Below are 52,917 nucleotides of genomic sequence, written 5' to 3' on the forward strand. Positions count from 1 at the left end.
CGTCGAACCCGACGGCGATCCGACCGACGAGGTCGAACAGGGCGAGATCGGGGAGATCCTCTTCGCCGGCCCGTGTACGATGCGCGAGTACTGGAATCGCCCGGACGCGACCGAGGCGTCGCTCCGGGAGGCCGACGGCCGGGAGTGGTACTACACCGGTGACCTGGGCTATCTCGACGAAGACGGCTACCTCTACGTCGTCGACCGAAAAGACGACATGATCATCACCGGGGGTGAGAACGTCTATCCGACCGACGTCGAGGACGTGCTGTACGCCCACGACGATGTCGTCGAAGCGGCGGTCGTCGGTGAACCCCACGAGGAGTGGGGCGAGCAGGTCGTCGCCTACGTCGTCGGTGACGTCTCCCAGGCGGAACTCGATCAGTATCTCAAGGAGTCGACGCAACTTGCCGACTTCAAGCGACCCCGAACGTACAACTTCGTCGACGAACTCCCGAAAAATCCCAGCGGCAAGGTCCAGAAGTTCAAGCTCCGCAGCGACGGCGCGGAGGCCTGAGCGCTTCCCGTGGCGGTGGGAAATCTCCCGCTGTCACCGTCGCTACGGGCGGAGTTCGTCCGATCTCGTGGTATCTATTATTTGCTTTCAGCCACATCTGTATTATGCCGTTTGTGGCTGGAACCAACATGAACGTACAGAGACGCACACTCCTTCGAGCAATCGGTGCGGCAGGGGTAACGCTAACCGCAACAGGATACGCGACAGCGAGTGACGGCCGGGCGGAGTACGTCGTCACCGCCAACGGGGCACGCGCCCGGGACCGCCTCGTCGACGCCGGATTCGAGGTCTTCAGAGAGGTCGCGGACGGAGCGATCCTCGGCGTCAGGGGGCCAGCGGACGCCCAGTCGGATATCGAGGGCGTCCCCGGGGTGAAGGCGGTGTCTCGGGACGTGACCGTCGACTTCGAGACACCGGTCCGGGCCGACGCGGACGACGTGCCGGAGTCCGGTCCGCTGCAGTGGGACAACCGCCGTATCGAGGCCGACCGGGCCCACGACATCGCGACCGGTGCGGGGACGAGTGTCGCCATCGTCGACACGGGGATCGACTTCGATCACCCGGATCTCGGCAACGTGAACGAGGATCTCGGGGTGACCTTCGTCCCCGAAGGTGCCGAGGCCAACGACGGCGGCGAGGACTCGGCCGTACGCGGCCACGGAACGTCGGTCGCCGGCGTCGCGGGCGGCACCGGTGCGAACAGAATCGTCGGCGTCGCGCCGGAGACCGAACTGATTCCCATCAGGGTGTTCCCCGATGCGGGTGGCGCACGCTTCGTAGACATCTTCGCGGGGATCGACTACGCCGCCTCCGTCGGCGCCGACGTGGCGAACTTCAGCCTCGGCGTCCCCGGCGTGCTCCCGCCCCAGGCCAACGAGGGGGGGATCCGCTCGGGCATCCAGACGGTCTTCCAGAGCGCGGTCAGACGGGGGACGGTCGTCACCGCAAGCGCCGGCAACGCTGGCGGCAACCTCCAGCAGGGCGGCGGCTTCAGCCTCCCCAACAGCGTGCCGGCCGCCTTCAGCGTGAGCGCGACCGGCCCGAACGACAAACTGGTCTTCTACTCGAACTACGGGACCAACGAGATCGACGTCGCCGCGCCCGGGGGCGGCTACGAGACGGAGGAAAAGACGTTCGCGACGGACACGCCGTTCCCGGCCCCGACCAACCTCATCTTCACGACTGCGCCGGTCGACGCCGGGACGTACACCTACATCGCGGGCACGTCGTTCTCGGCACCACAGGTCGCCGGCCTGGCGGCGCTGGTCCGCGAACTGGCACCCGAGTCGAACCCCCAGCAGGTCGAACAGGAGATCGCCTCCGGGGCAGAACTCGTCAACGGAAAGAGTGACCCCGAACTCGGTGCCGGCCGGATCAACGCGCTGAACACCGTCCGGAATCTGGACGGCTAGCGGAGCGATTCCCCACCACTGGGGTCTCTATCGTCGATTTTTTGCGGTGACGTACGTTCCGTGCTTGAAGGGCACGGTCTCACAGTGTGGGGCGAGCGAAGCGAGCGTGCCGGGAGTGAGAAAACGCAGAACGGTTTCGAGCTACGGCACGCGAGTAACACGAGCGTGCCGGGATTCGAACCACGCCCGAGAACCTGCGCTCCGCGCAGAACCTCGGTCTACCTCGAATCCCGGTTCCGGTTCGGTCGCGCGAGCCTCTGGCTCGCGCTCCCTGCACGGGCGTGCCGGGAGTGAGAAAACGCGGAGCGTTTTCGAGCTACGGCACGCGAGTAACACGAGCGTGCCGGGATTCGAACCCGGGATCGAGGGGTTAGGAACCCCTCGCCCTGTCCGCTAGGCCACACGCCCTGTCGTACCGTCACCGCTGTGAGAAAAAAACCGTTCCCATCGATGAGCACGCTTAAGATTAGCGGCCTGCTTGTACCGGGCATGGAAACACGGGATCTGTCGGCACACGTCCCCTACAGTGCCGGACGCGGCGTCGAAGAAGTCGCTCGGGAACTCGGTCTCGACCCGGACGGACTGGTGAAACTCTCCTCGAACGAGAACCCGTTCGGCCCGAGTCCGGCCGCAGTGGAAGTCGTTCGCGATGCCGCCGAACAGGTCCACACCTACCCGAAGTCCTCACACACCGATCTCACCGAACGACTGGCCGAGCGGTGGTCGGTCGAACCGGCGCAGGTCTGGCTCTCGCCCGGCGGCGACGGCTTTCTCGACTATCTCAGCCGCACCTTCCTCCACGAGGGCGACCGGGTGCTCGCGCCAGACCCCGGCTTCGCGTACTACCCGATGAGCGCCCGCTCTCACGGCGCGACGGTCGACCGCTACCGACTCAGCAAGGCCGACAACTTCGAGCAGTCCACCGAGGTGGTGCTCGACGCCTACGACGGCCAGCGGATCGTCTACGTGACGACACCGCACAACCCGACCGGCTCGGAGATGCCGCTCGACGAGATCGAGGCCCTCGCCGCCGCGGTGGACGAGGAGACGCTCGTCGTCGTCGACGAGGCCTACGGCAAGTTCACCGACCAACCCTCGGCGCGGTCGCTGATCGACGAGCACGACAACGTCGCCATCCTCCGGACCTTCTCGAAAACGTACGGTCTGGCCGGACTGCGGGTCGGCTACGGACTCGTTCCCGCGGACTGGGCGGACGCCTACGACCGAATCAACACGCCCTTCGCGGTGAACAAACTCGGCTGTCTCGCCGGGTTGGCCGCGCTCGACGACGAGGAGCACGTCCGCCGGACCGTCGAGGGCGCTCGGTGGGCGCGGGAGTACATGCGCGACAACCTCGACGCCCGGACGTGGGAGAGCGGCGGCAACTTCGTCCTCGCCGAGGTGGGCGACGCGGCCGCCGTCGCGGAGGCGGCCCAACAGGAGGGGGTCATCATCCGCGACTGTTCGAGTTTCGGCCTCTCCGACTGCGTCCGGATCACCTGCGGCACCGAACCGCAGACCAGGACGGCCGTCGAGACGATCAACGAGGTGCTCGAGTGATGCGCGTCGCCGTGACCGGAACCCCCGGGACCGGCAAGACGACGGCCACGGAACTGCTCGATACCACCCTCGACGTGATTCACCTGAACGATCTGATCACCGACGCCGGACTGACGATCGGTCACGACGACGACCGAGGCTCCGCCATCGCCGATCTGGACGCGGTCCGCGCCCGTCTCGACGGGCGGACGGATATTCTGGTGGAGTCACACCTGGCCCACAGGATCCCCGCCGACCGCGTCGTCGTCCTGCGCTGTCACCCGGAAGAACTCGAACAGCGCCTCGCCGACCGCGGCGAAAGCGAGGCCTCGATCACGGAAAACGCCGAGAGCGAGGCGTTAGATGTCATCCTGAGCGAGGCGGTCGACCGCCACGGCCTCGACAGCGTCTACGAGATCGAGACGACCGAACGCGCCCCCGAGGGGGTCGCGGCGGAGATCAAATCAGTTATTGCGGGAACGCGCGAACCCGCCGCTGGCACGGTTTCGTACACCGATTATCTATGACACTCGATGGCCTCCGCCCGCTGGCCGACCGCATGATGTCCCCGCTGGTCAGCGGCGCGAAACGCGCCGGACTCACGCCGAACGGGATCAGTATTCTCGCTCTCCTCGCGGCGCTGGCCGCCGCTGGAAGCTTCTACGCAGCCAGCGAGATGCGACTGTTCTATCTCGCCGGCGCGGTGTTCGTACTGGTGAACGGGGTTCTCGATCTCGTCGACGGCAACCTCGCCCGCGAACTCGGAACCGACTCCCGGGCGGGTGATCTCCTCGATCACGTGCTCGACCGCTACGCCGACATCATCATCATCAGCGGACTGGCTGCCGGTCTCGGTGAGTATGCGCTCGGACTCGCCGCCGTGACGGGCGTGTTGATGACCTCGTATCTCGGCACGCAGGCACAGGCGGTCGATCTCGACCGCGTTTACGGCGGCATCCTCGGCCGAGCAGACCGTCTCGCGCTGACTGGTGTCGTCTCCGCCGTGACTGCACTCGTCGATATCAGTATCGGGGGGCTCACTCCCGTCGCCTGGCTACTCGTCGTCTTCGCAGTCGTCGGCCACATCACGGCACTCCAGCGTTTCTACTACGCGATGCAGGCGCTCGGAGAGTAAAACGCGCGGTTACAGGCTGCCGCCGCGCTCGCAGGGCGGGTTGACGAACAGCGCATCGACGAGCACGGCCGCGCTCAACACCGCGCTTCCCGCGAGCGCCGCCAGGAAGGGAATCGGAAGCGCGAACGTGACGACCCAGGCCAGCGCGAACACCAGCGGAATGGCAGTCAACACCAGGTCGTGCCTCGACAACTGTCCGAACACTCGTTCCCAGAACGTCTCTGTACTACTGTGCCCGGTGTTTCTGCTCACTGCCATATCTCTGTTCACCTCCTCGTGTGACAGTAATGTGTCCGTCCTATTTAAAATTTCTCTCAGTGACGTTGGGGGAATTCATACAAACTCCGGAGAAGATTCACTCGAACTATTCTAGTAACTTCCTCATAAGTTATGAGTCGAGGCCAGTCGGGTGGTCTCTGGACGATGGGTGAGCACTACCTGGGAAAATCGGCTTTCTATCCGGTTCGGGAGCCGAAAAGCCGAAGAATTAGTCAGTCGCTCGCGCCGCGGTCCGACCGTGACGGCGGCGGGATCTGTTCACCGGTCGAGGAGACACTCGGGCGTACACAGCGTTCGGCCTCGTCGTTGACGTGCGCGTACTGACCGGGTGCGTTCGCGAGCGGGTGGGCGGGGTTGCGGTCGCTGGAGATCCGCGCCGCGCGGACTTCCTCGAACCCACAGAGGCGGGCGCGAATTCCGCGCCAGTGGTTCCCGCTGTGTTCGGGGACCGAAATCGGATGCTGGCTTTTGTACCGTCTGTCCCGTTTGGCCAGCACAGACGCGTTGACGTTCGCGGCCAACTCGTCGTGGTCGACGAGCAGACCGATCCGCGCGGTCTGTGGGGTCCGTGTCGCGAGTACGTCCAACCCGAGATGGAGCGCTCGGTACTCGGCGACGTTGTTGTCTGGAGACTGGTTCGGCACTGACAGCCGTGTCACGCGCGTTCCGTCCCGTGTTTCGATCACGACGCCGAGTCCACCACCGGACTCTCGGAAGGAGCCGTCGGTGGCCAGATAGAAATCACGGTGGTGTGTCGCCGGCGGGTGGGCGATATGCGGCGTCGGTGCCTCGTCGAACAGATCACGCAGTGACGGCCGGCCATATGCGGCCATACTCCTCTTACTCGCCCAATTCCCTTAAAATGTGACGGTCCAGTCAACTACTGCACACGTTTTCGCCTCACTCGACTCCGTACGGGTGACCGATATACAGCGTACAGACGTTCAGGGCGACGAGTACGACGAAGGCCGCGGTCATCGACTGCGAGTCGAGTCCTGTCGCCAGCAGCGAGAGATGCATGAACGGCAGGACAATCGCTGCCCAGAAGGACAGTTGCTTGACTGGCCGGACCAGCAGGCGGGAGACCGAGAGCCCGCTGACCGCGTTTCGGAGGGACCTGGGATCCGTGATGGAGGAGCTGGACATGGGGCGTACCTACAGATACACCCACATCGCATATATAACCGCCCGAGCCTTCGTGACATTTCGCCTCGTTTTGTCGCTGGAAGGCACTGGTTGACAACTCTTAACAATCGGATCTCAGGCCGCGAGATATTTTATCGCTCCCTCTCAGCTAGTGTTCCGGCCGAGGACGGACACCTCGATATCTGTGGGGCCAGCTGCCGTCTCGATGGTCGCCGTCGATTTGACCGCGTCGGGGACGCGCTGGCGCCACCGTTCGACGACCGATGCGTGATACTCGTGGTGGCGCTCGACGGTGTACTCGCGGTCGGGGTCGGCTCGGAGTTCGTCTTCGGTCTCCGCGGGCCGGGGGTACGGCGGCAGCGAGTCGGCGACCAGCGTCCGCGGTTCGACGTGGATCGGTTCCGGCTCTTGCTCGTACTCCTCGTCGAGTTCGACGTGGAGGCGTGCTCGCATCCGTCCGCTGAACGGCGGCGTGATCCGTAACACGGCGTGTTGGCCGCTCGTCCGGTTCGTTTCGAGCGCCGACGTGAGATCCTCGGCGGTCACCACGACCGTGCTGATTTCCGTCGGATCTGAGGACTCGACTGACACACCTTCTAGGTGGGCCGGACTCCAAATAGAGGTTACGTAATGTCCGAGCGAGTCCTCCCGTGTAGCCGATACTATTTTAATTCCACTCCTCTATACCGAAGGTGTGCAACGCACAGCGAGCCACCCGAAACACCCGCCTCGACCGGAGCAACCGGCTCCGCCGGAACCGTCTCTCCCCCGGTCCGGTCCCGTGGACTGGTCGAGGCCTGTCGTCTCGGGTCCGGGTGGCCGACCACGGATCTGACAACCATGACCGACGAACACACCACCATACTTGTCGTTGACGACGAGCAGGATATCGCGGATCTGTACACCACGTGGCTCGAGATGGAACACGAGGTTCGGACCGCCTACGGCGGGGAGGAAGCCCTGGAGAAGGCAGACGACGACGTCGATATCGTCTTTCTCGACCGGCAGATGCCCGACTACTCCGGCGACGAGGTGCTCGAGCGGATCCGCGACCGTGATCTGGACTGCCGCGTCGTCATGGTGACTGCTGTCGATCCGGACTTCGACATCGTCTCGATGGAGTTCGACGACTACCTCACGAAACCCGTGATGCGTGAGGACCTCGACGAGGCTGTCGAATCCATGCGCGAGCGCGAGGAGTACAACGAAACCCTCCAAGAGTACTTCGCGCTGACCTCGAAGAAGGCCACCCTCGAAGCCGAGAAGACCCCCTCGGAGCTACAGGAAAGCGAGGAGTACCAAGAGATGGTCGAACGCGTCGAGGAACTCGAAGCGGAGGCGGATACGGCCGTCTCGGGGTTCGACGACGACTTCGACTCGCTCTTTCAGGAGTTTCCGGGCGGCGAATAGCGCAATCTTTTTGCTTACGCCTCGGATATCTCGGAGTATCATGGCAGAAGTCAGCGTGACAGGTCGGGCCCTGTGACCGAGTTCTGCCACCAACGCAGTCTTCTCTGGATCCATGTCAGAACACATCACGGTCGTCCTCCCGGACGGCTCAGAGCTTGAAATGGAGCACAGCGCGACGGTCGAGGACGTGGCCTACGAGATCGGCCCCGGCCTCGGTGAAGATACACGCGCCGGGGTCGTCGACGGCGAGTTAGTCGACAAAGCGACGACCTTGACAGAGGACTGCGAGATCGAAATCGTCACAGAGGACTCCGACGAGTACCTCCAGCTGATCCGCCACACGGCCGCACACGTCTTCGCACAGGCGCTGCAACGCCTCTACCCCGAGGCGAAACTCGCGATCGGTCCGCCGACGGACGACGGGTTCTACTACGACGTGGCCGGCGTCGAACTCGACGAGGAGGACCTCGAGGAGATCGAGTCCGAGATGCTCGAGATCATCGACGCCGACTACGACCTCGAACGGGTCGAACGCTCCCGCGAAGAGGCCTTCGAAATCTACGAGGACAACCCCTACAAGCAGGATATTCTCGACGAGGAGGCCGCCGACGAGGAGGTCGTCTCCTTCTACGTCCAAGACGGCTGGCAGGATCTCTGTCAGGGGCCACACGTCGAATCGACGGGAGAGATCGGCGCGGTCACACTGCTCGAAATCTCCGCGTCGTACTGGCGCGGCGACGAGGACAACGACACCCTCACCCGCGTCTACGGCACCGCCTTCGAGACCGAGGAGGAACTCGAAGCCGAACTCCAGCGCCGCGAGGAGGCCAAAGAGCGCGACCACCGGAAGGTCGGCCGCGAGATGGACCTGTTCAGCGTCCCGGAACACTCCCCCGGCTGTGCACACTTCCACCCGGACGGCATGACGATCCGCCGGGAACTGGAGGAGTACATCCGCGGGAAAAACGAGGAACTCGGCTACGACGAGGTGTTCACGCCCGAGTTGAACAAGGCCGAACTCTGGAAACCCACCGGTCACTACGACGCTTTCAAGGAGGCCGGCGAGATGTTCGCCTGGGAGCAGGATGACACCGAGTACGGCCTGAAGCCGATGAACTGCGCCAACCACGCCCACATCTACGACGAGGGCCAGTACTCCTACCGCGACCTCCCGGTTCGGTTCTCGGAGTTCGGCACCATCTACCGCAACGAGCAGTCCGGCGAACTCTCCGGACTCCTCCGCGTGCGCGGACTCACGCAGGACGACGGCCACGCCTTCATTCGGCCCGACCAGATCACCGAGGAGATCACCAGCACGCTCGAAGTGATCGAACAGATCTACGACCTGTTCGATCTGGAAGTGCTCTACAAGCTCGAGACCAAAGGCGACGACGCGGTCGGCAGCGACGAGATCTGGGAACAGGCGACAAACGGCCTCCGCGAGTCGATGGAATCGCTCGGTCTGGAGTACGACATCGAATCCGGCGAAGCGGCCTTCTACGGCCCGAAGATCGGCCTCGACGCCCGGGACGCGCTGGGACGGGAGTGGACGATCGGGACCGTCCAGCTCGATTTCAACATCCCCAAGCGGCTGGAGTTGAGCTACGTCGGCGAGGACAACGAGGAGCACCGGCCGGTGATGGTCCACCGCGCGCTGCTCGGCAGTTTCGAGCGGTTCATGGGCGTCATCATCGAGCACTTCAACGGCAACTTCCCGACCTGGCTCGCCCCCGAGCAGATCCGGATTCTTCCGGTCTCCGACGACAATATCCCCTTCGCCAAGCGCCTGCAGAACCGCGACTTCGGCCAGTTCCGCGTCGAAATCGAGGACCGATCCTGGACCGTCGGCAAGAAGATCCAGCAGGCCCACGACGACCGCGTCCCGTACATGCTCATCGTCGGTGACGACGAGGAGGAAAGCGAGACGGTCTCGGTCCGGGACCGCTTCGAGAACCAGACCCAGGACGTGCCTATCGAGCAGTTCCGCAGCCACCTCGAATCCGAAATCGAGGAGAAACGCGTCGAACCCGACTTTCTCGACTAACTGACTCGGCGGTCGAACGCCCACCAGCCGACCATCGTCGTCACCGCAACACCAGCCACTTCGATCGCCGTCTGCGAGCCGCTGGCGAGGAAGTACGCCCCCGCGAGCCCGACGGCTGCGGCGAAGGTGACGAACACGCGCCGGTCGGGCCGGTAGCGGTTCGGCCCCACGAACAGCACTCCGAGCGCGACCAGCCCGGTTCCGACTCCGCCGATCACGTCGACGAGATTGTGCACGCCCAGCGCCAGCCGACTGACACAGACGACGGCGATCAACACCGCGGCCGCGGCGGTCCGCTGTCGTCTCGTCCCGACGGGACCGACCAGGGCCAACCCCCCGTAGAGAATCGTCGCCGTCGTGGCGTGCCCGCTGGGAAAGCCGTACCCGCCGGCGGCAATCGCGCTCTCGTACAGCGGCCGGACGAGGCCGGGGACCGCATCCGGGGCGACTGGAACCGCCTCGGGGCGCGGGAACGCGAAGGTGTGTTTCAGCGCCCGATACAGTCCGAGTCCGCCGAGTGCCGTCCCGAAGAGCGCGACGACCCCTTCTCGCTCGTCCGGGAGTTGCCAGAAACACAGCGCCAGCAGAACGGTGACGAACCAGAAGTCCCCGAGCTGTGTCACCACCGCCATCAGGCCGGCCACCCAGCCGGGAAGCACGTCCCCGAGCACGTCGAGTTCACCGACACTGCGGGCGGTCAACGGCCCGACTGGCGTCGCCTGCGTCATGCTACCGGCTACGATTCCCGGCTATAATAGCTGCCGGCTCCGGGTCGCCGCGCGTTGCTGGCTGTGAGAGGCGAAGCCGCATATTTGTGCTCGGACGCCTGAACAGTCCCCTACCGATGGACGCTTCCGTCAGGGGAGTCCCGATCAGGCTCACCAAAGTCACGGTCATCGTCTTACTCCTCTCGGGTGGTGCCGTCGCCTACAGCGGTTACGACTACGTCCAGCAGTCCGAGGCCATCGACAACGCCGTCGCCGTCAACGCGACGGTGACCGAGGCAGATGTCGAGCGGATCGACGTCCGCCGCGGCACCGACTACGCCGCCGATGTCGAGTTCACCTACCAGTACGAGGGAACCAACTACACCGGCGACCGCATCTATCCGAGCCGATTCTCCCCCAACTACGGGACGGAGTCGGAAGCGGAGGCGGCGATCGAACCGTACGAGACCAACGAGACGGTGACCGCCTACGTCGATCCGTCCGAACCCTCGGAGGGCTTTCTCGAACCCAGGCGGACGACTGCGCCGCTCGTCTTTTCCGGTCTCGGAGCGGTTATTTTCCTGTTCTCGACGCTGAACGCCGTCGGCGCACGGACGCCCGGACAGAACACCGGCATCCGACCGGCCAGCGAGGTCGAACCGACGCGGTACGAGACGCTGTTCGGGCTGGCTCGTGACCGCGTCTGTTATCTGAGCACCCGGCTGATGATGGGCGGTATCGGCGTGTTCGCGCTCGCGCTGCTCGGTATCTTCGGGGTCATCCTCGCAACCGAGGAACAGAACGTCACCGTCTCTCTCACCGATCCGTTCGCCGCGGTACCGCTGGCAGGTGCCGTCGGGATTCTCGCCTTCTTGATCGGGCTCCTGCTGTATCTCCTGTGGTCGTTCACCGAGTACCGGCGGCTCCGCGAACGACTTCCGGACCCACGGCCGCCGAGTCCGTTCCGGCGCCCGACTCGGCTGGCGACGATTCTCACGACTAACGACGGCCTGGACGCGTACGGAACACGCGTCAAAAAGACCGGTTTCGCGCTCGTAGTGCTCGCATTCTGTCTCGGCGTTATCCTCAACGTCCTGTTCTTCTGAGGGTGCCTGAACCCGCTCCCCGGTTGGTTGCCCGATACGTACGGATTTACGTTTCCCTGACAAGACATTTAGGTGACAGCCTCGAACGGCGACTGCATGTCATACAACACGTCGTCCGGTGACCGGCCGCCGCTGGGACTCGGTGCAGTCGCGGGTATCGCCGCGTGGATCATCGGGTACGCCCTCGTCTTTCTGGTCGCCGGCCCCGAGGTACAGGACTCGGTCGCACAGCGGCTGATCGAAGCCGTCGACGGCCAGCCCGCGACCTACGAGATGGTCGGGTGGGTGTTCTACAACGCCCACTTCGTCGATACCGTCATCGTCGATATCCCGGCGATCAGCGACCAGACGGCCACCGCTATCGGCGGCGACGGCTTCTCGCAACTGCTGTATCTCGTCCCCGTCGGACTGCTCGTCACCGCCGGGCTCGGACTCGCCCGCTCGCAGGGCGTCTCGGAGGTCCGTGACGGCCTGCTGGTCGGCGCCACCGTGCTGCCGGGCTATCTCCTCCTGTCGGTACTCGGACTCGTCCTCTTCGAGGTGAGCGTCGGTCCCGCGACCGGTCGACCGGCACAGATGCAGGCGCTCTTCCTCGCCGGAATCGTCTATCCGCTGGTCTTCGGCGCGTCTGGGGGTGTTGCCGGCGCGATGACCGCGGAGACCGCCGGTTAACGATTCCGACCGAGCGATTCGTGGCTGGTGACCCAGTCAGAGGCGGAGATGGCGGCACCGAGCGAAATCTCGCCTGCCAGCACCGTCGCGGCGGCAATCTCGGCGAATTTGTTGACGTTGCCAGCGCCGTCACAGTCCAGCATCGCGAGACACTCCCGCTGGGTCGGCATCCCCGTTCCGCCGCCGTAGGTCGCGACGATCAGCGAGGGAATCGTCACCGAGATGTGAAGCGAGTTGTCCTGCAACAGCGTCGTGTTGATCATCGCGGAGTGTGACTCGGCGACGTTGGCCTCGTCCTGGCCACAGGCGATAAACAGCGAGGCCAGCCCGTTGGCGGGGTGTGCGCCGTTTGTGTCCGCCCCCGAGAAGAAGGAGCCGAGGGTGGCGATTTTCCCGTGGTGGTCGAGACTCTCCGGTTCCGCGCCGAGGTGGTGGATACAGGTGTCCTCGTCGAGTGTCACCTCGGCGGTGACCCGCTTGCCCCGGGTCATCATGTCGTTGACCTTCGAGGCCTTCTTGTCGGTGCCGAAGTTGCCCTCCAGATAGAAGTTCTCGACGTAGCCGGGATACTCCTGGAGAATCCAGTTGCAGGCCGCGAACGTCGCCTTTCCGACCATGTTCTGACCGGCGGCGTCGCCGGTCTCGTAGCTGAAGCGGAGGTGTGCGAAGTTGTTCGTCATGTAATCCTCGATGCGGACGAGGTTCGCCACGCTCGAGGTCTCCTCTGCTTTCTCCTCGATTGTCTCCTGGTGTTCGTAGACCCAATCACGGAAATCCCGGGCGTTGCGGGCGTCCTCGAAGACGAACACGGGGGCGCGGTTCATCCGGTCGTCCGTCACCGTCGTCGTCGCGCCGCCGCACATGTTGATCGCCTTCATGCCGCGGCTGTACGACGCCACGAGGGTCCCCTCTGTCGTCGCCAGCGGGATCGGATACTCCCCGTCGGCGTACTCGCCGTCGACCTTGACCGGGCCGGCGACCCCCAGCGGCATCTGCGCGACCCCGATGAAGTTCTCGACGTTGCCCTCCCCGCGCTCGGCGTCGAAGGAGTACTCCGGGACGTGTTCGAGTTCGACGCCAGTCTTCTCTTCGAGCCACTCGTGGCGCTCGGCGATGGCCTGCTCGCTGTAGTTGTTCTCCTCGTCGCGCGGGACGCTCGCAATCTGACTCTCGTCGCGGATCGTGTCGCTGATCTTCAGGGAGAGTTGCCCGAACGGCTCGGCAACGAACTCCGTGTAGATCTCGTGATCGCCCGTCGGAAGTTCGATTCCCTCGACGGTAATCGTCACTGTCCGACCGACGGAAAACGGGATCGGGTCGTCTTTCGTAACCTCGCTGACCGCGAACTCCTTTCCGTCGGCGGTCTCCATGCGCACGTCGTCCAGATCCACTCCTTCCCCGTTGATTTCGAGCTTCTGAATACCCGCGAACTTGGCGTCCTGGAGTCTGTTTTTGACCTCGTACTCGACCCCCTCGTCGGTGTTTTGCAGGCTCCCGTAGGTGTACAGTCGCTTCAACACCTTGTCGGGAATATCGAGCGAGATGGCTCCCCCGGAACTGAGGAGATTCGCGTATAGCCGTTTCAGAATCCCACTGTCTGGTTTTGGTATGACCATCTGCGTACCTCGGTAATCAGCACAATCCCTGTTAACGATTTCGGGGTAATATAATACAACCTACACGACTCGCCGGTCGCACGAGCGACCCCATCTCGACCGGCAACGCGGACCTCTCAGCCTGCCGTCCCAGCGAGTGTCCTCTCCGTCGTCGCTGTCCGGTCGACTCCGTCAGGAATCAGCGTCGGTCTCCTCGGCCGAATCGACCTCGATCTCCGTCGGCTCCGGGGCGCCGTCGTCCGGACGTGCCGCCTCGAACTGTTCGGTGATCGCGTCGAGTTGGCTCTCCAGTTCCTCGACGAGTTCCTCCGGGACGCTCTCTGCGGGCAGCTCTTCGGCCAGTTCGTTCAGTTGGTCCTCGACGCGTTCGTTGAGTTCGATCAGCAGGTCGGCCTGCTCGCCCAACTGCTCGATCAGTTCCTCGCTGAGGGGTTCGTACCGCTGCTCGAAGCTCTCGACGGCCTCGTCCTGCTGGTCCTGTAGCGTATCGAACGTTTCGTCGACGGAGTCACGCAGGGACTCGATCTCCTCGCCGTCGTTGAGCGACTCGACGGCGTCCAGCGACCGGTGGATCGACTGGCGGGACAGTTCGAGCGCCTGCTCCTGTAGGTCACGCTGCGTCCCGACCCCCTCCGCGAACAGATCACCGACCTCCGCCGGCGCCCGCAGTATCTCCTCTGCGATGGCCTCCGTCTGGCGGATCGTCTCCCGCTGTAGCCGGAAAAACGCTCCGAGTGGCGTGTCTGACATCGCTTTTCGTTAGTTCGATTCGGTGAACCTTAGTCGTTGTCGACCACTCAGGCATCTCCTGTCGTCCGAGACCGTCCGTTCGCGCCTCCGCTGCTCACCTCCCAACGGATAGATTAAACCGCCGGAGGTGAGAACGGTGAACACGGCGCTCGGGCCGAGAGTGTCGCGACAGCGAGACCGAGAGACCATGCTCACCGTGATCGCCTCCGCCGTGTCGAGTCTGCCCGCCCTCCAGTGGCGACTGCTGGCGATTCCGCTCATCACCGGGCTGATCGGCTACGGCACGAACTGGGTCGCGATCCGCCTGCTGTTCTATCCGACGGATTTCGTCGGCGTCTCGATACCCGGGCTCAAGGAACTGGCTCCGACACTGCCCCGCAGGATTCAACAGATTCCCGGCGTCGTCGAGGGCCGGGTCGGCTGGCAGGGGATCATCCCCTCGCGGTCGGCGCGGATGGGGACGATTGCCGCGGAGAAAGGGATCGCGAAGATCGGTACCGAAGCGGAGTTCTACGAGCGGTTCGATCCCGACCGGATCGCGGCGCACATCGTCACCGAGTCCCGCGAGGAGATCCGCGACCTGACCGCCGACGTGATCGAATCGGAGTATCCAGAACTGTGGCACAACATGCCCGAGTCGACCCGGGAGTTCATTCACGCTCGCGTCGAGGACCGGCTTCCACGCATCGCCGAACAGATCACCGACAGCATCGGCACACACATCGACGAACTGCTCGACATCAACCGGATGATCGCCGACCACCTCGACGAGCATCCCGACCTCATCAACCGCATCTTCCTGGAAGTTGGCGACCGCGAACTCACCTTTATCGTCAACTCGGGGCTGTACATCGGAACGTTTCTCGGGGTGTTCTCGATCCCGCTCTTTCTGTACATCGACGCGTGGTGGGTGCTGCCGGCCTGTGGCATCGCCGTCGGCTATCTCACCAACTGGATCGCGCTGAACATCATCTTCCGCCCGATCAGGGAGTACCGGATCGGTCCCCTTCGCCTCCAGGGACTTTTTATCAAACGCCAACCAACTGCCGCAGAGAAGTACGCCGAGATCGTCGCCGACGAGATCGTGACCATCGGAAACATCGCGGACAACCTCATGCACGGCAGCCAATCAGACCGGACCAGAAAGATGATCCGTGACGCGATTCGCCCGGAGGTCGACCGCTCGGTCGGCCTCGCGGCTCCGATCATCCGCATGACGACCGGCGACGAGCAGTACGAACGGCTCCGGGAGGCCTTCGCGGAGGAGAGCGTCGAACAGACGATCGACCCGCTACAGGACCCCGAGTTCAACGCCGAGCGCAGCGAGGCCATCGAGGGGTGGATGGCCGACCGGATCAAACGGCTCCCGCCGGAGGGCTTCGTCGAACTGCTCCGGCCCGCCTTCGAGGAGGACGAGTGGATGCTCATTCTGCTGGGTGCCGTGCTCGGCTTCGTCGCCGGGTGGCTCCAACTGCTGGTGGTGAACGCCCTATGAGCCGTGATCTCCCGGACGGCGACGACAGCGCGTCGGGGGACGACTGGCGGACGGACGGCGCGGACGCTGACGAGGGACAACTCACCCTCCGTCTGGAAGAGATCGACCGCATCTTCTCCATCGTCGAGCAACTGCTCCGCGGCGACAGACTCGACCGCGAGCAGACCAACCGACTGATCGAACTCTTCGAGCGGGCGGTTGCCAATCCGGTCCAGACCGACCCGGAGACGATCGCGGAACTCGTCTCGATGGTCGAGGAACTGATCGTCCGCCCGGACGACCTCGAAGACGCGACCGTCGAGCGCCTGCTGGCGGTCTTCGAGCAGGCGCTCGCCGGGACCGGAACTGACCGCGACCGAAGCGACGACATCCTCTCGGTCGTCGAGGCGGCGCTCCGCGATCCGGCGACGATCGACCCGGACGACATCGAGCGGTTTCGGACCGCTCTCACGGAGACGGTCACCGAGATGACCGATCCGTTCGACGGGCCACTCGGACAACTGTTCGGGATCGACGACGAGGAGCTCGATCTGGAGGCCGTCGACGACAGCGAGTTCGAGTCAGTTCGGTTGGCCCGCCTGGGTGCCGCGATGACACAGCGCGCGACCGGCTACTCGCTCGAATCCGGACTCCGGACCGGGACGCGGATGGGATACGCCGCGTTGAACGCTCGCTCTCCCGCGGAGCTTCTGACCGAGATCCGTGCGATCACGCTCGACGAGCTCCAGCGCTCGGGAGTCGACATCGGCGAACGCCGCTCGGAGTGGCTCGCGGCACACGAGGACGCCGTCGACGAACGCCCGGTGACGGCGGATCAACTCCGGAGGCGAGGCGAACGCCTCCTCTCGAAATCCGCCGACGTCGGCCGCGACGAGGCTTTTCACCCCTCGTACCCGTCGATTCTCGACGACCTGGCCGGCGACGAAGCCCGCATTCTCCGCCTGCTGGCCACCGACGGGATGCAGGCCTCCCTCGACGTGTACGACAGACAGTACATCCCGTTCAAGGCCCACCTGATCGCTCGTAACCTCTCGATGGTCGGGACCGACGCCGGCTGTCGCCACCCCGAACGCACACCCATCTACCTCCAGAATCTCCACCGCCTCGGTCTCGTTCGATTCAGTGACGAACCGGTCGAGAACCTCAAGCGCTACCAGGTCCTCGACGCACAGCCACACATCGAAGCCGCAATCGAGACGGCGAACCGCCCGAGGACGGTCTACGGAAGTATCCAGCTCACAGAACTCGGAATCGACTTCTGTGAGAACTGTCTCCCCGTCACCGTCGATCACTCCCGACAGCGCCGCCGGTTTCGCACGGACTCTGCCCCCGATGACACGGCCGATACCCCGAAGGAAGCCGACGACAGCGACGCTCCCGGATCGACGGAACACACCGAGTGACGGCGGCTACGTCGCGTCGAGTTCGTCTTCGAGCATCCGGATCTCGGCCTCGAAGTGCTCGGCCAGCGACCCCGCGTCGGGCAGGACGTTCGCGTCGCCGGCGACGCCGATCCGGACGCTTCCGCCGTAGGTGATCAGGCTGATACCCAGCCCCTGATCGACCGCCTGCGGCACCCAGAAGACCATGTCGGTCACCTCGGTTCCGGCGAACTCGAACGTGTTCAGCGGTCCGGGGACGTTCGTGACGATGCCCGTCGCCCGGTCCTCGAACAGTTCCATGAGCTTCTGCTGGCCGGATTCGGGTAACAGCCCACCGAACTCGATCAGCCTGTACATCAGGTAGGCCTCGATCCCGAGTTTCTCGACGCCGACGTTCTCGTTCATAAAGCGGATGCGCTCGCCGAGGTCCCGCTCTCCGACCGGGAGGGGGAGAAAGGCGATTCCGAACCCGTTGCCGAGTTGTTCGTCCCGGTCCGCCATCGGGACGAGATTCACCGGGACGGTGCAGCGCAACTGCAGGCCCTCGGTGTCCTCGCCGCGGGACTCCAGTTCCCGGCGGAGCGCACCGGCGGTCACCGCGAGCAACACGTCGTTGACCGTCGCGTCGTAGTGCCGTTTGACCGCTTTGATCCGGTCGAGATCGATCTCGTCCGTCCAGGAGGCCCGTTTTCGGGTGCCGAGATCGCCGCGGAGGGAGGTGTCGGCCTCGTCGGGCATCCTGAGCAGGTGATCGACCTCCTTGATCGTCGTCGCGGCCAGGCCGGCTTTCCCGAACCGGATCTCGCTCAGATCCGCGCTCTCGTCGGCGCTTCGGCCGCTGTCGCTGTTTGGATTTCCGCTCCCCGCCCGCGTCTCGCTCGATGCTGTCCCCTCTCTGTCGGCCGAAGTCGGACTCTCGTCCTCGCCCGGCGGTGACGGGACGTTTCCGATCGGTAGTTCGATCTCCTCGGGGTTGTCAGCCAGGCCGAGCAGGACGTACAGCAGCGCGAACCCGTCCCCGAGGCTGTGGTTGATCCGGAACGTGATAGCGTTGCCCTCGCCCTCGTTGACGTCGTCGATCAGATAGGCTTCCCAGAGCGGGCGACGCTCGTCGAGCGGACGACTCATCAACCGGCCGATGAACGTCTGGAACGTCTCGTCGGTCGCGGGGTCGGGGAGTGAGATGTCGTAGACGTGGGCGTCGATATCGAACTCCTCGACGGTCTCCCAGTACGGCCGTCGAACTCGGCGTTTGCGCCCGCCGACCTTCTGTTTGAACCGGTCGAACTGGAGCAACCGCTCTTCGAGTCGGTCACAGACCTCATCGTAGCTGACGTGGTCGTCGAACCAGAGGATCCCGGTGATCGTCATGAGGTTGTTCGTCTCTCCCATCCGCCGCCACGCGTTGTCCGCCCCCGAGAGTGGCTCTCGCTCTGGCATTGTCTCCTGGCTGACCATTCAGGCCAGCGGCTGATAAAACTTCTTCGTTTCCCCCGGTACAGGTCCTGGACCCGACGTTTATTGCGGGTCGGTCCGAACGTGGCCCTGAGCACACATGTGTGGGAGTGTCTCAAATGACGCGGGGGGAACAGACGTGGATGCCGTCGTCGTCGGAGCGGGCTTTTCGGGGCTGTACATGTCCCACCGGTTGCGGGAACTGGGGCTGTCGGTCCGGGTCTACGAGAAAGCCCCGGACGTCGGCGGAACGTGGTACTGGAATCGGTATCCGGGCGCGCGCTGTGACAGCGAGAGTCACATCTACTGTTACTCCTTCTCCGAGGAGATCCGCCGGGAGTGGCAGTGGACCGAACGCTACCCCGAACAGCCCGAGATCCTCGACTACCTCCGTTTCGTCGCCGATCGACTCGATCTGCGCCGGCTCATCGAGTTCGAGACGGAAGTCGAGTCCGCCGAGTTCGACGACGGGAACTGGACGGTCACGACCGACGACGGCGAGACCGTCGACAGCCAGTTTTTCATCAGCGCCGTCGGCTGTCTCTCCGAGCCGTATGTTCCCGAGTTCGAGAACCGGGACGCCTTCGACGGCGAGTGGTATCACACCGCCCGCTGGCCGCGAGAGGGGGTCGACCTCGACGGGAAACGGGTCGGCGTGATCGGCACGGGATCGACGGGGATCCAACTCGTTCCGGAGGTCGCCGAGCGAGCGGCCCATCTGACGGTCTTCCAGCGGACGCCGAACTACGCGGTCCCCGCGAGAAACCGGCCACTCTCCGACGACGAGTGGGCGGAGATCACGGACAACTACGACGAGATCTGGGAGGACGCGCGGTTCTCCTGGCTGGGGATGCCCTTCGAGATGAAACACGCGACGACCGCCGGACTGTCCGACGAGGAGATCGAGGCGGCCCTCGAGGAGCGCTGGCAGGAGGGCGGCTTCCGCTTTCTACACACCTTCGAGGACACGCTGTTCAATCCCGAGACCAACGAAATCGTCTCGGAGTTTCTCCGCGAGAAGATCCGCGAGCGGGTCGAGGATCCGGAGACGGCCGAGAAACTGGTCCCGACAGATCATCCCTACGGCAGCAAACGGCCGCCGATGGATTACAACGGCTACTACGAGACGTTCAACCGCGAGGACGTGACTCTTGCCGACGTGGACGAGAACCCGATCACCGAGTTCGCTCCCGAGGGGATCCGGACGACGGCGTCGCTGTACGAACTCGATACCGTCATCTTCGCGACGGGGTTCGACGCGATGACCGGCGCGCTGATGGCGATGGACATCCGCGGTCGAGACGGCTCCGTCCTCTCCGAGGAGTGGGCCGACGGCCCCCGGACATATCTCGGCCTCGGCGTCGACGGCTTCCCGAATCTGTTCACGATCACCGGCCCGCAGAGTCCCGCGGTGTTGAGCAACATGCCGGTCTCCATCGAGCAACACGTCGACTGGATCGCCGACTGTATCGAGTACATGCGGGCGGAAGGCTACGAGTACATCGAGCCCCGGCCCGAAGCGGCCGAACGGTGGGTGAGTCAGACGAACGCCCTCGCCGACCAGATGCTGTTCTCCGAGGCGGAGTCGTGGTATCGCGGCGCGAACGTCCCCGGCAAACCGCGGGTGTTCACGCCGTTCCCCGGCGGTGTCGAGACGTACCGCCGCGAGTGCGAACGTGTCGTCGAGAACGGCTACGAGGGGTTCGAGCTCTCGGAGTCGCTCGATCCGCCGGCGCAGTCCGCGGACTGATCAGAGGCGGACCGGGATTCCGCGCTCGTCGAGATACCGTTTGGTCTCTTCGATCGAGTACTCGCCGAAGTGGAAAATCGAGGCCGCGAGCGCCGCGTCCGCGTTGGCTTCCGTGAACACCTCGTAGGCGTCCTCCGGGCCGCCACAGCCCGAAGAAGCGATCACCGGCGTCGAGACGGCGTCACAGACGGCTTTCATCAGCGGGATGTCGTAGCCGTCTTTCGTCCCGTCGGCGTCGATCGAGTTGATGAATAGCTCGCCCGCGCCGCGCTGTTCGGCCTCTTCGGCCCACTCGACGGCGTCCGTTCCGGTTCCCTCCCGGCCCCCTTTCACTGTGCACTCGAACCAGCAGGATTCCCCGTCGACTTCGGCGTAGTACTCCCCGCCCTCGTCGAACCGGCGCCGGGCGTCGACGGAGATGACGATACACTGGCTCCCGAACGCTTCCGCGCCCTCACCGATCAGTGCCGGCCGTTCGAGCGCCCCGGTGTTGATCGAGACCTTGTCTGCCCCTGCGCGGAGCGTCTCTTTGATGTCTTCGCGCGTGCGGATTCCGCCGCCGACGGTCAGCGGGATGAACACCTCGTCAGCGACCGAACTGACGGTCTCGAGCATCGTCTCTCGGCCCTCCGCGGAGGCGGTGATATCCAGAAAGACGAACTCGTCGGCGCCGGCCTCGTTGTACCGCTTGGCCATCTCGACCGGGTCGCCGGTGTATTCGAGGTCCTCGAAGTTGACGCCCGTGTACACGGCGGCGTTGCCGTCGTCGTCGACATCGACGTCGATGCAGGGGATGATGCGCTTGGTGAGGGTCATATGGGCTGTCTTGGCGTAGGAGACTGGCCCACCTATGCGTTTCCATCGGCCAGTCGATACACCGAAGTACCAGCGGCGTCGACACCCGGATATGAGCGAGGAGACGGACTCGACGCCATATGACCCGACGGAGCCGACGCCGCCAGAACGCGAGCCACCGCGCCGGAGCACTGCCCCCCAAAGCGAGTACACCACCGGTCAGGTCGCAGTCGGCTTTGCGATCCTGCTGGTCGGTCTCGTCGTCGTGTTCGGGCTGTCTGCCCTGCTCGTGTAGGTGACAGTCGACTCACACTCTCGGGCAGAATGAGAATGTTAAAGACAACGACCCGATAATGAACGGATGCGCCCGGGTGGCTTAGCTGGACATAGCGCCGCACTCATAGGGTTTCAACGGACGCGGCACACTCCGGCACGTTCCCCCGAGGGTCTCCTCGGACCTGGGACATGCGGAGATCGAGGGTTCGGAGCCCTCCCCGGGCACTTCTCAACCTCATCATCCGTGAGCGACAGCACCGGAACTACACTGGGGAATCGAGAACCCGCACTGCGCGAACGCGGTGAGCGCAAGGCGAGGGACTCGTTCGTCCCGCGGTTCGGAGCCTCGCTGTTCTGAGGAAGAACGGTGAGTATCGACGCCGTGTATTACCCGACTGCCGTATCGCAGTCGTATTTTCGCCAGCACGTCTCTGCGGCCAGACTGAGACCGAAAACGACAGACAGCGACGGCTCGTGCTCTGGGTCGGTCTCGAAGCATATACCAAATAACGATATATCGAATACTGTCTCGCCCAGATCACAGGGCTGTCCGCGACGGCTGAAATATCGCGTGAGCGTCGTCCGCGGACCGGCGTCGTGGGATTCTGAACAATTTCATGCCTCCTGCGTGTGCACGCGGGTCGATCCCCGAGATTATCGACAGGGTGTGGACTGGTAACCTGACACAATCACCGTCCAGTCGAACCTCGTCCACTGGGGCACCCAAACAACTCGTGACCGCAACCGCGGAGTCGTACTTGACTGATCCGGCTCTCCTGAACCGCTCCCGGCAGTTTCTCGCCGGTTGATTCGGCGCTGGTATTCTCGGTTCCCTGCGTTTCTATATAGCGTCAATTGGTATATGGCGACCTGCGACAGAGAGGCGTCTCTCAGTTGAAAGCTAACGAACTGCAGGTTGTACCTCCGGTTGAACGCCAGCAGAGCGTCTGTGATACGCACGGTTGGCAATAATACGGCACCTGCCTGTTCCGAGTCGAAGTTGTTTTTCCGGTTCACTTCGCTTCTCCGATATGACCGACCCCAGCGCACACCACTTCGGCGTGACGGTGACCGACCTCGACCGATCGATCGAGTTCTATCGGGATGTCCTCGGACTCGACGTTCTATCCCGGTTTTCGGTGTCGGGCGAGGAGTTCGCGACGGGTGTCGGCGTCGAGGGCGCCGCTGGAACCTTCGCTCACCTCGATGCCGGCACCGCCCGCGTCGAACTCGTCGAGTACGACCCCGAAGGCGACGACGCTACCGGCGGTACGATCAATCAGCCCGGCGCGAAACACCTGGGTCTGGAGGTCGACGACCTCGACGCGACCTGCGAGGCTCTTCCGGACGACATCGAGAGCCTGAGCGAGCCACAGACGACCGAAACCGGAACGCGGATCCTGTTCGTCCGGGACCCCGACGACAATCTGATCGAACTGCTCGAACCGTAACGACTCGACCGGGCCTGGCCTCCCGACGGTCAGACAAAAACGTCAGTGGAGAGGATGGTGAACCACGGTCGAAGCCTCTCTCAAATCCCTCCGTTGCTTTCGCTGCTCACGTAGTTCGGAGAGAAGAGCCGGTGGAGGGATTTGAACCCTCGGCCTATTCCTTACGAAGGAATCGCTCTGCCAGTCTGAGCTACACCGGCGCGCACACTCAAGTAGTGTCGATACGACCAATAAGCGTTGCGAATCCGCGTGACCTACGCCCGCGAGAGTTCGATGTCCAGTACGACGTTGTATTCGTGCGGTGCATACGAGCGCACGGTGTGGCGGTTCCGGACGGTGACCTCGTACTCCGGCTCTGCGGCCTCCCGAATTGCTCGCTCTCCGGCCCCGAACAGGTCGTCCTCCGGCTCGATGTCGTAATAGTGGACCACACACTCCTCGCCGGCCAGCCGCACTGCCGTCTCGACGAACTCGTCCGCGGAGTGTGGGAGGTTCATCACGAGCCGATCCGCCCACCCCTCGTACTCGCCGGCCACCTCTCGCACGTCGCCACAGATTGCGGTCACGCGCTCGCTGACGCCGTTTCGCTCGGCGTTTTCCCGGAGGTACTCGATTGCCGTCTCGTTGATGTCGACGCCGACGGCGGCCGCGCCGCGTTTGGCGGCGGGAATCGTGAACGGGCCGACCCCCGCGAACATGTCGAGTACCTGCTCGTCGTCGCCGATCTGTTCGACCACGCGGTGGCGCTCGGTCGCCAGCCGCGGCGAGAAGTAGACTGCCGCCAGATCGAGCGCGAACTCACAGCCGTACTCCCGGTGGACGGCCTCGGTCTCCTCGCCGACGAGAATCTCCCAGTCCCGGACGCGCTGTTCGCCCCGGATCTTCGAGGCGCGGTTGAGCACCGTCTTGACCGGAAGATCGGAGTCGACGATGGCGTCGGCTAACGCTCGCGCCCGGTCCGGGTCGTCCTCGTCGATGATGATCACCTCACCGAGCCGTTCGTAAGAGGCCGAGAAGTCGACCAGTTCGTCCGGCGTGGTCTGCAGTTCTCGCTCCGGGGCGTCGTAGTCGACGACGGGGTACCCCTCGGGCACCCTGTCCGGGTCGCTCACCGGGATGTAGAGCTGTCCGTCCTCGTGGGTGATCTCGTGGCGCTGGTCGACGACCCCGACCTCTGCGAGTGCCTGTCTGGTCGCCTCACCGTCTTCGCGCGGGACCCGGACGCAGGGGACGGTCATGGTCGAGTCTCGGAGGCGCGTTGCGGTAAGTCTGCCGCTTCAGTGCGTGAGCAGGAGTAGTTGGCTCTCGGTCCGGGCGAGACAGAACGGTGCCGTCGGCTTGCCGAAACTACTCGTCCGCGCCTCGGTGACGAACAGTTTCTCGAAGGGCTCGCCACAGGCCGGACACGCGAAGTCGTCTCGGTTTTCGAGATGCATCGTCTCCCTGTCCTCCCGGAGGAGCTTGAGTCCGTGGCGGTACTCGTGGACATCGAACTCCCCGGAGATGTCCAGTTGTTCCATACCCGCCTTTCGGCGCGCCGGTCGAAAAGCCTTCAGCCTGTCCCGAGTGACAGTTCATCGCCCGGCCGACACGCTCGAACCCCGCGGTCGCTGGATTATCGAGTCGAAAGGTTGAGGTACGCGACTGGCCGTAGACAGGGTATGGAACTCCGGGTTATCGACAAGGAGGAGACCGAACTCGCCATCGAGATTGCCGGCGAGGACCACACGTTCATGAACGTCCTGAAGGGTGCACTGCTGGAGACAGAGGGTGTCACAGCGGCGACGTACGACGTGAACCCCGAGCAGTCGGGCGGACAGACCGAACCGGTGTTGACCATCAAGACCGAGACGGATGTCGACGCCCTCGACGCGCTCGAAGACGGCGCGGACCGAGTCATCGAGAAAACCGAAGGGCTGCAGGACGCCTACGAAGCGGCTGTTTAACTCGAGACGCAGAGGATCGTGTACACGTAGAGCCGGCCATCGGCGGCGTGGGTGTCCACGCCGATGGTATCGATATTTTCGTTTCCGAACAACGGATCTGCGAGGAACCCACCACCGACGAGCCGCTGCGTGAGTTGGCTCGCGTCGTCACCGCTTTCCACCGGAACAGTATTCTGCGCCGACCACGCGCTCTGACACTCTCCACTCAGCAGCTCCTCGACCTGGGCCTCGTCGACCCCTCCCTCGCCGGTGACCGCCGCCTTCACCCGCTGTTGGTTGGCGAACGTCGCAATCTCGTCGAGTCGGTCCTCACGCGCGAGCGACCCGACGTTCTGTGAGTCGCGCTGGCTGTTCACCGCGTCGACGACGCCGCGTTCGACCTCCGCGAGTTCGACGCCGCTTTCTGTCTGGTCGGCACTCCCCGGCACGTTCTCGACATCGGGCACGTCGTTCGTGATGAACGGCACGTCGATCACGCCGGCAAATCCGAGTATCGCGACGGCTGCGACCAACAGCACCGCACCGAGCGCGAGCGCGTACTGCGGCGTCACCAGATCCAGGTAGCTCGGAACTGCCGTCTCCGACTCGCTCACGCGCTTTTCGGTCTCCTCCAGGTCGGCGCTACCACACTCGTTACAGGAGGCGGTGTGTCTCGCGTGCTCGCGGCCACACCGGGCACACACCCAGACAGTCGTCGTCTCCATCGCGACGCGGTCGCCGCCGGAGCCCTCGCCCGGTCGCTGGGTGAGTTCGTCGTCGCTGATCGTCTTCTCTCGGCGCTCTAAGGTTCCGTTGTTACAGCGGCTACACGGCGGGGAGTGTTTCGTGTGTTCCCGGCCGCAGTCCGTACAGACCCACACGACCGTCGAGTTCTCCTCGCCGGCGCTGCCCTGGCGGACGACGGCTCTCTCGAAACTCCCGTGGCCGCAGTTGTCACAGGGCGGGTCGTCCTCCTCGTGAGGCTTCCCGCACCACTCACACCGCCATTCCATCACCACTACATTCGTGTTAGCGACGAAAAGTCTGCTGTTCCATCTGCCATGGCTTAGTCGTACAGGCTATCGACTCGCTCGTCGAACTGCCGCTGTAGCTCGCGGGTCACCGGCCCGAGTTCGTACTCCCAGTCGTCGACGCGGGTCACCGGACGAATCTCCCACGTCGAGTTAGTCACGAACACCTCCGTCGCGTCGGCCAACCGATCCGGCTCGTACTCGCCCGTTTCCGTACTGATACCGGCGTCGTCGGCGATATCGACCACGACGTCACGGGTGATGCCGGGCAGAAGCGGCACGGAGTCGCCGGGGGTGTACAGCGTCTCGCCCGCGACGAAAAAGAGGTTGCTCGTCGCCCCCTCCGCGAGCACGCCGTCGACAGAGCGCATGATCGCCTCGTCGGCCTCTGTGTCCCGCAGTTCTAACCTGGCGAGGATGCTGTTGAGATAGCTGTGGGTCTTCGCGTCCGCGGGGAGCGCCGTCTTCGCGGGTTTTCGCTGCTCGACGATACTGAGCGCCGCAGGCTCGTCCCAGACCCGCTGTCCGTCGGAGCCCCCCCGGGGGAGCGCTGCGGTGTAGACGACAACCGTCGGATCGACATCGGGCTCGGGGGTCAACTTTCCCGGCTGGACGCCGCGGGTGACCGACACCTTCGCGTACGCGTCGGTCAGTCCGTTCGCTTCGAGTGTCTCCTGAATCCGACCCTGTAGCGAGTCCCTGGACGGTAGCGCGTCGGCGAATCCGAGCGTCTCGCCGCTCCGGCGGAGCCGGTCGGCGTGAGCCTCCCACTCGAATATCTCGCCGCCGTAGACTCTGAGCGTCTCGAAGACGCCGTCGCCGTACATGAACCCCCTGTCGCGGACGCTAACCGTCGCTTCCGACGCGGAGACGAGCTCGCCGTCGACGTGGTACCGCTCGCTCATGCGGGCCACTCCGTGGCGACGCTCAGGAAGTTCTCGACGATTCTGATACCCTCGTGTGTGAGAATGCTCTCGGGGTGGAACTGCACTCCGACGTGAGGCCGGGAGTCGTGGCGTACGCCCATCACGACCGTCCGCTCGTCTTCCGTCCGCGCCGTCTCGATCAGGTCGTCGGGGAGGTCCTCACGGTCGACCGCCAGGGAGTGATACCGCCCGACCTCGAACTGCTCCGGTAACCCCCTGAAGATATCGCTCCCATCGTGGGAAATTATCGAGGGTTTGCCGTGGACGACGGCCTCGGCGTGGCCGATGGGGGCGCCGTGGGCGGCACAGAGCGCCTGGTGGCCGAGACAGACGCCGAGGGTCGGGTACTCTCGCTCTGTGAACAGCGGAACCGAGATGCCGGCCTCCTGCGGCGTCCCGGGACCCGGCGAGACGACGACCGCGTCCGGCCGCAACTCGTCGACCTCCTCGAGCGTAATCTCGTCGTTTCGTCTGACGACGACCTCGCCGTCCTCGAACCCCGCTCCGGTTTCGCCGGTCACCACCGCGCCGACGTACTGGACGAGGTTGTACGCGAACGAGTCGTAGTTGTCGACGACCAGCACTCGGGTCACGATCTGCTCACCTCTAACTCCGCTCGCTGACCGAGCGCGGCGTCGACGGCGTTGATCAGCCCGCGGGCCTTGTCGAGTGTCTCGTCGTACTCTTCGTCGGGGTCGGAGTCGTGGACGATTCCCGCCCCGACCCGGAGATGATACTCGTCGCCGTAGCGCACGAGCGTCCTGATGATGATGTTCAGCGTCGCGCGGTCGTCGAACCCGAACAGCCCGATACTCCCGGTGTAAGGGCCGCGCCGGGTCGCCTCCAGTTCGTCGATGATCTCCATCGTCCGCGGTTTCGGCGCGCCGGTGATCGTCCCGCCGGGAAAGACCGCCGCGATGGCGTCCGCGAGGTCGTGCTCCGGGCGCATCCGTCCCTCGACGAGCGAGACGAGATGCATCACCTCCGAGTATCGGTCGACGCGGCGGTACTCGGAGACCTCGACGCTGCCGTACTCACAGACCTTTCCGAGGTCGTTGCGTTCGAGGTCGACCAGCATCGCGTGCTCGGCCCGCTCTTTCTCGTCGCTCCGCAGTTCCGCCTCCAAGTCGTCGTCTCGCTCGCCGGTCTCGCCGCGGGGCCGCGTTCCGGCAATCGGTTCGGTGAGTAGCCGCTGGCCCTCCCGTTCGAGCAGTAACTCCGGGCTGGCGCTGACGAGGTCGACGCCGGGGAACTCGAGCAGCGCGGAGTACGGCGCGGGGTTGACCGACCTGAGGGCGTCGAACGCGGCGACGGGGTGGACGGCCGCCGGCGCGTGCAACCGCTGTGAGATGTTCGCCTGGAACGTATCCCCGTCTCGGATGTACTCCTTGACCCGTCTGACCCGGTCGGTGAACGCCGACCGACCGCAGTCGCTCTCGAACTGCCCGCGCTGTGCCGCTGCGGGTGCGGCTCCCACGTCCGGTTCTCCGGCCCGGATTCGTTCCACAAGCTCCTGAATCTCCGTCCGGGCGCGTTCGTACGCCGCTTCGAGCGCGGATTCGTCGTCCGGGTCGTCGATCACCGGACAGCACGTCACTGAGAGGTCGACGGGTGCCTCGGACGGCCGCTCCCACGCCACCAGTGTCTCGTAGACGCCGACCTGCAGGCGAGGGAGCGTCCGATCCCGGCTCGCGTGCTCGGGGAGTGTTTCGAGTTCGCGGGCGATGTCGTAGGACAGCCAGCCGATGAGTCCACAGGGGTACGGCACCGAGCAGTCTCCGCGGGTCAGCCCCCCGTCGAGGAGTTCGACGAGGCGCTCCAGCGTCGGCCCGTCTCCCGGGTCGACGCTGTGGATCTCGACGGGATCGACGCCGAAATAACCCCAGCCACGCTGCCCGCCGGTCGTGTCGAGATACGCGCCGCCGGTGCCGTCTCGGGCGCGCCTGTACGCCAGAAATGGGTCCTCGACGCTCAGACGCCCTTCGACGGGGACTCGGTCACCTGCCGCCGCGTCGCCGGCGGTCCTGACGAACTCGTTGCGAGTCGTCACCACGTCCATGCTCTATTAGACGTGGTGGAGCTACTAACGGCTTTGCGATTGCTCACCGCCAGAACGTACCGCGGACGCCCCTCGACCGTCCGAGCGCTCAGAGCCGGTCGTTGGCGCTGTCGATCCAGTCCCGTGCGCGGGATTCGGAGGCCTGTGCGGCCTCGGCGACGGTCTCGGCGTCGCTCTCGGCCAGCGCCGCGACCGTCCCGAGTCCGGCCTCCTCCAGCCGTTCGCCGTAGGTCGGTCCGATCCCGGTTATCTCCTCGACGGATTCCGAGCCGGCGGCGTCCTCCGCCGACTCCTCGTCGGCGGCCTCGCCCGTTCCGTCTTCGGCCTCGGTTTCGCCTGATTCGGCCTCGTCGACGGAAGCGGCTTCTGTGGTTGGCTCGTCTTCCTCGACAGATTCCGCCTCCTCGACCGGTTCCTCGGGTTCGGCTGGCTCTTCGTCGGCCGGCTCCTCCGTACCCGTCGTGTCGGTCGCTGTGTCGGTGCCTTTGACCGCGTCCTCGGACTCGGTGTCCGGCTCCCGCTCGACGGTAATGTCACTTTCCTGTTCCGACTCGCTCTCGGCAGAACTCGTGCTGGAGAGGCCGAACAGGCTTCGAATTATCCGCGATAGGACCTTCATAGTGATATGTTGCGCGGGAGACTACTTAATTATTTCAAAATCGCGAGTCTCCCGGCCTCGCGACGCGCTCAGCCACAGAGCGGTTCTCCATCCTGTCTGGGGCCGGTCGGGCTACTCGAGGCCGCTCCGGAGCGCCTCGTTCATCGCCTCGACTGGCGCGGACTCGCCCGTCCAGCGCTCGAACGCCTCGACGCCCTGATACAACAGCATCCACGCGCCGTCGATAGTCTCCGCACCGGCGGCCGCCGCGTCCCGAAGCAGGCGCGTTTCGAGGGGGGCGTAGACCGCGTCGAGCACGGCCAGGTCGCCGTGTAACGCCTCGGCCGGGACGGGGGAGCGGTCCTCCTCCATGCCGACGCTGGTCGCGTTGATCAGCAGATCCGCGTCCGCGAGCAGCGCCGCCATGTCCTCCAGTCCCTGTCCGGTCGCGGTTCCCGCGACGGCCTCGGCTTCGGTCACCTCCTCCGCGAGAGCCGTCGCCTTCTCGACCGTCCGGTTCGCGATATCGACGGCGACGCCGCGGTCGGCGAGTCCGAAGGCCGCGGCGCGGCCCGCACCCCCGGCCCCGACGACGACCGCTCGCCCGCTGATCGAGATGTCGTGATGCTCCAGCGCCCGCACCACGCCGACCGCGTCGGTGTTGTATCCGGTCGGCGGATCGGTGCCGAAATCGACGGTGTTGACCGCGCCGATCCGGGCGGCGAGCGGGTCCGGCTCGACCGCGTCGAGCACGTCCTGTTTGAACGGGATCGTCACGTTCAGGCCGTTCACGCCGAGGTGTGCGGCGCTTCGGACCGCCTGCGCGCCCTCGTCTTCGGCGGGCTCGAAGGTGACGTACCGGGCGTCGAGTCCGCACCGCTCGTATCCGGCCTCGTGCATCGGCGGCGACAGCGAGTGGCCGACTGGGTTGCCGATCAGTCCGTAGACGTCCATAGCCGACATCTCGGCCGCGGCGTACAAACATCGCCCGCTTTTTCCCGGGAGATTCAAGCGCGTCTCTCCCCAACTCCGGGTATGGGAAACGCAGATCTACGCGACCTCGCCGCCATCGAGGAGGTCTCTTTCGACGAGCTTTCGGGTTCGACCGTCGCCGTCGACGCGCACAACTGGCTGTACCGGTATCTCACGACGACGGTGAAGTGGACTAACGACGAGGCGTACACCACCGCCGACGGGACGGAGGTCGCCAACCTGATCGGCGTCGTCCAGGGGCTTCCGAAGTTCTTCGAGCACGATCTCACGCCGATTTTCGTCTTCGACGGCGCGGTGACCGACCTCAAGGACGACGAAATCGAGAAACGCCGCGAACAGCGCGAACAGTACGAGGACGACCTCGAAGCCGCCCGCGAACGCGGCGACTCCATCGCCGTCGCCCGGCTGGAGTCCCGGACACAGCGACTCACGGAGACGATCATCGAGACGACGCGGGATCTGCTCGGTCTGCTCGACGTGCCGGTGGTCGACGCCCCCGCCGAGGGCGAGGCCCAGTGTGCGCACATGGCCCGGCAGGGGGTCGTCGACTACGCCGGCACGGAGGATTACGACGCCTTGCTGTTCGGTTCGCCGCTGACGCTTCGACAACTGACGAGCAAGGGCGACCCCGAGCGGATGGATCTGGACGCGACGCTCGCCCGTCACGACCTCACCTGGGAGCAACTCGTCGACGTGGCGATTCTCTGCGGGACCGACTTCAACGACGGCATCTCCGGCATCGGCCCGAAGACGGCGGTCTCGCTCGTCACCGAACACGGCGACCTCTCCGGCGCGCTCGCGGCACGGGGCGAACAGATCGAACACGCCGACCGCATCCAGCAACTCTTCCTCGACCCCGCCGTGGTCGAGACCGATCCCGACACCTCGATCGAACCCGACGTCGACGCGGCCCGGGAGTACGTCGTCGACCAGTGGGGGGTCGATCCCGACGAGGTCGACCGCGGCTTCGAGCGCATCGAGGACGCGCTCGTCCAGACCGGACTGGACAACTGGACCTGACCGTTATATGGGTCCGTGCGTAACCGTAGGGTAGACCGACACCGTGACCGAAGAGCTAGCCGACCGACCGACCCAGCGAACCGAGCAGGCCCGGGTGCTGATCGTCGAGGACGAGAACGACCTCGCCGACATGTACGCCGAGTATCTCTTCGAGTACGAGACCGCGGTCGCCTACGGCGGCGAGGAAGCCCTCGATGCCCTCTCCTCGGAGTACGACGTGATCTTGCTCGACCGCCGGATGCCGGTGATCTCCGGCAACGAGGTGCTCGCGGCCATCGAAGAGCGGAAACTGGACTGCCGCGTCGCGATGGTGACGGCCGTCGACCCCGATTTCGACATCATCGACCTCCGGATCGACGACTACATCGTCAAACCGGTCACGCGGGCGGAACTGCGCGAGACGGTCGACCGCCTACTGACACTGGACGCGTACAACGAGCGAATGCGTGACCTCACCTCGAAAAAACTCAAGCGCAACGTCCTCAAGTTGGAGAAGACCCGTGCGGAACTCTCCGAGAGCGAGGAGTTCGACCGCCTCCAGTCCGATATCTCCGAGTTGGAGGCAGAGATCGACTCGCTGGCCGAGGAACTCGATATCGAGGATCCCGACGGCGTTTAGGAGTCTTTTCGTTCGACCACGTCACCGAGGGTGTACTCGCCGGTCGAGGAGTCGCTCTCCCAGTCGGTGTCGTCGGTGCTGCCGCCCGCTGAGAGGTCGACTCCGAGGCTCCGTTCGAGTTTCTCCTGGGTCTCGTCGGTCGGCAGCATCTCGCCCTGTTCGAGCTTTCGAATCAGACTGGCCTTCTCGTTGAGATCCTGTGCGAGATCCTCCTGGCTCATGCCGGCCTTCTCGCGGGCCTGTCTGATCCGTTCGTCGTAATCCTGCGCGAGTTCCTCGATGTCGTCGAACATGTCCTGGCGGCGACCGCCACCGCCGCCGCCGGAACTCGCGGTCGAGGCGCCCGTGTTCGTCGCTCCTGCTCCGGAGGAACTGCTCGAATCGGAGGAACTGCTCGTGGAGTACTTCGTCGAGGAACTCGACGACGACCCGGTGTCGATCTCCGTCCCGAAATCGGTGCACTCGTCGCAGACATCGAGCTCTGCACCCTCGATTTTGACGCGGTTTGGATTCGACGTCTCCGTCCCGCACATCTCACACTGGACCATATTCGACGTTTGGCTACCCCTCCGGATAAAACGCACGCCACCCGAACGCGCAACGCTTATTCGCCGGTCGGCCAACCTACGAGTATGCAGATCGCACTCCTTGGCGGCACCGGCGATATCGGCGAAGGGCTCGCGTTGCGAATCGCTCGCGACACCGACCACGAGGTCCGAATCGGCTCGCGCGAGACCGAGAAGGCCGAATCCGCGGCGGCGGAGTACCGCGAAGAACTCGACGACCGCGGTGTGGAGGCGACGATCACCGGCCACGAGAACCCCGAGGCCGCCGCGCCGGCCGATCTCGTCGTCGCGGCCGTCCCCGCCTACTACCTCTCCGATACCATCGAGGCGGTCAGCGACCATCTCGACAACTCGGTTCTCGTCTCGCCGGCGGTCGGTATGCAGCGCGACGAGGACGGCCTCCACTACAACCCGCCGGGCGTCGGCAGCGTCACCGCCCTGGCGGTCCAGGCCGCGCCCGACGACGTTCCCGTCGTCGGCGCCTTCCACAACCTCGCGGCGGCGAAACTCGCGGATCTGGACGCCGAACTGAACTGGGACGTTCCGGTCGTCGGCGACGACGAGGAGGCGAAGGCGACGGTCATCGATCTGACGGCCGACCTGGAGACGCTTCGCGCGCTCGACGCCGGCCCGCTCGCGAACGCTCCGGAAGTCGAGTCGCTCACCCCGCTTCTCATCAACCTCGCCGCGAACAACGAGGATCTGCACGACCTCGGCGTCAAGTTCTGGTAGCTCACTCGAAGGCCGAAAAACTCGATTGCAGCGCCCGATCGGTCTCGCCCGCGCTCAGTTCGTGGCCGACCAGGTCCCGGAGGTCGACTGCGTAGACCGACCCCTCCCGGTCGAGCACGAGCAGCCGTCCTTTCGTCCCCCGGACCGTCCCCGAGGCGATCGTCTCGCCCATCGGCCGCTCGTCGAACTCCAGCCCGTACTCGAACTCGAAGGTCTCGACGGGATCGTATCCGTCCAGAAGCCGGTCCCACTTCTCGGAATCGACCGACCGGTGTAGCCCCCGCCGTTTCGTCGGGACGCGCACCCGATCACCGATCTCCGTCGCGATCTCGGCCTCGATCTGGCGGGCGATCCGCCCGTTGTCGACCGTGCGGATGTGTGCCGCCCGGTCGGCTCCCTGCTCGCGGAGTCGAGTCTGGAGCCGCCACGACCGCGTCACGCCGACTTTGAACGTCGCCGGCGCGAACGCCGCGAGATAGACGGCGTGGTCCTCCCGACAGCTCTCCAGCGGCAGGTCGCAGTCGCCGGTACACCGCGCGCACGCCCACCGCGTCGTGTGCCGGTCGCAGTACGGCGCCCGATCGCGCTCACACCGCGTGTGACGGCCGCTCTCGTACTCGATTGCTCCGGCACAGTGACGCCGGCCGAGGCGATACGATAGCTCCGTCCCCGGACTGAGCGGCTCGGTCCGGACGTCCCCCGCTTCGGCGATCAACAGCCCCGCCTCGTCGTCGCTGACGGCCGCCGTCTCGTAGCCGACGATCTGCACGAGCAGACGTAGGCGACGCTGGCGCAAAGATCTGACCGTTCACTCCTCGGTGGCGTACCGAGCGCCGAAGCCGACGACCAGCGCCACGAGCAGAGCCGTGCTCAACACGGTGCCGAGAATCAGTCCCACCGCGACCGGGTCGCCCCCGACCGCCCGGATCGGGTTCGCGACGAGACTCCGGGTGAACTCCGGAACCCGCGAGACGTACAACTGACCGAGCAGTGCCACCGTGAGCCCGGCCACCCCCACGACGCCGACGAGATAGAGTACGACCCCCCGATTCCCGTCCATCGGACTGCACTACGGCGCGCCCGGAAAAAGCCCGTCGTCTTACAGCGTCTTCGTCACCTTCGTCCCGCACTCGGGACACTTCCCGTGGTTTACCTGCGTGTTGAAGAGGCGGCCACAGGCCGAACACTCCCGTAGCCGCTCTCTCGTCTCTGTCATGCTATCTCATAACGATTCTCGGGCCATAATAAATCTTCCCATGCGTAACTCCCCCGTGCGGATCTGAACCGGCCGGAATCGATGGGCGAGCGCTGGGATTCATTTCGCTCGGGTTCGAACCTGCGCTCGATGGGATACGACACGGCCCACAAGACGGACGCGGAATCGGTCGTCCCCGAGGAGTTCGGCGGGATGTGGTTTCTGAAAGACGAACTCGACGCCAGTGACCTCGGGGTGAGCGTTCTGGAGTTAGAGCCCGGCGGGAAGGGGAAAGAACACGACGAGACGGACACCGGCCAGGAGGAGGTCTATTTCGTCGTGACCGGAACTGTCGATATTCACCTCGACGACGACACCGTCACGCTCGGTCCGGAGGAAGCGATCAGACTCGACCCGGACCAGAGACGACAGATCGAGAATAACGGCGGCGAGCGAGCCACGCTCGTCCTCGCCGGCGCACCGCTCGACCGCTAATCGGTCTGTGGCAACAGGTGTGCCGCGAGCGCGAAGCCGACGACCGCGAAGCCGCTCAACACGAGCAGACCGAGGGTCGGCGTCCCGAGCGGCGCTCCGACGGCGCTCTCGACGGGTTCGGGGTAGGTAACCGCCCGAACCCCGCGGGTGAAGTACGTCAGCGGCGAGAGTTCGAGCGGCAGCCACCCGGGGAGCAACTCCCGGGGGACGAAGGCCTCCGAGAGAAACACCAGCGGGATGGCGATGCCGTTGCTCGCGGCGATCACGCCGTCCTGGGAGTCGACGAGACTCCCAAGTAGCGCGCCGACCGCACAGAACAGCCCCACCCCGACGGCGACGAAGGGGACGACGAGCGCCAGTTCCGGCGACAGCCGTACGGTCGCGTCGGTCGCCCCGAACAACAGCCCGAGCAGCAAAATCGCCGCGAGGCCGATGACTACGACGTTGACCAGCGTCTGTGCGAGCAGCCACTCCCAGCGGCGCAGCGGCGTCGTCGCGAGCTTCTCGAACTGGCTGCCCGAGCGGTGTCGGGCCACCTCGCTGCCGACCCGTGACAGCGGGGTGAACAGGACGACGACGGCGAGATAGCCGGCGATGTACCAGCCCGCCGGCTCGGTGAACAGCCCGCCGCTGGCCGGCTGGGTCTGGACCAGTACCCCGAAGATCAGGACGATGATCGCGGGGAAAAAGAACGTGAAAAAGACCGCCGTCCGCCGTCGGAGAAAGCTATGCCAGCCGGCCCGCGTCGCCGCGAACAGTCGACCCAGCCGACTCATCGTTGTTCCTCCAGAATCTGGCCGCTCGCCGTCACCGTCTGGCCGGTCAGTTCGAGGTACACGTCTTCGAGGTCGGGCTCTGTCCAGGTCAACGACTCGTACTCGACGCCCGCCTCTTCGAGCGTGGCGGTGATCGAACCGATGGCTTCCGGTGAAACGTCGCGAACCGTCAGCCGGTCGTCGTCCAGGCTGGTCTCGTAGTCCAGTAGTGACGCGACAGAATCGTCGAACTCCCCGTCGATATACAGCAGGCTGTCGCCGCCGTACTCGTCGATCAGCGCCGTCGGCGTGTCCGATTCGACGAGTTCGCCGTCGGCGAGCAGTCCGACCCGGTCCGCGAGCTGTTGGGCCTCCTCCATGTAGTGAGTCGTGATGAAAATCGTCGTCCCCGCGTCGGCGAGGTCGGTCAGCAGCCGCCACAACTGCCGCCGGCCGGCGGGGTCGATTCCCGTGGTTGGCTCGTCGAGGATCAACAGTTCGGGGTCGTTGACGAGCGTCGCGGCCACGCAGGTCCGGCGTTTCTGCCCGCCCGAGAGGTTCTCGTAGTAGGTGTCCGCGCTGTCGTCCATGCCGACGTCGGCCAGCAGTTCCTCGACCGGTCGGCCGTCGTCGTACAGCCCGCGGTAGTACGAGATCAGCTCTCGGGCGGTGAGCCGGTCCGGCGGATCGAACTCCTGAGGGAGCAGCCCGATGCGCTCCTCCTCGACCGCCCGCGGGTCGGCCCCGAACAACGCCACCGTCCCCTCGGCGTCGGTTGTCCCGGTCAGCGCCCGCACGAGCGTCGTCTTCCCGGCTCCGTTGGGGCCGACGAGCCCGAACACTTCGCCCTCCGAGACCGACAGCGAGACGCCGTCCAGCGCGACAGTCTCGCCGTACGTCCGGCGCAGATTCTCGGCGACGACCACGTCCATACCTCCCCTTCGTGTGCCCGCTAAAAGGCGGTTCGATGTGCTACCGCGCGTGCGCCCGGATCTCCCGGACGATCTCGTCCACGTCGAGGTCGTCTTCGGCCTTGTCGTAGATCACCTCGCCGTCGGCCCGCACCTGGAAAATTCCGTGATCGCCCATCACGAGCGACAACTCCTCGAGTTCCGTCTCCAGGCCGTTCAAAATCGCCTGCTGTACGTCGAGCGCGCGTTCGCGGAAGCCACAGGGCACGCAGTACTCGATTTCGACTGTCGTCATGTGTGTCGGTTCTGGCTCCCCGGAGAAAACAGTTATCTCAGACGGCCAGCGTGTCGACGACGATAGCGATCAACAGCAGTCCGAGGTAGGCGTTCGAGGAGTGGAAGGCCCTGAACGCCGCCTGCTCGGTCTGCTCGCGGTGGAGGCGAATCGTCGCCCAGACGAACACCGCGCCGACGGAGACGGTCGTGAGGGCGGCGAGCCAGCCCAGTTCGGCCACCCAGATCAAAAGCGTCGTCGTCGCCAGCGTCGCGCCGGCCCACAGCAGGATGTGTTTCCGGGTCGTCGTCTCCCCGCGGACGACCGGCATCATCGGGAAGCCGCCCCGCGCGTAATCCTCCTTGTACGCCAGCGCGAGGTTGTAGAAGTGCGCCGGCGTCCAGACGAAGATGACGCCCGCGAGCAACACGCCGGCGACGCCGATCCGACCGGTGACGGCCGCCCAGCCGATCAGCGCGGGCAGCGAGCCGGCCGCGCCGCCGATGACGGTGTTCTGGACGGTGTTGGGCTTGAGAATCAGCGTGTAGACGACGCTGTAGAAGATGATCGCCGTCAGCCCGAGCATCGCCGTCAGCGGGTTCAACTGGAGGAAGGCCAGCACGGAGAGGACGGCCAGCGCCAGCCCGAACGCGACTGCGTTTCGTTTCGGGATCTGGTGGGTCGCTAGCGGTCGGTCGTTCGTCCGGGACATCTTCTTGTCTTTCTCCCGTTCGAGGACGTGATTGAAGGTGCCGCTCGCGCCGATAGCGAGCACGCCGCCGCCCAGCGTGAAGACGATCGTCCCGACCTGCAGGCTCGTCCCGGCCGCGAGCGCCATCGCGGCGGCGGCGACGAGACAGAGCAACCACATCAGCCGCGGCTTCATCAATCGGAAGTACGCCCCGGCGCGGGCTTTGAGTCGCGCCGACAGCGGCCGTTCGGAAAGCGGCGTGACCGGCTCACTCGGCCCCTCGGGCTCGACCGGGTCGACGTCTTCGTCCGTGAGCGGCTGGTCCGTGCTGCCGGTCTCGTGCTCCAGTTGCCACGCCAGCGAGAGGACGAGCAGCCCGAAGATGCCGAGACCGACGCCGAGGTGCAGCCCCGGCGCGAGCGGGGCCGCGTCCGTCGCGAGCAGGGCACCGAATCCGATCTGCGCCGGATAGATCAGCAGCGCGGCGAGCGCCGTCGCCCCGACTCGACGGGGGACCGTCGCGCGAGCCGTGATCACGACGGCGGCCAGCAGGACGATGCCGGTCACGAGCGCGAGCGCGTGATGCGTGAGGGCGATAGCGACCGCCGGATCGGTCAGCGACCCGGTGCACAGCGGCCAACCGGAACAGCTCGCCGCCGCGTCCGCGAGCGAAGCGGTTGCACCGACGACTACCAGCAGGTAGACGAGGCCGGTCGCCGTCGCGAGGGCTGTTGACGGGCCGTCGACGAGCCGTCGGAAGCGCATGCCTGTTACTTTGGCCACGTGTACTTATTCTCCCCGCTTTTAGCGGGCGTCTACGGGTCGTCGAGACCCGACGACCGCTCGCCCGCGAGCGCCTCGACCGCGGCGATCAGTTCCGATTCGGTTCTCACGGTCCGCGCTGCTCCCCCGTCGCCGACGGCCGCGTTTGTCCCCTCGAAGGCGACTTCGACGCTCGCGGCCGCCGTCTCCCCGAACTCTCCGCTGGGTCCGGCCCGGAGGACGACGCCCGCCTCCCGACAGCACCGTTCGACCTCGCTCCGTACCTGGTCGTCCAGTTCACCGAACGCCGGGGCGGTGATCGCGCGACACCCCAACTCCTCCGCCAGCACCGCGGCGACATCGCCCTCGGGAACGGGCCCGACGGTCACCTCGTAACCGGCCCGCCAGCAGCGACCGAGCGCTCGCCGCGCGGGCGACCCGCGTCCGAGGACGTGAACGCGGCCGCTGGCCGACTCCGACTCGACGGCTGTCACCCGGCCCGTCCCCGTCACCGGATCGTCGGTGACCGCCGTCCGCGTCCCGAACGCGATTTCCAGGGCGCCGTCGGACAGCACACGCCCCGGCGGTCCGCGCGCCTGGACCGCCCCGTCCCCGAGCAAGACGAGTCGATCGCAGAACCGAGCGGCCAGATCCAGGTCGTGAATCGCGGCGACGGCGGCTCTCCCCTCCTCGACGAGTTCCTCGACCAGCCCGAGTACCCGGATCTGGTGGTTGATATCCAGGTTCGCAGTCGGTTCGTCGAGCACGAGCACGTCGGGTTCCTGTGCCAGCGCGCGGGCGAGCAGGACGCGCTGGCGCTCTCCGCCCGAGAGGTCACTGACGTCGCGGTCCCGCAGACCGAGCATCTCCGTCCGTTCGAGGGCCTCCTCGACGGGGTCGGCCTCGTCGCTCCAATCCAGCCGCGAGCGGTGCGGCGTCCGGCCCATCTCGACGATCTGTTCGGCGCTGAACGAGAACCCGATGGATCCGTCCTGTGGGACCGTTGCGACTCGCTGGCTCACCGCCTTCGAGGAGAGTTCCGCCAGGTCGGTTCCATCCAGCGTCACGCGACCCTCGTCCGGTTCGAGCAGGCCGTTCAGGAGTCGCAACAGGGTCGTCTTCCCGGCTCCGTTGGGGCCGACGAGTCCGACGAACTCCCCGCGGTCGACGGCGATATCGACCCCGTCGAGGACCGATACGCCGCCGAAGGCGTGGCGAAGTCCCGCCCCCTCGATCACAGCGCGTGCACCTCCCTGCGACGGAGCAGAAACAGGAAAAACGGCGCGCCGACCGCGGCGGTGACGATTCCGACGGGCACCTCCGCCGGCCCGGACCGGGCGAGAGTGTCCGCCGCGACCAGAAAGATCGCCCCGGCGAGCGCGCTGGTCGGAAGCAGGATCCGGTGATCCGGCCCGACGATGAGCCGCATGATATGGGGGATGATCAGGCCGACGAAGCCGATCACCCCGGTCACGGCGACGCCGGCGGCGGTGATGATGCTGGCTCCGGCGAGCAGGATCCGTTTCGTCCGTTCGACTTCGATCCCGAGCGCGTCGGCGTCCTCCTCGCCCAGCAGCATGACGTTGAGATCACGAGCGTAGACCAGCAGTACCGCGAACGTGACGACCGTGACCGGAAGCGTCGCCTCGACGTCACTCCAACTGCTGAACCGCAGGTGACCCATCAGCCAGAGAATCGCCTCTTCGAGGCTTTCGCCGGAGTACAGCAGCATGTAGGAGACGACCGCACCGAGGAAGGTCTGGATCGCGAGTCCGGCGAGCAGCAGCGTCGCGACCGGTGTCCGGCCGTCCTCGGTCGCGACGAGATAGACGCCGAAGGCCGCCACCAGCGCCCCGACGAACGCCGCGGTCTGGAGTCCGAACGGCAGCGCGAGCGGGAAGGCTATCGTCGCGACCGCACCCACGGCGGCCCCGGAGGAGACGCCGATGATCGACGGGTCGGCCATCGGATTCCGGAAAAACCCCTGCATGACCGTCCCGGCGGTCGCCAGCGCGAACCCGACGATAGCGCCGAGCAGGATCCGGGGCAGCCGGATCTCCTGAACGATGATCTCGTCGGTCGGCGCCACGGCGAGATCGAACGGCTGCGCGTATGTTACGTCCGGCACGGGAACGCCGACCGTGTGACCGCCGACCCCGGCCTGGGACCACGCGAGGTCGAGTCCCGAAGGGTAGCTGACCGTGTTGACCAGCGCCTTCGCGACTGTCCAGGCGCCGATGTCGACCGGTCCGATCGTCGCGCTGACGACGACCGTCCCGACCAACACCGCCGACAGCCCGGCCGACCAGGCGAGAACGCGAGCCCCGATCCGCATTGTTTTGCAAGTCGATTTTCTTTAGGCAAATACTTGTTGCACTATCTGCTTGGCTACGTATGAACGTTCGTGCAGTCGTTCTCACGTTAGTCGTCGTACTCGCGGCGGGGCCGGCACTCGTCGGTACCGCCGTCGCACAGCAGTCCGGTGATCTCGCCCACCCGAGCCACGGCGAGGGAAGCGTCGATCAGGACTCGGCGTGTGAGTTTCCCGTCGAGGTGACCGACGCGACGGGCCAGCAGGTCACAATCGAGGAAGAACCCCAGGAGGTCGTCGTCACCGCCCCGAACGTCGCCCAGCACATGTGGGAGATCGGCGCACAGGAGAAAGTCATCAGCATGCCGGCGTCGAACACCGGCTATCTGAACGGCAGCGAGGCCGCCGCCGACGAGGATCTGCTGGTCGAAGGGAACAACGGCTTCGACGTGGTGAACACCGAACACGTCGTCGACCTGAATCCGGATCTCGTCCTCGCCCCGAACACTACCTCCGCAGGCGCAATTCAGGAGCTCCGCAACGCGGGACTGACCGTCTATCACTACCCCATCGCGGGGAGTTTTCGCGACATCATGACGCTGGTCAACCGGACCGGTCGGCTCGTCGGCGCCTGTGAGGCGGCGGCCGAGCGCACCGCGACGATGGCCGAACGAATCGACGCCGTCTCCCGAGCGACTGCGGACGTCGAGGAGCCGCGGGTGTTCTACGACCTCGGCCAGGGTGACACGCTGTACTCGGCTAACGCCGCGACCTTCGAGCACGAACTGCTCGACCTCGCCGGGGCCGAAAACATCGCCGCGGATGTCGAAAGCGAGTTCGGGACGGGCTACCCGCAGATCAGCGAGGAGACGGTGCTCGAAGCCAACCCCGAAATCGTCGTCTCGCCGGGGCCGCTGAGCGACTTCGCCCAACAGCGGCTGGTCGACGAACTCGGCGCGGAGGTAATCCAACTCGACGCGAACCTGATCAGCCAGCACGCACCGCGGACCGTCGACGTGCTCGTGAGCCTCGCGGAGCAACTCCACCCCGAGGCGATGGAGACCGTCGAGTTCCAGGCCGACGAGGAGGTCGTCGAGGACCAGCAGAACAGCACTGACAACTCGGACGGCTCCGGGCCCGGCTTCGCGGTCGGCGGGGCCGTCGCGGCGCTGCTCGCGGTGGCGCTGGTCGCCGCCCGCCGGCAGTGATTCCGTAAGTACTTAGCCCGTGACCTCCCAACGAGTATCCGAGGGCCGGTAGCTCAGTTAGGGAGAGCGTCTGGCTTTTAACCAGATGGTCGGGGGTTCAACTCCCTCCCGGCCCGTTTTTCTGCGAACAACCGTGAGCAGTAAAAACGCCACGGAGAGCGTTGAACTAGACCGAGGTTCTGCGAGCAACGCGAGCAGGTTCTCGGGCGTGGTTCAACTCCCGGAAGACGCGAGGCGTCTGCCGACCCTCGCAAACGCGGAAGCCTTTGCTCGGTCCCTCCCGGCCCGCTGAACTTTTCCCGTCGGCCTTCCTCGTTCGCTTCGCTCGCTGCGGAGCCACTCTCTGCTCACGGGCGCGGAGCGCCCGTTCGCACGGTCAGCGAAACCTTCGATCTCGCTCGACTCGAAAACGCTAGCAACAAAAACCGGGCGCTCGCTCTCGCGCCCGGTGAGTCGCCTCGCTATCGCTCGGCGTATCCTAACCCAGTAAATCCGGCGAAACGACCCGTCCGCTCTCGTTTCATCGAATCGTACAAAAGAACGGATACGAACGCTCTCGGGGGCGGAAACGCTCCGTCAGCATTTTTGCGTCTCGGTCGCACAGGCAGGTATGGACCGGATCGAGGCTGCGGACTTTCACGAGTTAGACCAGGTAGCGTCACCGCGACTCTCGCCGGACGGGAGTCAGGTGGCGTACGTCCACCGGCGGCCGGCGGACGACACCGAGTACGAGGCGACGATCCACATCGTCGACACCGACGGCGGGAACCCCCGCCGATTCACGCTCGCGGAGGGGGTCGACGCCGAGCCACGGTGGAGCCCCAGCGGCGACCGCCTCGCCTTCACCTCCACCCGCGGGGCCGACGACGACCGCCAGCAACTGTGGGTGCTCCCGACCGACGGCGGCGAAGCGACACAGGTGACCGATGTCGTCGGCGGCGTCAGTGAGATCGCGTGGTCGCCCGACGGCGGCCGGATCGCGTTCGTCCAGCGGATCACCTCGGAGGACCGTGAGGAGGACCGTGATCTGGCGGTGCCCGAGGAGTACGAACCGGAGACGCCGGACCCCCGCGTCGAGGACCGGACGGTCTACCGCACCGGACAGCAGTACCACGACGGCAAGCGAAGTCAGGTGTATCTCGTCGAACTGGACGGCGAGGACATCGAGCGAGTGACGACCGCCGACCGCGATCACGCCAGCCCGGTCTGGGGCGACGCCGAGACCCTGTATTTCGCCTGCGACGCGGACGTGCCCGACCCCGACGACTCGCTGGCGACGGAGATCCGGCGGTACGACCTCGACAGCGGCGACGCCGAGGTCGTCCACGAGACGGCGACGTTCCAGCCGCAACTGGCCGCAAGCGGCGACCGGATCGCCTTCTCCTACACCGACCCCGACGAGGGAACGATGGCGCAGACCGAGTTGCATCTGCTCGACGAGGAGGGCGGCGTTCACGTCCTGACTGCCGCGCTCGACCGCTCGCTCGGTCTCGAAGCCGCGCCCGTGTGGGGCGACGACACCGTCTACTTCAGCACGCCCGACGAGGGGGCGACGGCGGTGTGGGGGATCGACGCCCCCGAACAGACCGCAGACCCCGATTCGGAACCGCAAGCCGTCGAGACAGAGCCCGAACGAATCGCCCGCGACGAGTGGTCCGCAATCGCCGGCTTTCACGTCCAGAACGGCCGCGCCGCCTACGTCCAGAGTAGCTGGGACCACCCCGGTGACCTGTTCGCGGCCGACCTCGATACCGGCGACCAGCGCCGGCTGACCGAGTGCAACGCGGAGTACCTCTCCGAGCACGCCGTCCAGGAGCCGGAGGAGCTTCGGTATCCGGTGGGCGATGCCGGCGAGAGAGCGAGCGAGGCGACCGCCCAGGGGTGGCTGCTGACGCCGCCGGAGTTCGACCCCGACGAACAGTATCCGATGGTCGTCGAAGTCCACGGTGGCCCGCACGCGATGTGGACCACCAGCGGGACGATGTGGCACGAGTTCCAGACGCTGGCCGCCCGCGGGTACGTCGTCTTCTGGTCGAATCCGCGCGGCTCGACAGGTTACGGCGAGGAGTACATGCAGGCAATCGAGCGCGACTGGGGCGCGGTGACGACTAGCGACGTGCTCGCGGGCATCGAGGAGGCCGCCGAGCGGTCGTTCGTCGACGAGGAGCGACTCTTCCTCACCGGCGGCAGTTTCGGCGGCTACATGACCGCCTGGCTGGTCGGCCAGACCGACCGCTTCACCGCCGCGGTCTCCCAGCGCGGCGTCTACGACCTGACCGGCTTCTACGGCTCGACGGACTGGGCGTACAAACTGGTCGAAGACGAGTTCGACACGACGCCGTGGGAGGATCCCGAGTTCCTGTGGGAGCACTCCCCGACGGGACACGCCCACGAGGTCGACACCCCGACGCTGGTCATGCACAGCGAAGACGACTACCGGACGCCGATCTGTACGGCGGAGCTGTTCTACCGAATCCTCCGAAAGCACGGCGTCGACACTCGTCTCGTCCGGTACCCCGACGAGGGCCACGAACTCTCGCGGAGCGGCCAGCCGGGACACATCGTCGACCGGATCGAGCGGATCGCCCGCTGGTTCGACGGCTACGCCGACCGGGACGTACCGCCGGCGCTCGAACGCGACCCGGACGCGGGGCTGAGCGCAGCCGACGCCGCCGACTCGACCACCGAAGAGTAGCTACTGGCGTTCCCGCTCGATCGCCTCCGCGACCGGCTGGACGGCGATCTCCTCGCCCCACTCGACGGTCGTTCCGTTGACGACGACAGTCGGCGTACTATTTACCCCGTTGTCCTCGGCCTCGGAGGTGTAGTGTGACACCGTCTCGTCGTATGCCTGCTCGGTCGCGTCCGTCCGGACGGTCTCTCCGTCGACATCCAACTCCGCGGCCAACTCCTGGTAGGTGTCCGGACCCAGCTCGCTCTGGTTCTCGAACAGGGCGTCGAGATACTGCCAGAACGCCTCCTCTCCCGCGTGGTCCTGCACCGAGCGGGCGGCGTTTGCACCCTCCCAGGACACCTGTTTGTCGACCGGCAGTACCATGTCGTAGAACTCGTAGCGGACCGTACCCGGGTCGAGATACTCCCGTTCGATTTCGGGGACGACCGTCGTCTGATACGTCGCACAGTGCGGACAGGCGATGTCCTCGTAGGCTCTGACCGTTATGTCCGCCTCGGGGTCGCCCTTCGTCGGGACCGCGAGCGGCTGACCGGGGGCCTGCTCGCCCGGGTCTCGCCCGTTCGAGAGACAGCCAGCCAGCGCGCCGACGGCACCCGCCGTCAGTGCCGTTACGAATCCGCGTCGCGACAGTTTCTGCGGTGTCATCACTCGATCACTCCCGTCGCTCCCGGAACTGTGCGAGCAGCGCGTCGGTGACGATCTCGCCGGGCGGAACGTCCTCGATGGAGCTCCGGCGGCGTAGTTCGCCGTACACGTCCCGATCCAGCGTTACCGTGAGTTCACCGAGCGTGATCCCGCGGGAGGCGAGGGCGTCGGCGATGTCGGTGCCGTCGTTCACTTCGCTCGCGATCGATCGCACCTCTCGGACGGTCAGATCGTGATCGAGGACCGCCCACGCGAGATGCAGTCGTGCGGCCCCGGAGACGCGGGCGATGTGTTTCGCCGCTGTCGGGGCGATCCGGCCCCGGGCGACCTGCCGGCGGATCGACTGCGGCAGATCGTGGACCCGCGACCACTTCCGGATGAACGATACCGTCACGTCGTCGCCAGCCCGTTCGGCGGCGGCCTTGTACGACCCCTCGCCGCGCACGAGCGCAGCACAGGCTGCCGCTCCGCGGAGCATGAAGACGTTATCGTCGGCCCCCGCCGTGTTAGAGGCGAAGGCCGCGACCGTCTCCGCGGCGAGTGCCAGGCTCTCCGGGTCGTTGGGATCGAACTGGACCGCTTCCTCGGAGTCCTGTCCAGTGATCGATGGGTCGCCGCGGATGACCGGTTTTCCGACAGGTGACTGTCGGTCTGTTTTGAAAAACTCCCGCGAACCGTCGTCAGTCATTGGGTAGACAAACGGGACGAGGGATCAAAAACGTCCCGCGTCCGGCGGCCGAACGCGACTCCGCTCACGCGTCGTCGCGTTCCTCGGACATGTGCTCCCAGATTTCGGCGCAACCGCATCCGTCGTCGACGTCCTGCAGATGCTCTCTGATCTCCTCTTCTTCCTCGTCGTTGTGTTGTTTTGAACTCGCTGTCATGATTGTGCTGTTTGTGTGACCGCACCTGGCCGCTACGACCAGGGAGTCTGCACTTCCTACCCCACTATAGACGCCGGACCCTCTTAACTACGTCTCCGCCCGTAAACCCTACCATTACTCCCTAATACCAGCAACCGCTTCCGCTATCTCCGACACTATCGCTTCTCGCTCCCCGACCTCGGATCTCAATTTCGGCAACTTCAGGACGTGTTCGTCGGTATTTCGGGCCGTTCTTCAGCATCCGTGCCGTTCCCGGTACGACCCCACGGCTTCGGTAGGCTCTCCCCGTTCCCGGCCCGTCGGAGGTCACGTTCCGCTCAGCGGCCGCCCGCGACGCCGGTCGTCATACTGTCCGTCGATAATGAGGCAACAATTTCTGATACCGCGGTGTGAGAGGCGATCGCGTAGATGCGCGTCTTCACTCGATACCGAGCAGCGTCAGGAGGCGCTCGGTGTCGCCGTCCATTTGCGAGAGAATACGCCGACACCGTTCTCTGGTCTCGGCGTCGACCGTCGCCAGCACCATCCCTTCGCCGGGCTGGCCGTAGACGACACTCGCCCCGTCGGGCGCGAGCAGCACCGCCGGCAGCGTGGCGAGGTCCTCCTCGCCGTCGACATCGAGCAGTGTGGTTCCGGTGCCTTCGATTGCCTCCCGGAGCGCGGTGAGTAACTCGGCGCTGAGCGTCCCGGCCGGATTCGTGATCTCTCTGACCGTCTCGAAGCCGTCGAAGCCGCTGATCGTCTCGGCAATCTCGCTGCTCACCGCGGAGCGTTCCGTTCGCTCGTCGACCATCGCCACTGCCGGTGGCTCACCGGCGTCGATCAGGTGATGTGTCACGACGTCACCGATGGCAATCACCGGCGCACCGGCGTCGGCGAGCAACGAGTGGGTATCAGTGTAGACGGGTCCGAGCGGCGTTTTCAGTTCCGAGCGCAGCTCCGGCTGCAGTTCGAGAACGATGTCGGCCATCTCACCGGACCTTCAGCGCGTACTGCCCGGGCTCGGTCACTTCCATCTCCTCTGCGATGTCGGACTCCTCGGGGTGGGAGATGACCACGTACCCCGCCCAGTCCTCCGTGAGCGACGTCGAGCCGCAGGCGACGCAGGCTTCGATCTCTTCGCTGTCCTGAATCCGATGACAGTCGCGGCAGACGAGTCGATCCGCCATCAGTTCTCACCGGCTTCCGCCTGTGTTTTGCGCTTCTCGCGTTCCTCCTGCAGCCAGCCGTGTTTGCCGAGGCCGATCTGTTTGGCTGTCAGCCCGATCTTCGAGTCACGGGGGTTGCGTTCGTCGATGCTCTTGGTGACGATTCGGGCGCGGACGGCGTCGCCGGTTCCGATCGTCCGGTTGGTATCGCGCGAGGCGAGTTGCTGGTTCTCGCCGTCGTAAGCCAGATACTCGTCGGAGATCTGCGAGACGTGCAGCAGCCCGTCGACCGGCCCGATACCCACGAAGGCACCGAACTCGACGACCTCGACAATCTCGCCGTCGACGACCTCCTGCATCTGCGGATCGAAGGTGACGGCGTCGAACTCGGCCTCGTAGTAGACGCCCGGTTCGTTCGGCACGACGGCTCCTTCGCCGATGTCGTGGACATCGATCACGGAGACGACGGAGCCGACGTCCTCGTCGACTCGGCCTTCGAGTTTGTCCTGGAGTAGTTTCTTGACGAGATCCGGCGTGACCTCCGCCAGATGCTCCGGCGGTACCTCGACTGTATCGCGTAGTGTGACCCGTTTGTACATATCTGATACCCGTTGAGACGATTACTGAGTGATACCTAGTTTATTCTTCCCGCGTAAACTAATTACCGATACGCCCGTTTCGCGTGCTCGTTCGGCCAGCGGCTTGTCGTTCGTGAGGACGTGTGTCCCCGATTCGGCGGCGAGTTCGAGTACGGCGTCGTCGGCGTACTCCGCCGCGGTCGAGCGGATCTCACAGCGGTCGGTCGCCAGATCGTAGCCCACGCTCGCCGCCTTGGCCTCCTCGCCCGCCCCGTCCGAGAGCTTCTCCAGTTCCGCGACAACCGGCTGTGGCACCAGACACTCCGGCTCGTCGAGCAACCGGTCGAGTTCGTCGAAGATACGGACATCGCATTCGACGGGCATCATGAGCGCGTTCGTGTCCAGCACGACCGTCACTGTAGCGTTCCGTAGCCGATCAACCGCCACCGCGCGCCGACGCGACGGTTGATCGCGATCTTATCGCCCGGCTCGGCGCAGACCGGTCGCTTCAGCTGTACCTCACACTCCCCGTCGCGGGCGCTGGTGACCGACCCGACGGTCGTCGCCGTCCCGATGGTGAGCATGAGCGGTTCGCCCGTCGAGATCTCCTCGATCTCTCCGGCGCCCTCCTCGCTGCCGACCAACCGGTCGAGCAGATTGACGCCCATCGTGAACGACTCCTGGACCGGCGGCAGCGTCCCCGGCGGCCCGGCGACCTGCCCGGCCAGGGCGTCGCCTTTGGTGATCGCGGGGTCGAGGCCGGTTCCGACGCCGAGCAGTCCGCCCGGCGTGGCCGTCTCGACGTCGTCACCGCCGGCCTGCAGCGAGCGCACCGTCGTCTGGAGCGGCTGCCACTCGCTCTGGCCGCCCTCCTCGACTTCCCGGCCCGGTCGGAGTTCGATCTCCTCGCCCGCGGAGAGCTGTCCCTGTGAGAGCGACCCGCCGAGGACGCCGCCGACCAGCGAGTCCCACGTCGTTCCCGGCCGATTGATGTCGAAACTCCGCGCGACCAGCAACTCGGCGTCGGCGTCTGGATCGCGGTCCGGCGTCGGGATCTCCTCCTCGATTGCCTGCATCAGCAGATCCATGTTGACGCCCTGCTGTGCGCTGATCGGCACGACCGGCGCGTCCTCGGCGACGGTCCCGGCGACGAACTCCTTGATCTGCTGGTAGTTCTGCTCGGCCTGCTCGCGGTCGACCAGATCGATCTTGTTCTGCGCGATGACGATGTTCTCGATGCCGATGATATCAAGCGCCATCAGGTGCTCTTCGGTCTGTGCCTGGGGCACCTCCTCGCTCGCCGAGATGACCAAAACTGCGCCGTCCATCAGCGACGCGCCCGAGAGCATCGTCGCCATCAGCGTCTCGTGGCCCGGGGCGTCGACGAAGGAGACGGTTCGCAGGTGCTCGCTCTCCGACCCGTCAGGGCACTCCTCCTCGACAGTGTAACAGTCCGGTTCGTCCATCCCCGGACACTGTCTGAAGGTCGCGTCGGCGTAGCCGAGTCGGATCGAAATCCCCCGCTTCATCTCCTCGGAGTGCTGATCCGTCCACTCTCCACTCAACGCCTGGACGAGTGTCGTCTTTCCATGATCGACGTGACCGACGAGTCCGATATTTACCTCCGGTCGCTTGTTCGGTGTCATCTCGGGAGTAATCTCGATGAATTTTGGCCTCCTACGAGTGATAAAGCTACTGTTTTATATCCGACCTCGATCAGTCCGCTCGCTCGACACCTCGATTTCCACTCCTCAGGCACCGTCTTCCCGCGGGAAACTGTACAGAAGGCTTATGACCGGGGAGCATAGCCTATGAAAGAATGCCACAGTGCCAGAACTGCGAGTCGTTCGTGACAGAGCGGTACGTCAGGGTATTCACGCCGGAGCAGTTCGACCGGCCACGGGTCTGCCCGAACTGCGAGGACAAACTCCGGGAAGGGGCGGAGATCAGAGAGGCGCGCTCGACGCGCGGATAACTCGTTACTGCGGGGGGGTTTCGTCAACTGAGTCGTTGTACAGACAGCCTCGGCCCGGTCCCCTCTCGGTGGAATCCGGAGTCGGACCGTCGTCGGCTAACCGAGGAAAATATCGATTGCGTTGCCCGAGGACTGGCCCTTGTACAGTTCGGAGTAGCCGCAGTGCGTACAGGAGATCACGGTGAACTGCCTGTTCTGTACGTCGAACATCTTCGAGAGCCCGGAACCGCTCGTCGAGATTTCGTCGACTTCGGTCTCCTCGTGTCCGCACTTCGGACAGCCGCGTTGGTCGCGGTTGGGGTCGGGACGGCTCATACTACTCATTCTTCACTCCTTCGATAAATTATTTGTGTTTGACTATACAAGGTCGAAATAATGTCGGGAGTCGCGTTCCTCCTGCTGGTGGTCGTCTTGGGTGTCGTCCCGCTGTTCGTCCTGTACGTCCTCATAGAAGGCGAGACGAATGATCCGACGGTGGTCGACCGAGCCGAAGCCGAGAAAATCGCACAAGGGCGCGGTGGTCGCCGGGCTGACAATTCCACAGGGGGCGGGTCGAAATCCGACGACGACACCGAGTGCGGCGTCGACACCGGCGACCGCAACCGCTGACTCGCCCTCGGGACTTTAGTGTGCGACCGTCGTTGTTCTCGTATGCGCGTCGCCCGAACCGAACGGTCCGAGACGTGGCACCTCCTCGGTGCGCGTGGTTGTGGCGCCAGTCCAGACGGCGAACAGATCGATGCCCCGTGGCCGAAGATCCGCGACCGCGTCGAGCGTAGCGAGGCGAGCAAGTGCGCGAACTGCAACTGGCCGCGGTGATTACTCCCCGGCCGTGCTGTCGGCCCGCTTGGTCCACTCGGCCTCGACGTCCCGGTTGGCGAGGACGACCGTATCGCCGTTGTCGAGAGTGAACCTGCTCTTTCGGAGTTCGATCGCCGCGACCGTCCCCTCCATCTTGTCGACGACGACCCGGTCCCCGACCTCGAAGTCCGGATCCTGCAACAGGTAGACGCCAGCGACGGTATCCTCGATCATCTCCGACAGCGCGTACGAGACACCGAGCGCGATGAACCCCACCGCTGTCCCGAGACTCGCCGCGATACCGCCGAGGCCGACAATCGAGAGAAACGCCAGCGCCGCGCCGAACCACAGGAACATGCCGATCACCGTCACCAGCAACTGCACGACAAGCGCCTGTCTCGACGAGTAATACCGCCGTAAGACTCCGCCGATCACGCTCAGCACGATCTTAATGAGCGCGTACGCGACGACCCCGAAGATCAGCCCCGAGACGAGCCGCGGTATCGCGGCCTCGACGCCGCCAGCGACCTGGTCGAGGGTCTGCTGGACTGTCAGTACCGCCGTCTGTCTCATACCGGAGTCGCGCCCGGGACCCTCAAAAGGATTGTGTCACCGGCTACTGCCACCGCGATACCCGACGGCTCCGGCGTCGTGGTCACCCGTCACAACCGTTTAGAGAACGGCCGCCTACCTATTGCTATGGTGGAGATTCCAGCGGACGCTCCGGCGGTCTGTCCCGTCTGTGAGAAGCCATACGAATCCGTCACCGTCCACACCGACGGCGTGATGGTCGCGCTCAACGACAACGAGCGGTACCGTCGCGTCTGTTTCGATCCCGAGCGACACGACGGCGACCCCGGGCTGTACTTCTACCACCACACCCACGAGCAGGCCGACCTCGAACGGGCCGACGCCACTCCCTGACACCGAACCGAAGACTTTCACTCTCGAACCACAACTGAAAGCTATGTCGGCCTACGTCACCGGACGGACATTGGACGAAGAGGGTCGACCGATCCCCGGGACCGGATTCGAGGTCACCGAGGGAAGTTGGCTCGAAGACCGGCTCCGCCAGCGGGCCGGCCCGATCACCTCTCACCCGAACCGGGCGGTCTGGGGAGTCCCGCTCACCGACGGCGAGGACCCGATCCGAACACTGAGCGTCTTCGGTCCCGGCTACGACGGACCACCGGCGCACTACCACGAACAGAGCGTCGAACTGTTCGACGTCGAGTCGGGAGCGCTGACGATGCGTCTCGACGGTGACACCCGAACGGCGGCGACCGGCGACACGCTCAGAGTCGAACCGGGTGTCGTTCACACCTTCAGCAACGATACCGACGAGCGTGCGCTGGTCACGACAGAGATCCACTCCCCCGGACGGCTCCGTCAGGTGCTCCCGACGCTCGGTGGGCTCGCTCACGACCGTCGGCGCAGTCCGAACGATCCGCTCCAGCAGCTCGTCATCGCCGATGCACTGGACGACAACACGGTGTTTACTCGCGGCGAGCGGCTCGGCAACGCCGCCGCGAGTGCGCTCGCACCACTGGCCCGTCTGGCCGGCTACCGGGGCGCGTACGCGACGTACACACAGCCGGCGTTCTGGCGCGAGCACGTCGAACAGCCGCCGGTGTGATCGCTCGCTGCTCTCGAGCACCGGCTTGGGTCACAGCCACTCCGGACCGGAAACGTCGGCTTCCGAACGTGGAGAGGTGTACGTCGGCTCCCAGCCGAGGAGGTCGGCGGCTTTCGCGTTCGAGAGCGCGGCCTGTCTCCCCTCCAGTTCGCACTGGTCGGGGAGCGTGCCACACACCGCCTCGACGATCTCCGCGGTCGGCTGGCCGAGATAGTTCTCGTCGGCGACACAGAGGACGGTCTCGTGGCCCCCGTGATCCGTCGCCAGCGCGGCCTCGACCATCCGGGCCACGTCGCGGACGTCCACGAACGAGCCGAAGTTCCTCCCGGCGGCATCGCTCGTCAGATCGGTTCCGTCGGCGTGCGGCCGTCGTCTCGTCCTGCCGGGACCGAAAATCGTCGCCGGCCGGATCGTCGTCACCGACACGTCGTGACGGCGAACCACCGTCCGTGCGATCTCCTCGCCGCAGACTTTCGAGAGGCCGTAGGCGTCTTCCGGACGGCACTCGTGGGCCTCGTCGATCGGCAGGTAGGCCGGCGTCCACGTC

The 52,917-nt window shown here is 65.3% G+C and carries 63 protein-coding genes and 4 tRNA genes (2 of these 67 cut by a window edge); 28 read left to right on the plus strand and 39 right to left on the minus strand.

The genetic code is table 11. From position 1 onward, the window contains the following. Both GRX03_RS14640 and GRX03_RS14645 read left to right on the plus strand, forming a co-directional pair. On the plus strand, positions 1 to 517 hold the 3' end of the coding sequence (locus tag GRX03_RS14640) for a long-chain-fatty-acid--CoA ligase (protein ID WP_159764972.1). Its footprint begins 1,031 nt before the window's first position; 517 of the gene's 1,548 nt are visible here — the last part of the coding sequence; the start codon falls outside the window, past its left edge; it ends in the stop codon at positions 515 to 517. A gap of 128 nt (positions 518 to 645) precedes the next feature. Continuing rightward, positions 646 to 1,929 carry a S8 family serine peptidase gene (locus GRX03_RS14645; protein WP_159764973.1) on the plus strand — a complete coding sequence of 428 codons (1,284 nt, stop codon included), beginning with the start codon at positions 646 to 648 and terminating at the stop codon, positions 1,927 to 1,929. Between the two features lie 335 nt (positions 1,930 to 2,264). Here GRX03_RS14645 and GRX03_RS14650 read toward each other — a convergent pair. After that, positions 2,265 to 2,337 (minus strand) — tRNA-Arg (locus GRX03_RS14650). A gap of 81 nt (positions 2,338 to 2,418) precedes the next feature. On the opposite strand from GRX03_RS14650, the gene hisC reads away from it, so the two are divergent. The 3 genes from hisC to GRX03_RS14665 are packed head-to-tail and all read left to right on the plus strand — an operon-like array spanning position 2,419 to position 4,603. Beyond that, positions 2,419 to 3,489: a histidinol-phosphate transaminase gene (gene hisC, locus GRX03_RS14655; protein ID WP_159764974.1), complete on the plus strand. Its 1,071-nt coding sequence runs from the start codon at positions 2,419 to 2,421 to the stop codon at positions 3,487 to 3,489. Continuing rightward, positions 3,489 to 3,995: an adenylate kinase family protein gene (locus tag GRX03_RS14660; RefSeq protein ID WP_159764975.1), complete on the plus strand. Its 507-nt coding sequence runs from the start codon at positions 3,489 to 3,491 to the stop codon at positions 3,993 to 3,995. The genes hisC and GRX03_RS14660 overlap by 1 nt, the downstream gene beginning before the upstream one ends. Continuing rightward, a complete protein-coding gene (locus tag GRX03_RS14665) occupies positions 3,992 to 4,603 on the plus strand; it encodes a CDP-alcohol phosphatidyltransferase family protein (RefSeq protein ID WP_159764976.1) in 612 nt (203 codons plus the stop codon). Before GRX03_RS14660 ends, GRX03_RS14665 begins: the two co-directional genes overlap by 4 nt. Positions 4,604 to 4,612: 9 nt before the next feature. On the opposite strand, the gene GRX03_RS14670 is transcribed toward GRX03_RS14665, so the two are convergent. The 4 genes from GRX03_RS14670 to GRX03_RS14685 form a co-directional block, all read right to left on the minus strand. Further along, entirely contained in the window at positions 4,613 to 4,861 is a 249-nt protein-coding gene (locus GRX03_RS14670; RefSeq protein WP_159764977.1) for a hypothetical protein, read from the minus strand. A gap of 233 nt (positions 4,862 to 5,094) precedes the next feature. Continuing rightward, positions 5,095 to 5,715, minus strand: coding sequence for a reverse transcriptase-like protein (locus tag GRX03_RS14675; protein ID WP_159764978.1), 621 nt, complete (start codon positions 5,713 to 5,715; stop codon positions 5,095 to 5,097). Between the two features lie 67 nt (positions 5,716 to 5,782). Beyond that, positions 5,783 to 6,028, minus strand: coding sequence for a hypothetical protein (locus GRX03_RS14680; RefSeq protein ID WP_159764979.1), 246 nt, complete (start codon positions 6,026 to 6,028; stop codon positions 5,783 to 5,785). A gap of 144 nt (positions 6,029 to 6,172) precedes the next feature. Then, positions 6,173 to 6,619 carry a hypothetical protein gene (locus GRX03_RS14685; protein ID WP_201289255.1) on the minus strand — a complete coding sequence of 149 codons (447 nt, stop codon included), beginning with the start codon at positions 6,617 to 6,619 and terminating at the stop codon, positions 6,173 to 6,175. A gap of 249 nt (positions 6,620 to 6,868) precedes the next feature. On the opposite strand from GRX03_RS14685, the gene GRX03_RS14690 reads away from it, so the two are divergent. Both GRX03_RS14690 and thrS read left to right on the plus strand, forming a co-directional pair. Beyond that, a complete protein-coding gene (locus GRX03_RS14690) occupies positions 6,869 to 7,438 on the plus strand; it encodes a HalX domain-containing protein (protein ID WP_159764980.1) in 570 nt (189 codons plus the stop codon). Between the two features lie 112 nt (positions 7,439 to 7,550). Continuing rightward, on the plus strand, positions 7,551 to 9,482 hold the full coding sequence (gene thrS, locus GRX03_RS14695; RefSeq protein ID WP_159764981.1) for a threonine--tRNA ligase: 1,932 nt from the start codon (positions 7,551 to 7,553) through the stop codon (positions 9,480 to 9,482). On the opposite strand, the gene GRX03_RS14700 is transcribed toward thrS, so the two are convergent. Beyond that, the gene (locus tag GRX03_RS14700; protein ID WP_159764982.1) at positions 9,479 to 10,210 is read right to left on the minus strand and encodes a phosphatase PAP2 family protein; all 732 of its coding nucleotides are present in this window, start codon (positions 10,208 to 10,210) and stop codon (positions 9,479 to 9,481) included. The genes thrS and GRX03_RS14700 overlap by 4 nt on opposite strands. A 116-nt stretch (positions 10,211 to 10,326) precedes the next feature. Between GRX03_RS14700 and GRX03_RS14705 the strand changes: the two genes are divergently transcribed. Then, positions 10,327 to 11,295 (plus strand): DUF3592 domain-containing protein, encoded by a 969-nt coding sequence (locus GRX03_RS14705; RefSeq protein WP_159764983.1) that lies wholly within the window; start codon positions 10,327 to 10,329, stop codon positions 11,293 to 11,295. A gap of 96 nt (positions 11,296 to 11,391) precedes the next feature. Then, a complete protein-coding gene (locus tag GRX03_RS14710) occupies positions 11,392 to 11,967 on the plus strand; it encodes a hypothetical protein (RefSeq protein ID WP_159764984.1) in 576 nt (191 codons plus the stop codon). On the opposite strand, the gene GRX03_RS14715 is transcribed toward GRX03_RS14710, so the two are convergent. Both GRX03_RS14715 and GRX03_RS14720 read right to left on the minus strand, forming a co-directional pair. After that, entirely contained in the window at positions 11,964 to 13,583 is a 1,620-nt protein-coding gene (locus tag GRX03_RS14715) for a hydroxymethylglutaryl-CoA reductase (RefSeq protein WP_159764985.1), read from the minus strand. The two genes, GRX03_RS14710 and GRX03_RS14715, sit on opposite strands and share 4 nt — an antisense overlap. Before the next feature lie 171 nt (positions 13,584 to 13,754). Continuing rightward, positions 13,755 to 14,333 carry a hypothetical protein gene (locus GRX03_RS14720; protein ID WP_159764986.1) on the minus strand — a complete coding sequence of 193 codons (579 nt, stop codon included), beginning with the start codon at positions 14,331 to 14,333 and terminating at the stop codon, positions 13,755 to 13,757. A gap of 187 nt (positions 14,334 to 14,520) precedes the next feature. Between GRX03_RS14720 and GRX03_RS14725 the strand changes: the two genes are divergently transcribed. Together GRX03_RS14725 and GRX03_RS14730 are read left to right on the plus strand one after the other, a co-directional pair. Then, positions 14,521 to 15,828, plus strand: a complete 1,308-nt coding sequence (locus GRX03_RS14725; protein ID WP_159764987.1) for a hypothetical protein — start codon at positions 14,521 to 14,523, stop codon at positions 15,826 to 15,828. After that, positions 15,825 to 17,231: an Abi-alpha family protein gene (locus GRX03_RS14730; RefSeq protein ID WP_159764988.1), complete on the plus strand. Its 1,407-nt coding sequence runs from the start codon at positions 15,825 to 15,827 to the stop codon at positions 17,229 to 17,231. The genes GRX03_RS14725 and GRX03_RS14730 overlap by 4 nt, the downstream gene beginning before the upstream one ends. 6 nt (positions 17,232 to 17,237) lie before the next feature. Here GRX03_RS14730 and GRX03_RS14735 read toward each other — a convergent pair whose 3' ends face one another. Beyond that, on the minus strand, positions 17,238 to 18,650 hold the full coding sequence (locus GRX03_RS14735; RefSeq protein ID WP_159764989.1) for a wax ester/triacylglycerol synthase family O-acyltransferase: 1,413 nt from the start codon (positions 18,648 to 18,650) through the stop codon (positions 17,238 to 17,240). Positions 18,651 to 18,804: 154 nt separating this feature from the next. Between GRX03_RS14735 and GRX03_RS14740 the strand changes: the two genes are divergently transcribed. Further along, positions 18,805 to 20,415, plus strand: coding sequence for a flavin-containing monooxygenase (locus GRX03_RS14740; RefSeq protein WP_368278530.1), 1,611 nt, complete (start codon positions 18,805 to 18,807; stop codon positions 20,413 to 20,415). Here the strand turns inward: GRX03_RS14740 and hisF are convergent, their stop codons facing one another. Next, complete coding sequence (hisF, locus tag GRX03_RS14745) at positions 20,416 to 21,231, minus strand: imidazole glycerol phosphate synthase subunit HisF (RefSeq protein WP_159764991.1); 816 nt, start codon at positions 21,229 to 21,231, stop codon at positions 20,416 to 20,418. 91 nt (positions 21,232 to 21,322) lie between these two features. Here hisF and GRX03_RS14750 point away from each other — a divergent pair, with 91 nt between their 5' ends. The 3 genes from GRX03_RS14750 to GRX03_RS14760 all read left to right on the plus strand — a co-directional run bounded on the left by GRX03_RS14750 (position 21,323) and on the right by GRX03_RS14760 (position 22,937). Then, the gene (locus GRX03_RS14750) at positions 21,323 to 21,505 is read left to right on the plus strand and encodes a DUF7550 family protein (RefSeq protein ID WP_159764992.1); all 183 of its coding nucleotides are present in this window, start codon (positions 21,323 to 21,325) and stop codon (positions 21,503 to 21,505) included. A gap of 70 nt (positions 21,506 to 21,575) precedes the next feature. Beyond that, positions 21,576 to 21,711, plus strand: a tRNA-Met gene (locus GRX03_RS14755). Positions 21,712 to 22,517: 806 nt separating this feature from the next. Next, complete coding sequence (locus tag GRX03_RS14760) at positions 22,518 to 22,937, plus strand: VOC family protein (RefSeq protein WP_159764993.1); 420 nt, start codon at positions 22,518 to 22,520, stop codon at positions 22,935 to 22,937. A gap of 126 nt (positions 22,938 to 23,063) precedes the next feature. Here GRX03_RS14760 and GRX03_RS14765 read toward each other — a convergent pair. The 3 genes from GRX03_RS14765 to GRX03_RS14775 all read right to left on the minus strand — a co-directional run bounded on the left by GRX03_RS14765 (position 23,064) and on the right by GRX03_RS14775 (position 24,457). Continuing rightward, positions 23,064 to 23,137 (minus strand) — tRNA-Thr (locus tag GRX03_RS14765). Between the two features lie 54 nt (positions 23,138 to 23,191). Next, positions 23,192 to 24,175: a class I SAM-dependent methyltransferase gene (locus GRX03_RS14770; protein ID WP_159764994.1), complete on the minus strand. Its 984-nt coding sequence runs from the start codon at positions 24,173 to 24,175 to the stop codon at positions 23,192 to 23,194. A gap of 39 nt (positions 24,176 to 24,214) precedes the next feature. Continuing rightward, a complete protein-coding gene (locus tag GRX03_RS14775; RefSeq protein WP_159764995.1) occupies positions 24,215 to 24,457 on the minus strand; it encodes a DUF7385 family protein in 243 nt (80 codons plus the stop codon). A gap of 141 nt (positions 24,458 to 24,598) precedes the next feature. Here GRX03_RS14775 and GRX03_RS14780 point away from each other — a divergent pair, with 141 nt between their 5' ends. After that, entirely contained in the window at positions 24,599 to 24,883 is a 285-nt protein-coding gene (locus GRX03_RS14780; RefSeq protein WP_159764996.1) for a DNA-directed RNA polymerase subunit L, read from the plus strand. Here GRX03_RS14780 and GRX03_RS14785 read toward each other — a convergent pair. From GRX03_RS14785 to GRX03_RS14810, 6 genes are all read right to left on the minus strand, one after another. After that, positions 24,880 to 25,875 carry a hypothetical protein gene (locus GRX03_RS14785; RefSeq protein ID WP_159764997.1) on the minus strand — a complete coding sequence of 332 codons (996 nt, stop codon included), beginning with the start codon at positions 25,873 to 25,875 and terminating at the stop codon, positions 24,880 to 24,882. The genes GRX03_RS14780 and GRX03_RS14785 overlap by 4 nt on opposite strands. Positions 25,876 to 25,928: 53 nt before the next feature. Then, a complete protein-coding gene (locus GRX03_RS14790) occupies positions 25,929 to 26,798 on the minus strand; it encodes an aminotransferase class IV (RefSeq protein ID WP_159764998.1) in 870 nt (289 codons plus the stop codon). Then, positions 26,795 to 27,412, minus strand: coding sequence for an aminodeoxychorismate/anthranilate synthase component II (locus tag GRX03_RS14795; protein WP_368278533.1), 618 nt, complete (start codon positions 27,410 to 27,412; stop codon positions 26,795 to 26,797). Before GRX03_RS14795 ends, GRX03_RS14790 begins: the two co-directional genes overlap by 4 nt. Next, complete coding sequence (pabB, locus tag GRX03_RS14800; RefSeq protein WP_159764999.1) at positions 27,409 to 28,878, minus strand: aminodeoxychorismate synthase, component I; 1,470 nt, start codon at positions 28,876 to 28,878, stop codon at positions 27,409 to 27,411. The genes GRX03_RS14795 and pabB overlap by 4 nt, the downstream gene beginning before the upstream one ends. Before the next feature lie 88 nt (positions 28,879 to 28,966). Beyond that, positions 28,967 to 29,497, minus strand: a complete 531-nt coding sequence (locus GRX03_RS14805) for a helix-hairpin-helix domain-containing protein (RefSeq protein WP_159765000.1) — start codon at positions 29,495 to 29,497, stop codon at positions 28,967 to 28,969. A 111-nt stretch (positions 29,498 to 29,608) separates the two neighbouring features. Then, a complete protein-coding gene (locus GRX03_RS14810; protein ID WP_159765001.1) occupies positions 29,609 to 30,430 on the minus strand; it encodes a shikimate dehydrogenase in 822 nt (273 codons plus the stop codon). A gap of 81 nt (positions 30,431 to 30,511) precedes the next feature. Between GRX03_RS14810 and fen the strand changes: the two genes are divergently transcribed. After that, positions 30,512 to 31,489 carry a flap endonuclease-1 gene (fen, locus tag GRX03_RS14815; protein ID WP_159765002.1) on the plus strand — a complete coding sequence of 326 codons (978 nt, stop codon included), beginning with the start codon at positions 30,512 to 30,514 and terminating at the stop codon, positions 31,487 to 31,489. 43 nt (positions 31,490 to 31,532) lie between these two features. Further along, the gene (locus tag GRX03_RS14820) at positions 31,533 to 32,108 is read left to right on the plus strand and encodes a response regulator (protein WP_368278535.1); all 576 of its coding nucleotides are present in this window, start codon (positions 31,533 to 31,535) and stop codon (positions 32,106 to 32,108) included. Here the strand turns inward: GRX03_RS14820 and GRX03_RS14825 are convergent. After that, complete coding sequence (locus GRX03_RS14825) at positions 32,105 to 32,656, minus strand: multiprotein bridging factor aMBF1 (protein ID WP_159765003.1); 552 nt, start codon at positions 32,654 to 32,656, stop codon at positions 32,105 to 32,107. The two genes, GRX03_RS14820 and GRX03_RS14825, sit on opposite strands and share 4 nt — an antisense overlap. Positions 32,657 to 32,740: 84 nt before the next feature. Here GRX03_RS14825 and npdG point away from each other — a divergent pair, with 84 nt between their 5' ends. Next, positions 32,741 to 33,406: an NADPH-dependent F420 reductase gene (npdG, locus tag GRX03_RS14830; protein WP_159765004.1), complete on the plus strand. Its 666-nt coding sequence runs from the start codon at positions 32,741 to 32,743 to the stop codon at positions 33,404 to 33,406. Position 33,407: 1 nt separating this feature from the next. On the opposite strand, the gene GRX03_RS14835 is transcribed toward npdG, so the two are convergent. Further along, on the minus strand, positions 33,408 to 34,175 hold the full coding sequence (locus GRX03_RS14835) for a DUF2797 domain-containing protein (protein ID WP_368278536.1): 768 nt from the start codon (positions 34,173 to 34,175) through the stop codon (positions 33,408 to 33,410). A 39-nt stretch (positions 34,176 to 34,214) separates the two neighbouring features. Beyond that, a complete protein-coding gene (locus GRX03_RS14840) occupies positions 34,215 to 34,466 on the minus strand; it encodes a hypothetical protein (RefSeq protein WP_159765006.1) in 252 nt (83 codons plus the stop codon). 285 nt (positions 34,467 to 34,751) lie between these two features. Between GRX03_RS14840 and GRX03_RS14845 the strand changes: the two genes are divergently transcribed. Further along, the gene (locus tag GRX03_RS14845) at positions 34,752 to 35,096 is read left to right on the plus strand and encodes a cupin domain-containing protein (protein ID WP_159765007.1); all 345 of its coding nucleotides are present in this window, start codon (positions 34,752 to 34,754) and stop codon (positions 35,094 to 35,096) included. On the opposite strand, the gene GRX03_RS14850 is transcribed toward GRX03_RS14845, so the two are convergent. From GRX03_RS14850 to btuC, 6 genes are read right to left on the minus strand one after another with little or no spacing between them, the layout of a single operon-like run. Next, on the minus strand, positions 35,093 to 35,872 hold the full coding sequence (locus GRX03_RS14850; protein WP_159765008.1) for an ABC transporter permease: 780 nt from the start codon (positions 35,870 to 35,872) through the stop codon (positions 35,093 to 35,095). The two genes, GRX03_RS14845 and GRX03_RS14850, sit on opposite strands and share 4 nt — an antisense overlap. Next, positions 35,869 to 36,783, minus strand: a complete 915-nt coding sequence (locus GRX03_RS14855) for an ABC transporter ATP-binding protein (protein ID WP_159765009.1) — start codon at positions 36,781 to 36,783, stop codon at positions 35,869 to 35,871. The genes GRX03_RS14850 and GRX03_RS14855 overlap by 4 nt, the downstream gene beginning before the upstream one ends. Before the next feature lie 40 nt (positions 36,784 to 36,823). Beyond that, positions 36,824 to 37,057: an Rdx family protein gene (locus GRX03_RS14860; protein WP_159765010.1), complete on the minus strand. Its 234-nt coding sequence runs from the start codon at positions 37,055 to 37,057 to the stop codon at positions 36,824 to 36,826. Between the two features lie 37 nt (positions 37,058 to 37,094). Beyond that, on the minus strand, positions 37,095 to 38,492 hold the full coding sequence (locus GRX03_RS14865; protein WP_159765057.1) for a heme o synthase: 1,398 nt from the start codon (positions 38,490 to 38,492) through the stop codon (positions 37,095 to 37,097). A 50-nt stretch (positions 38,493 to 38,542) separates the two neighbouring features. Beyond that, positions 38,543 to 39,727, minus strand: a complete 1,185-nt coding sequence (locus tag GRX03_RS14870; RefSeq protein WP_368278538.1) for an ATP-binding cassette domain-containing protein — start codon at positions 39,725 to 39,727, stop codon at positions 38,543 to 38,545. Next, positions 39,724 to 40,824: a vitamin B12 ABC transporter permease BtuC gene (gene btuC / locus GRX03_RS14875; protein ID WP_159765011.1), complete on the minus strand. Its 1,101-nt coding sequence runs from the start codon at positions 40,822 to 40,824 to the stop codon at positions 39,724 to 39,726. Before btuC ends, GRX03_RS14870 begins: the two co-directional genes overlap by 4 nt. 59 nt (positions 40,825 to 40,883) lie before the next feature. Between btuC and GRX03_RS14880 the strand changes: the two genes are divergently transcribed. The 3 genes from GRX03_RS14880 to GRX03_RS14890 all read left to right on the plus strand — a co-directional run bounded on the left by GRX03_RS14880 (position 40,884) and on the right by GRX03_RS14890 (position 44,703). Continuing rightward, entirely contained in the window at positions 40,884 to 42,008 is a 1,125-nt protein-coding gene (locus GRX03_RS14880) for an ABC transporter substrate-binding protein (RefSeq protein WP_159765012.1), read from the plus strand. A gap of 42 nt (positions 42,009 to 42,050) precedes the next feature. Then, positions 42,051 to 42,124 (plus strand) — tRNA-Lys (locus GRX03_RS14885). 494 nt (positions 42,125 to 42,618) lie between these two features. Beyond that, positions 42,619 to 44,703, plus strand: a complete 2,085-nt coding sequence (locus GRX03_RS14890; RefSeq protein ID WP_159765013.1) for a S9 family peptidase — start codon at positions 42,619 to 42,621, stop codon at positions 44,701 to 44,703. On the opposite strand, the gene GRX03_RS14895 is transcribed toward GRX03_RS14890, so the two are convergent. The 8 genes from GRX03_RS14895 to GRX03_RS14925 all read right to left on the minus strand — a co-directional run bounded on the left by GRX03_RS14895 (position 44,704) and on the right by GRX03_RS14925 (position 49,604). Beyond that, a complete protein-coding gene (locus GRX03_RS14895) occupies positions 44,704 to 45,348 on the minus strand; it encodes a DsbA family protein (protein WP_159765014.1) in 645 nt (214 codons plus the stop codon). A 7-nt stretch (positions 45,349 to 45,355) separates the two neighbouring features. Then, the gene (locus GRX03_RS14900) at positions 45,356 to 46,036 is read right to left on the minus strand and encodes a DUF7119 family protein (protein WP_159765015.1); all 681 of its coding nucleotides are present in this window, start codon (positions 46,034 to 46,036) and stop codon (positions 45,356 to 45,358) included. Positions 46,037 to 46,100: 64 nt separating this feature from the next. After that, a complete protein-coding gene (locus tag GRX03_RS16940; RefSeq protein ID WP_267902791.1) occupies positions 46,101 to 46,232 on the minus strand; it encodes a hypothetical protein in 132 nt (43 codons plus the stop codon). A gap of 418 nt (positions 46,233 to 46,650) precedes the next feature. Further along, on the minus strand, positions 46,651 to 47,202 hold the full coding sequence (locus GRX03_RS14905) for a GTP-dependent dephospho-CoA kinase family protein (protein ID WP_159765016.1): 552 nt from the start codon (positions 47,200 to 47,202) through the stop codon (positions 46,651 to 46,653). Between the two features lies 1 nt (position 47,203). Then, positions 47,204 to 47,401 carry a transcription elongation factor subunit Spt4 gene (spt4, locus tag GRX03_RS14910; protein ID WP_159765017.1) on the minus strand — a complete coding sequence of 66 codons (198 nt, stop codon included), beginning with the start codon at positions 47,399 to 47,401 and terminating at the stop codon, positions 47,204 to 47,206. After that, positions 47,401 to 47,979 (minus strand): DNA-directed RNA polymerase, encoded by a 579-nt coding sequence (locus GRX03_RS14915; protein ID WP_159765018.1) that lies wholly within the window; start codon positions 47,977 to 47,979, stop codon positions 47,401 to 47,403. The genes spt4 and GRX03_RS14915 overlap by 1 nt, the downstream gene beginning before the upstream one ends. A gap of 21 nt (positions 47,980 to 48,000) precedes the next feature. Next, the gene (locus GRX03_RS14920; RefSeq protein WP_368278541.1) at positions 48,001 to 48,375 is read right to left on the minus strand and encodes a PIN domain-containing protein; all 375 of its coding nucleotides are present in this window, start codon (positions 48,373 to 48,375) and stop codon (positions 48,001 to 48,003) included. Beyond that, on the minus strand, positions 48,372 to 49,604 hold the full coding sequence (locus GRX03_RS14925; protein WP_159765019.1) for a translation initiation factor IF-2 subunit gamma: 1,233 nt from the start codon (positions 49,602 to 49,604) through the stop codon (positions 48,372 to 48,374). The genes GRX03_RS14920 and GRX03_RS14925 overlap by 4 nt, the downstream gene beginning before the upstream one ends. 173 nt (positions 49,605 to 49,777) lie before the next feature. On the opposite strand from GRX03_RS14925, the gene GRX03_RS16620 reads away from it, so the two are divergent. Further along, positions 49,778 to 49,933 carry a DUF7563 family protein gene (locus GRX03_RS16620; RefSeq protein WP_201289256.1) on the plus strand — a complete coding sequence of 52 codons (156 nt, stop codon included), beginning with the start codon at positions 49,778 to 49,780 and terminating at the stop codon, positions 49,931 to 49,933. Positions 49,934 to 50,029: 96 nt separating this feature from the next. Here the strand turns inward: GRX03_RS16620 and GRX03_RS14930 are convergent, their stop codons facing one another. Then, positions 50,030 to 50,248, minus strand: a complete 219-nt coding sequence (locus tag GRX03_RS14930) for a zinc ribbon domain-containing protein (RefSeq protein ID WP_159765020.1) — start codon at positions 50,246 to 50,248, stop codon at positions 50,030 to 50,032. Between the two features lie 60 nt (positions 50,249 to 50,308). Between GRX03_RS14930 and GRX03_RS14935 the strand changes: the two genes are divergently transcribed. Together GRX03_RS14935 and GRX03_RS14940 are read left to right on the plus strand one after the other, a co-directional pair. Continuing rightward, positions 50,309 to 50,542, plus strand: a complete 234-nt coding sequence (locus GRX03_RS14935; RefSeq protein WP_159765021.1) for a hypothetical protein — start codon at positions 50,309 to 50,311, stop codon at positions 50,540 to 50,542. Positions 50,543 to 50,584: 42 nt separating this feature from the next. After that, a complete protein-coding gene (locus GRX03_RS14940) occupies positions 50,585 to 50,752 on the plus strand; it encodes a hypothetical protein (protein WP_159765022.1) in 168 nt (55 codons plus the stop codon). On the opposite strand, the gene GRX03_RS14945 is transcribed toward GRX03_RS14940, so the two are convergent. Then, the gene (locus GRX03_RS14945; RefSeq protein ID WP_159765023.1) at positions 50,753 to 51,307 is read right to left on the minus strand and encodes a mechanosensitive ion channel domain-containing protein; all 555 of its coding nucleotides are present in this window, start codon (positions 51,305 to 51,307) and stop codon (positions 50,753 to 50,755) included. It lies immediately after the preceding gene. 126 nt (positions 51,308 to 51,433) lie between these two features. On the opposite strand from GRX03_RS14945, the gene GRX03_RS14950 reads away from it, so the two are divergent. Together GRX03_RS14950 and GRX03_RS14955 are read left to right on the plus strand one after the other, a co-directional pair. Next, positions 51,434 to 51,658, plus strand: a complete 225-nt coding sequence (locus GRX03_RS14950) for a hypothetical protein (RefSeq protein ID WP_159765024.1) — start codon at positions 51,434 to 51,436, stop codon at positions 51,656 to 51,658. 43 nt (positions 51,659 to 51,701) lie between these two features. Then, positions 51,702 to 52,370: a cupin domain-containing protein gene (locus GRX03_RS14955; protein WP_159765025.1), complete on the plus strand. Its 669-nt coding sequence runs from the start codon at positions 51,702 to 51,704 to the stop codon at positions 52,368 to 52,370. A 30-nt stretch (positions 52,371 to 52,400) separates the two neighbouring features. On the opposite strand, the gene GRX03_RS14960 is transcribed toward GRX03_RS14955, so the two are convergent. Continuing rightward, a protein-coding gene (locus tag GRX03_RS14960) for an NAD-dependent epimerase/dehydratase family protein (RefSeq protein ID WP_159765026.1) crosses the window boundary here: on the minus strand, positions 52,401 to 52,917 show its 3' portion. It continues 389 nt past the right edge of the window; the window shows 517 of its 906 coding nt (coding positions 390–906); the start codon falls outside the window, past its right edge; the stop codon is at positions 52,401 to 52,403.

The sequence above is a fragment of the Halovenus carboxidivorans genome, from assembly GCF_009831575.1.
GTDB classification, from domain to species: Archaea; Halobacteriota; Halobacteria; order Halobacteriales; family Haloarculaceae; genus Halovenus; species Halovenus carboxidivorans.

What these genes read in the sequence shown, in the direction of transcription:
- GRX03_RS14705 (WP_159764983.1), top strand. Translation starts at nt 10,327, where the DNA reads ATGGACGCTTCCGTCAGGGGAGTCCCGATCAGGCTCACCAAAGTCACG.
- GRX03_RS14955 (WP_159765025.1), top strand. Translation starts at nt 51,702, where the DNA reads ATGTCGGCCTACGTCACCGGACGGACATTGGACGAAGAGGGTCGACCG.
- GRX03_RS14665 (WP_159764976.1), top strand. Translation starts at nt 3,992, where the DNA reads ATGACACTCGATGGCCTCCGCCCGCTGGCCGACCGCATGATGTCCCCG.
- hisF (WP_159764991.1), bottom strand. Translation starts at nt 21,231, where the DNA reads ATGACCCTCACCAAGCGCATCATCCCCTGCATCGACGTCGATGTCGAC.
- fen (WP_159765002.1), top strand. Translation starts at nt 30,512, where the DNA reads ATGGGAAACGCAGATCTACGCGACCTCGCCGCCATCGAGGAGGTCTCT.
- GRX03_RS14645 (WP_159764973.1), top strand. Translation starts at nt 646, where the DNA reads ATGAACGTACAGAGACGCACACTCCTTCGAGCAATCGGTGCGGCAGGG.
- thrS (WP_159764981.1), top strand. Translation starts at nt 7,551, where the DNA reads ATGTCAGAACACATCACGGTCGTCCTCCCGGACGGCTCAGAGCTTGAA.
- spt4 (WP_159765017.1), bottom strand. Translation starts at nt 47,401, where the DNA reads ATGGCGGATCGACTCGTCTGCCGCGACTGTCATCGGATTCAGGACAGC.
- npdG (WP_159765004.1), top strand. Translation starts at nt 32,741, where the DNA reads ATGCAGATCGCACTCCTTGGCGGCACCGGCGATATCGGCGAAGGGCTC.
- GRX03_RS14930 (WP_159765020.1), bottom strand. Translation starts at nt 50,248, where the DNA reads ATGAGCCGTCCCGACCCCAACCGCGACCAACGCGGCTGTCCGAAGTGC.
- GRX03_RS14720 (WP_159764986.1), bottom strand. Translation starts at nt 14,333, where the DNA reads ATGTCAGACACGCCACTCGGAGCGTTTTTCCGGCTACAGCGGGAGACG.
- GRX03_RS14860 (WP_159765010.1), bottom strand. Translation starts at nt 37,057, where the DNA reads ATGACGACAGTCGAAATCGAGTACTGCGTGCCCTGTGGCTTCCGCGAA.
- GRX03_RS14825 (WP_159765003.1), bottom strand. Translation starts at nt 32,656, where the DNA reads ATGGTCCAGTGTGAGATGTGCGGGACGGAGACGTCGAATCCAAACCGC.
- GRX03_RS14775 (WP_159764995.1), bottom strand. Translation starts at nt 24,457, where the DNA reads ATGGAACAACTGGACATCTCCGGGGAGTTCGATGTCCACGAGTACCGC.
- GRX03_RS14710 (WP_159764984.1), top strand. Translation starts at nt 11,392, where the DNA reads ATGTCATACAACACGTCGTCCGGTGACCGGCCGCCGCTGGGACTCGGT.
- GRX03_RS14750 (WP_159764992.1), top strand. Translation starts at nt 21,323, where the DNA reads ATGAGCGAGGAGACGGACTCGACGCCATATGACCCGACGGAGCCGACG.
- GRX03_RS14945 (WP_159765023.1), bottom strand. Translation starts at nt 51,307, where the DNA reads ATGAGACAGACGGCGGTACTGACAGTCCAGCAGACCCTCGACCAGGTC.
- GRX03_RS14935 (WP_159765021.1), top strand. Translation starts at nt 50,309, where the DNA reads ATGTCGGGAGTCGCGTTCCTCCTGCTGGTGGTCGTCTTGGGTGTCGTC.
- GRX03_RS14785 (WP_159764997.1), bottom strand. Translation starts at nt 25,875, where the DNA reads ATGGAATGGCGGTGTGAGTGGTGCGGGAAGCCTCACGAGGAGGACGAC.
- GRX03_RS14805 (WP_159765000.1), bottom strand. Translation starts at nt 29,497, where the DNA reads ATGAAGGTCCTATCGCGGATAATTCGAAGCCTGTTCGGCCTCTCCAGC.
- GRX03_RS14845 (WP_159765007.1), top strand. Translation starts at nt 34,752, where the DNA reads ATGGGATACGACACGGCCCACAAGACGGACGCGGAATCGGTCGTCCCC.
- GRX03_RS14880 (WP_159765012.1), top strand. Translation starts at nt 40,884, where the DNA reads ATGAACGTTCGTGCAGTCGTTCTCACGTTAGTCGTCGTACTCGCGGCG.
- GRX03_RS14690 (WP_159764980.1), top strand. Translation starts at nt 6,869, where the DNA reads ATGACCGACGAACACACCACCATACTTGTCGTTGACGACGAGCAGGAT.
- GRX03_RS14670 (WP_159764977.1), bottom strand. Translation starts at nt 4,861, where the DNA reads ATGGCAGTGAGCAGAAACACCGGGCACAGTAGTACAGAGACGTTCTGG.
- GRX03_RS14840 (WP_159765006.1), bottom strand. Translation starts at nt 34,466, where the DNA reads ATGGACGGGAATCGGGGGGTCGTACTCTATCTCGTCGGCGTCGTGGGG.
- GRX03_RS14675 (WP_159764978.1), bottom strand. Translation starts at nt 5,715, where the DNA reads ATGGCCGCATATGGCCGGCCGTCACTGCGTGATCTGTTCGACGAGGCA.
- GRX03_RS14925 (WP_159765019.1), bottom strand. Translation starts at nt 49,604, where the DNA reads ATGACACCGAACAAGCGACCGGAGGTAAATATCGGACTCGTCGGTCAC.
- GRX03_RS14850 (WP_159765008.1), bottom strand. Translation starts at nt 35,872, where the DNA reads ATGAGTCGGCTGGGTCGACTGTTCGCGGCGACGCGGGCCGGCTGGCAT.
- GRX03_RS14915 (WP_159765018.1), bottom strand. Translation starts at nt 47,979, where the DNA reads ATGTACAAACGGGTCACACTACGCGATACAGTCGAGGTACCGCCGGAG.
- GRX03_RS14890 (WP_159765013.1), top strand. Translation starts at nt 42,619, where the DNA reads ATGGACCGGATCGAGGCTGCGGACTTTCACGAGTTAGACCAGGTAGCG.
- GRX03_RS14760 (WP_159764993.1), top strand. Translation starts at nt 22,518, where the DNA reads ATGACCGACCCCAGCGCACACCACTTCGGCGTGACGGTGACCGACCTC.
- GRX03_RS16940 (WP_267902791.1), bottom strand. Translation starts at nt 46,232, where the DNA reads ATGACAGCGAGTTCAAAACAACACAACGACGAGGAAGAAGAGGAGATC.
- GRX03_RS14905 (WP_159765016.1), bottom strand. Translation starts at nt 47,202, where the DNA reads ATGGCCGACATCGTTCTCGAACTGCAGCCGGAGCTGCGCTCGGAACTG.
- GRX03_RS14810 (WP_159765001.1), bottom strand. Translation starts at nt 30,430, where the DNA reads ATGGACGTCTACGGACTGATCGGCAACCCAGTCGGCCACTCGCTGTCG.
- GRX03_RS14855 (WP_159765009.1), bottom strand. Translation starts at nt 36,783, where the DNA reads ATGGACGTGGTCGTCGCCGAGAATCTGCGCCGGACGTACGGCGAGACT.
- GRX03_RS14895 (WP_159765014.1), bottom strand. Translation starts at nt 45,348, where the DNA reads ATGACACCGCAGAAACTGTCGCGACGCGGATTCGTAACGGCACTGACG.
- GRX03_RS14680 (WP_159764979.1), bottom strand. Translation starts at nt 6,028, where the DNA reads ATGTCCAGCTCCTCCATCACGGATCCCAGGTCCCTCCGAAACGCGGTC.
- GRX03_RS14900 (WP_159765015.1), bottom strand. Translation starts at nt 46,036, where the DNA reads ATGACTGACGACGGTTCGCGGGAGTTTTTCAAAACAGACCGACAGTCA.
- btuC (WP_159765011.1), bottom strand. Translation starts at nt 40,824, where the DNA reads ATGCGGATCGGGGCTCGCGTTCTCGCCTGGTCGGCCGGGCTGTCGGCG.
- GRX03_RS14770 (WP_159764994.1), bottom strand. Translation starts at nt 24,175, where the DNA reads ATGACCGTCCCCTGCGTCCGGGTCCCGCGCGAAGACGGTGAGGCGACC.
- GRX03_RS14790 (WP_159764998.1), bottom strand. Translation starts at nt 26,798, where the DNA reads ATGAGCGAGCGGTACCACGTCGACGGCGAGCTCGTCTCCGCGTCGGAA.
- hisC (WP_159764974.1), top strand. Translation starts at nt 2,419, where the DNA reads ATGGAAACACGGGATCTGTCGGCACACGTCCCCTACAGTGCCGGACGC.
- GRX03_RS14730 (WP_159764988.1), top strand. Translation starts at nt 15,825, where the DNA reads ATGAGCCGTGATCTCCCGGACGGCGACGACAGCGCGTCGGGGGACGAC.
- GRX03_RS14950 (WP_159765024.1), top strand. Translation starts at nt 51,434, where the DNA reads ATGGTGGAGATTCCAGCGGACGCTCCGGCGGTCTGTCCCGTCTGTGAG.
- GRX03_RS14780 (WP_159764996.1), top strand. Translation starts at nt 24,599, where the DNA reads ATGGAACTCCGGGTTATCGACAAGGAGGAGACCGAACTCGCCATCGAG.
- GRX03_RS14660 (WP_159764975.1), top strand. Translation starts at nt 3,489, where the DNA reads ATGCGCGTCGCCGTGACCGGAACCCCCGGGACCGGCAAGACGACGGCC.
- GRX03_RS14715 (WP_159764985.1), bottom strand. Translation starts at nt 13,583, where the DNA reads ATGGTCATACCAAAACCAGACAGTGGGATTCTGAAACGGCTATACGCG.
- GRX03_RS14940 (WP_159765022.1), top strand. Translation starts at nt 50,585, where the DNA reads ATGCGCGTCGCCCGAACCGAACGGTCCGAGACGTGGCACCTCCTCGGT.
- pabB (WP_159764999.1), bottom strand. Translation starts at nt 28,878, where the DNA reads ATGGACGTGGTGACGACTCGCAACGAGTTCGTCAGGACCGCCGGCGAC.
- GRX03_RS14735 (WP_159764989.1), bottom strand. Translation starts at nt 18,650, where the DNA reads ATGCCAGAGCGAGAGCCACTCTCGGGGGCGGACAACGCGTGGCGGCGG.
- GRX03_RS14865 (WP_159765057.1), bottom strand. Translation starts at nt 38,492, where the DNA reads ATGCGCTTCCGACGGCTCGTCGACGGCCCGTCAACAGCCCTCGCGACG.
- GRX03_RS14725 (WP_159764987.1), top strand. Translation starts at nt 14,521, where the DNA reads ATGCTCACCGTGATCGCCTCCGCCGTGTCGAGTCTGCCCGCCCTCCAG.
- GRX03_RS14700 (WP_159764982.1), bottom strand. Translation starts at nt 10,210, where the DNA reads ATGACGCAGGCGACGCCAGTCGGGCCGTTGACCGCCCGCAGTGTCGGT.
- GRX03_RS16620 (WP_201289256.1), top strand. Translation starts at nt 49,778, where the DNA reads ATGCCACAGTGCCAGAACTGCGAGTCGTTCGTGACAGAGCGGTACGTC.